The organism is Haloarcula sp. CBA1115, from assembly GCF_000827835.1.
Classification (GTDB): domain Archaea; phylum Halobacteriota; class Halobacteria; order Halobacteriales; family Haloarculaceae; genus Haloarcula; species Haloarcula hispanica.
Map to the genome: position 1 here is coordinate 2233337 of NZ_CP010529.1, position 54780 is coordinate 2288116.

The window sequence follows — 54780 nt, forward strand, 5'->3', positions numbered from 1 at the left end:
GCCGGCATCGGCCCGACGCTGCCGCCCTCGACGAACGCCGTCGCCATCCAGGCCGATCCGGCCCACGCCGCGAGCGCCGGCGATCTGGTTCAGGTCTGGGAGCAAGCGCCGGCGAAGCGCGTGCTCACCGGCGAACTCCGGGGCGTTGCCGACGACGTGGTGACAGTCGCTATCGACGCCGCCGACACGCCGAAACTCGACCCGCAAACGCAGTACAAGCTCGTCACGCTCCCGGTGCAGGACCGCTCCGACCGGGAGTTCGCCTCGCTGCTTCGTGCGGCCGACGAGACGATGGGCACCGCCACCGTCGAACCGGGGAGCACGCTCGACGGTGCGGCGGTCGGCAGTCTGGCAGTCACTGTGGTCGCGATTACCCGCGACGACCAGCAACCGGAGACGATTCCGTCTCGCGGGCGTGTGCTGGCGGCCGGCGACACTATCTACGCAATCGCCACGCCGGACGCGTTGCGGCGGCTGGAGCAAGCCACGGAAGGGACCACGACAGCGACTGTGACGGACGAGTCGGAAGACGATACTGCTGACGAGGACGGCCAGTCAGGCGCGTCTGACCCGGCTGCTGGAACTGAGCAGACTGACGGGGCGGCTGAACCAGCGGCCGACACGACTGATGCCGATGCCCACGACAGCGCGGGGGATGTCGACGCGGCCGAGACCGATGCCGAGGATACGACCGACACCGACGCTGAGATAAACAGAGCTGACACCGACACTGCCGGTGAACCGGCTGACACCGCCGCTGAGGATGGGGCGGCTGATACTGCTGCTGACGCTGGCCTGGCTGATATCGGCGCTGACGACGGGACAACCGAGACCGGAGACGAACCCACGGACGACGACCCGCTGGCGGCGCTTCGGAACGCCGATGTGGAGGACGCAGACGACGAGCTGACTGCGGACGAGGCGTTCGAGGACTTGCCGGCAGACGACGGCGACGACACCGTCGAAGTGTGGGACCCGGAAGAGCGAATCGACGGGGCGGACGACGAGCTGACTGCGGACGAGGTCGACGACAGCGACTCGGCGGACTCCGAAGCGCCCGCCGAGGACGGAGACGGCGTCGACGACGAATCGGGCGCTGGTGACGACTCGGAGAAGTCAAACTGAGAGGCGGGCCTCCCTATTGCTGGATGCACGCCGTCGCCGGCTGCCCTTCCCCGGTCCACCTGAACGGGCCGGACACACCTCGGTCCGGAACCCTCTTTTGCCGGACGCCCGGAGTACGGCTATGGAGTGGAAACTGTTCGCACACCTCCGGGACGCGGCCGACGGCCAGTCGGTCAGCGTCGATATCGAGGGCGAGGCCACGGTCGAAACGGCGCTCGATGCGCTGCTCGCGTCGCGACCGGCGCTCGCCGAGGAGGTGCTCGACGAGAACGAGGAGTTGGCCGACCACGTCCGGGTGCTCGTCGACGGCGAGGACCCGTTCGCCGCCGGTGAGGGGCTGGCGACGGCAGTCGACGAGGAGACGGAACTGGCGTTGTTCCCGCCGGTCAGCGGCGGTTGATACGGCTCGTCGGAGCGGTTTTCGGGTATGTGTCGACTTTGGAGCCGGCACTCTCCCGAAACAATCTTCGACAATCCGTATAGCACGACCTGTCGTCTGTGTCAGCTTTCCAGCGCGCCCGCCACCGTCACGTTCGAGATGACGATTCGCACGCCGTCCTGATACTCAGTATCGAGCGTCACGTCCCAGCCGTGGGTCCGGGCGAGCATCCGCAGGTTCGGGAGCGTCATCCCGGCTTCGGCGTCCGGCATCGCACCGCCGTACTCGAAAAAGGCCTCCGCCGCTGTTTCGCCCGCCGGGGTTCCGTCGTCGGTGATGACGATCTCGTCGGCCTCTCGCTCGACGGTGACCGTCGACGCGTCGTTGTGGGCCGCGAACGTGAACCCACTCTCGAAGAGGTCCCGCAATCGAGTCGGATCGGCGATTATCTGTCCCTCCACGTCGGCCGCCATCGTGAGGCCGTTCGTGTCGGCACGGTCCCAGGCTCCGTCGATGACCGGCTGGAGGTCGACAGCTGTCGTTTCGTCGATTGTCTGCCCGTGTCGGGCCAGCGTCGCGAGTCCGTCCACGATTTCGGACATCCGCTCGGCTGTCTCGGACGTCGACTGGAGGGATTCTTTCGCCAGACCGACCTTGCCGCGGTCTAGAGCGTCTCCGGCGACGGAGACGCGGCCGGTGATTATCTGGAGCGTGTTCAGAAGCTCGTGTCTGATCGCGGTTGCGAACCCCTCCAACTGCTCGTTCTGTCGGTCGAGTTCGCGGCGACGTCGCTCGCTTTCGGTCACGTCGGTGAACACGAGCATCCGACCGATGTCGACCTGCCCCAGCGAAAACGAGGTGTCGCTGACGAGGTAGTACTCCGTCCCGCCGTTCCGGTTCCGTTCGAGAATCTGCTCGTCCGTTTGCAGTATCTCAGTGACGGCCGGCAACACTGTGTCGAGCTGCTGCCCGCGGCTCCCGGCCAGCGCCGGGAAGAGCCGCTGTGCCTCGCCGTTAGACTCCTTGATGTAGCGGTCATCGTCGAGATATACGACAGCATCGTCGACGCCATCGGTCAGTTGCACGGCGAGAAACGCCTCGTCGTACACGTAGAGGACACCGAACGCGAACAGTGCGACGCCGAGCGGCTCGTGATTGATGTCGAGCAGGATGTCGGTGACGAACCCGACGATGTCGAACACTACCGGAATCGCCGTGACACCGACGAGAACGCCCAGCGGACGGGTGTCGTAGTCCGCTTCGAGGAACAGTTCGAACAGCATGAAGAAGCCGACGGTGACGAGCGCGTAGGAGAGTCCCGTCACCACCCAGTGAAACACGCCGTGTGTGATTGCCAGATGCGGGAACGGCTCAGAGACGAACTGCGTGGCGAAATAGAGCCCGTGAAGCGGATTGGTCAGCTTCACCGTGACGATACCGAGGTACACGCTCACGGCGACCACACGGTATAGTCGGTTCCGGTGGAACGCCCGCCCGGTGTACGCCGAACAGAAGTACAGCCACGCACCGACCGTCGCGAGACCGACGATGAGGCTGCCGAGGTAGAACGCGTATCCAAGCGTCCCGGGCGTGATCAGGAACCCGAGTTGCAGCGCCGCCCAGCCGCCGCTACAGAGAAGGAGTCCGACCATCCCGCGGCGGGTATCGGGATCTTCCATGCGAGTCGCTCTGTAGAGCCCGACGCCGCAGCCGACCGCCGCGAGGCCGTACGCCGCGACGTATACGAGAAATGCCGGCGAACTCCCAACAAGATCCATCTATCGGTGACTGGGCGTGTATCTGAATGAGTGTTGCGTCCGCGTTATCGGTTATGATAACTCTCCGAGGCCGTCTATCTCGAACACGAAGTCCGGGCGGCCGTCGATGTTCCCGCTGGCGTACGCGGCCTGGGCCACATGGCGCGGTGTCTCGGGGATGAGGACCCGCGTCCCGTCAACGCCGAGCGTAGCTGCGTCGGCGGCTATCGCAGTGAACAACGCCCGCGCAGCGTCGACGTCGCTCCACACCCCGACAGCGTACTCCGCGAGCCGTTCGCCGTCAGCTTCGGTCGTCCGGACGCGACACGCCAGGCCTCGTGGCTTATCCCCGACGGTCAGGACCGCCTGGTCAGTCGCCAGCCGGTCGAGCGTGTCCCGCGTCAGCGTCGAGAGCGCCCAGCTCTCCCCGCTGTCGAGCGCGAGCCCGGACAGGACGTCTCGTCCGTCGCTCTCCTGCCAGTAGCGCCACGCTGTCGCGGGGTCGTTTCCGACAGTCATCCCGGGCGTCTCGTCCCGTGGCTCGGGGTGTACCCAGCGGAACGACGTGACCGCCTCGAAGCCAGCAGCCAGCGACTGCCCGAGTCCGGCCTCGTTCCAGGAAAACACCATGCTTCGGCCGACTGACGCGCCGGCATCGGCCGCCCATTCTATGAGGTGGTCGGTCAGCAGCGACCCCAATCCCTGCCCTCTGTAGTCCGAGTCTATACGCATGCCCTGAAACCACGCCTCGGTCTCAGTGAGCATGACGGCCTGCGCGAGGCCGACGGCGTGACCGTCAACATCGACGACGAGGGTTTTCCGGTCCGCGCCGTCGTCGTCGACCCAGTCACGGAACACGTCGGGGATGTAATCGGCCATCGCGCGGTCGGCCCAGACATCGCTTGTCAGTTCGACGATATCGTCGTAGTCGTCGTGACGAGCCGTCCGAACAGTCGGCGACATACGGGCAGACTCTCCCGCGACGGTGAAAAAAGGGTCGCGTCGATTCGCCAGCCGGGAACGGCCCGTCCCGCCGAGGCTACCACACCGTGTTCGGTGCTACAGCCACGGCGTCGAACGCTGCTGAATCTCGCCGGCAAGGGGTTCCTGCATGGCGTCGGCAACGTCGTCGCTGTTTGCCAGCGCCCACATGAGCTTGACCTTCGCTGTGCCGGGGAGCATGTCCTCGCCCTCGATGACGCCGGCGTCGAGCAAGTCCCGGCCGGTGTCGTAGACGCGGTCACAGACCCGCCCTTCGAGGCACTGGCTGGTCATGACAAGCGGGATGTCGAGTTCCTCGATGGTCCCGATCCAGTCGGTGTTGACGTGGCCGAGCCCGGTTCCCTCGATGACGACGCCCTCGCTGTCCTCGGCGGCGGCTTCTAGCAGCGACGGGTCCATTCCGGGGGAGAACTTCAGGAGTTCCACGTCTGTCTCGATGTCGTCGTGCAGCGCCAGGTCGACGGCGTCCCGTTCGGCGTATTCGCGGTGGAACGTAACTGTGCTCTCGCCGTCTATATCGTAGTCGACCTCGCCGAGCGGCTTCGCGCCGACCGTCTCGAAGGCGTCCCGGCGCGAGGTGTGGTTCTTCCGGACGCGAGTGCCGCGATGGAGCGCACAGCGGTCGTCGGACTCGTCGGCGTGCATACAGACCAGCACCTCCGCGCAGTCGCTCGTGGCGGCCTCGACGGCGGAGACGGCGTTCATCACGTTGTCCGAGGACGGTCGGTCCGCCGAGCGCTGGCTGCCCGTAAAGACGATGGGGACCGGCGTGTCGAGCATGAACGACAGCGCCGACGCGGAGTACTGCATCGTGTCGGTGCCGTGCATGACGACGATGCCGTCCGCGCCGACCTCGATTTCCTCGTGGACCGCCTGCGCGAGGTCCTGCCAGACTGCCGGGGTCATGTTCTCAGAGAGGATGTTGGCGACGACGCGGCCGCGGTAGTTCGCCATCCCCGCTAGGTCCGGCACCGCCCGAAGCACGTCCTCGGCGTCGAACTGGGCCGTCACCGCGCCGGTGCGGTAGTCGACCGTCGAGGCAATCGTGCCGCCGGTGGAGATCAGCGAGACCGTCGGGAGGTCGTCGTCGAACTCGATGGCGGACTGGCTCTGTTCGTCTTGTGCGCTCTCGACGTCGTACACGTCCGATTCCAGCACGTCGACGGACGCGTCCTCTCGGTCGATGCCGACGTTGTACCCGCCGTCGAGTTTGACGACGAGGTGGTCGGGCGTACTCGACGGGAGCACCACGCCCTCGTAGGTCTGGGCCGCGCGCTCGACGCGGACCCGGTCGCCTGCGTTCATGCGCGGCACTTTCCGCCGGTGGGACTTGAACCCACTCGTTTCGGCGAGCGCTCTCAGCCACGCGCCGGATCTGGCGACCGGCCGGCGGTTGGGGCGCTCGCCGCGGCTCTGGTCCGGGATATCTACGTCCGTTACTGCGAGTTACAAACGCTATCAGACCACAATGTTATCCCACTAGACATTCTCCTAACAAGTATGGCAGACAACAAGAACGGCCGTGAAGCCCAGGCCCAAAACGAGGAGCGCCGCCAGCGGGAGCGCGCTATCACTGAGGAACTTGAGCGGGCGGACGAACCCGAGCCGCCGGTCGATCCGACGGAACTCGCGTACTTCGAGACAGAACTCGAATCGCTCGAATTCCCGGCGACAGCGGCTGACGTGGTCGCTACGGTCGGCGATCACGAAATCGAGTCGGCCGACGGGACGTACACTGTCGCGGACCTCTTGCCCGATGCGGAGGTCGAGTCCTTCGAATCGCCGGCCGAGGTCCGGACGCGGGTCCAGCGGCCGACGGTAGCCGGGGCGATGAAACGCGTCGTCGAGGCCGCCGACGAACACCAGAGCGCGTCCTTTGGCGCCTCACAGCGCGACGGCTACGAGCGGACGTTTCGGGAGCTGCGGGCTATCGACGCGGATGACGACGACGAGGGTATCCGGGCCATCGCCGACTGGATCATCGAGCGCATCCACGAGAAAGAGACGCTTCCCGGGTCCCGCGACGTCCGCCGACAGGCGGCGAAGTTCTGCCGGTCGAACGGCTACTCGGTTCGCAACGACGAGTGGCTCGGTATCTGAGCGACACACCACTGTATCCCTGACTGCCGGCGGCCCCCACAAGGACCATACTGCTCGCGGTCACACACTCTATATGGCCGAACGAACCGAGGAGCGGACCCGCGACGCGGACGCAAAATCGGGCAGTGACCTCGGCGTCGATGTCGGCGTGACGGAGTCAGCGGAGACGGACGTCGCTGTCGGGGAATCGCGCGATGCGGAGTCTTCTGTCAGCGACTCCACCACCAAAGACAGTGGGAGCTACTTTTCGCTCCGAGCGCTGTTGTTCGCCTTCGGTGCGGTCGGCGGTGGGATGGTGCTCGGCGGGCTGATACCGCTCGTCCCGTTCACCGAACTGGTCGGCATCCTGCTTGGCGGATTCGTCTACGGACTGCTCGCCAGCGAGCGCCGATACGCCGAACTGGGTCTGGCGGGCGCTGTCAGCGGCGGCGCAACGGCTGTTCTGTCCCTCCTCCCACAGCTCGCCGCGGGACTGAACGGCACCAGACTGTTCGCTATCGCTGGCGGGGTCGGCCTCGTGCTCGCGCTTGTCGGGCACTACTTCGGCCGCGACCTGCGGAGCGGGCTGACGAAGGACTTGTGATTCCGCTGACTGCATATTCCGGTTAGTACCGGGGCCGTGGCTGCTGCACTCGCTAAACTGTATTTCACGATCCCGTCGTTCCGTATGCAGTATATCCTACTCTCCCGCCAAGTTATAGCGATGTCTGATGTCGGTACCCCCTGTTTACGAGAGCGACAGACCGTAGCAGTTTCGACGCGAATGAACTCTTTGTCACGTAATCTTGGTTGTCACGGTCTTGTCAGTCAACCCCAATATAACGGCATATGTCCAGAATAAAGTGCTAGTTCTGGGTAGATATTCCGTCTTCTGGGTTTTCACACCTAGTATCTCAGGTTGATAACGCTTATAAATCTCGTATGTAATCCCAGAAATAGAACGCATGGCACCAGAGACATACGGGCTCATCAGCCTGTTTCCGGCGATGCTCGCCATTGTACTGACGCTGTTCACTCGCCAAGTACTCCTCTCGCTGTTTGCAGGTATCTGGATCGGTGCGACGGTACTGGTTGGCTGGAATCCGGCCGCCGGAGCCGCCCGGAGCCTCCAGTTCGTCGTGGATAACGTGACCGAACCGTTCAACGTCAAACTGCTACTGTTTACGTTCCTCATCGGGGCAATGCTGGGGATGATCTTCCTCTCCGGCGGGATGAACGCGCTGGCGTCACAGATGGTCAAGCGCATTCGGACCCGCCGGCAGGCGGCGCTTGGCACGTCGCTACTGGGAATGACCATCTTCGTCGACTCGTACGCCTCGACGATGATTACCGGGTCGGTCATGCGCCCGATCACCGACAAGTTCGACATCAGTCGCGAGAAGTTGGCGTATATCCTCGACTCCACCACTGCACCGACCGCGTCGATATCAGTCGTCTCGACGTGGCTCGGGTTCGAAGTCGGACTCATCGCCGAGCAACTGACCACAATCGGGGTGGACCGAAGCGCGTTCCTGCTGTTCCTCGAATCGATTCCCTATCGGTTCTACAGTCTCCTTGCGCTCGCAATGGTCTTTATTATCGTCATCGCGGACCTGGACTTCGGCCCGATGGCGAAGGCCGAACGCAGAGCCAGAGAGGAGGGGAAAGTCCTCGGCGACAACGCGGACCCGCTGATGGAAACACAGGAGGACGATATCGTGACGCCCGACCACGTCGACCCGCGGTGGTGGTACTTCGCCGCGCCGATCGCCGCACTCGTGGGGGTGACCGGGTTCTCGCTGTATTACTCCGGCGGCGGGTTCGCCGGGCGCAGTCTCACCGACGCACTGTCGAACGCGGCCACCGCGGACGCCATCGTCTGGGCCTCGTTTTCGGCCTGTCTGGTCATTCTAACAATTCTGGTCGGGCACGCACGCATCGCGGTCGACGAAGTGAGCGACGCCATCTTCGAGGGGTTCAAAATGGTGATGTTCCCCGTCGCGGTGCTCTCGCTCGCGTGGTCTATCGGCGCTGTGAGCCAGGCACTGGGTGTCGGCCCCTACGTCGTCGCCATCAGTGAGGGGATTATTACGGCCGGGATGCTGCCCGCTATCATTTTTCTCAGCGCCGTCATAATCAGCTTCAGCATCGGCACGTCATGGGGGACGATGGGTATTCTGTTCCCGGTCGCGATCCCGCTCGGACACGCGCTCGGCGCGCCGCTGGCACCGGCCATCGCGGCGATCCTGACCGGTGCGCTGTTCGGCGACCACTGCTCGCCCATCTCCGACACGACGGTGATGTCGAGTATGTTCGCCGCGAGCGACCACGTCGACCATGTGAACACCCAGATTCCCTACGCAGTGCTGGCCGGCATCGTCGCAACCGGGCTGTTCCTGATGGCCGGCTACGGTGTCCCGGCGTACATCGCACTCCCGATCGGACTGGCCGCTGTCGGGTCTGTGACGTACCTGCTCTCGGAACAGCTGTCGGTCGAGGTTCCGAGTTCGTACGGGTCGAAAGCGGACTGAGACGGTCCGCTGTTTGAACTACTGTTCTGTTCAGACGATTTCCCAGCCGTCGTCGGTCCGTTCGACCACGTCGTCCTCTGCAAGCCGAGTGAGCGCTTCCTCGACGATTTCCGGCGGGGCCTCGATCTCTCGGGCCAGCGCCGGAACGGTATCGATACCGTTTGCGAGCCCGCTGACCAGTTCTGCGTACAGTCGTCCGTCGCCGTTCGCGAAGCCGGAGTCGATGCGGTCCCGTACGTCGGTCATGCGGGCCTGCACCCATCGCTGGGCCAGCGACAGTTCGTTCTCTAGCTGCTGGAGATGCTCCAGTTCCCGCGCCAAGTCGTGAAAATCCCCGTCGGACGTGGACCCCACGTCTATCGAGAGATGGCGACAGGAGGGCATCTCGAACTCGGGGTTTGCCGGGTAGGCGCTCTTGGTACCGAACTCGTAGGGAGAGACTCGGACTTCCAGGCGGAGATTCCGGGCGATAGAGAAGTACTTCCGGCGCTGGTCGTCCGTCCGGGAATCGACGAGCCCGGCGTCTTCGAGCTTCTGGAGGTGGTCGATGACCGCTTTCGGGCTGACGCCGATGTATTCGCTGATTTCGGTGACGTAGCAGGGCTTGTGTGCGAGGAGTTTGAGAATCCGCCGGCGGTTGGCGTTTCCAAGGAGATTGAGTAACTCGGCGGAGTCCATCGATACGTAGGTAGCGGGTCACGGTTCAAAAGCATGACTCTCGTCGGGCGGTTTACTGGTGTCTCCCGGCTACGTTAGCAGGTCAATCCACGACATGCTCTGTGAGCCGCTGTTCCCGTTCCCCTGGCCGCTTCCGCCATTACCGCCCTGTCCGCCACTGTTCCCTTGCCCGTTATCGTTTCCGCCGTTATTCGCGTCGCCGTTGTTACCGCCGGACGCGCCGCCAGAATCATCAGCACCGTTACTATCAGAGGTGTCCTCAGCACCGTCACTGCCAGAACTCCCGTCAGAGTCATCGGAACTGTCGTCAGCACCGTCACTGCCAGAACTCCCGTCAGAGTCATCGGAACTGTCGTCAGCACCGTCACTGCCAGAACTTCCGTCAGAGCCATCGGAACTGTCGTCAGCACTGTCGTCCGAGTCCGATGTACCGGCTGAATCATCCTCCCCACCACTGTCGGCTTCATCTGAACCGCTGTCGTCTCCTGCGGTATTGTCGCCGCTGTCATTGCCGTCCCCATTCCCGTTGCCTCTGTCGTTGCCCTGTTCAGCCCCGTTTCCCTGTGTGGACTCCCCGGTTTCGTTTCCGCTGTCGTCAGGCCCGTCGTCCGGTGGCCCCTGGTCGCTCTCGTTTCGTTGTTGTCCGGGGGCGTCAGCAGGCGGTCCCTGTTCACTCTGGTTTGCACCCCGTTCGGACGTGTTGGCTGGTGGTCCCTGTTCGCTCTGGTTGGTCCCAACATCGTCCGGCGGTCCCTGCTCACTTCGATTGACTCCGGCGTCGTCCGGTGGTCCCTGCTCACCTGGGCCGGCGGTCTCTGGTGGTCCGGCGATGCCGCGAGCAATCGACGAGACCTGCTGGCCGGAGAGCTTGCTTGCGTTCTGTTTCAGCCGCTCCAGTGCGGTGTCGTTCACACCGGTCTGTTCGGCGGCCGTGTCGGTGTCGTTAATCGCGGTCTGTAGGCCCGCGATCTCCGCCGTGAGGCGGCTCTGCTGAGCTATGTACGCCTGCTCACTGATGTTTCCGTTCTCGTATCGCTGTTCAAGCGTGTCGTTGCGCTCCTGAAGCCGTTCTAGCCGGCGTTCGAGCGAGCCAGCTCGCTCCGTGACCAGTTCGGCTCGTTCAGTTCCGTTCGATTGGTTGTATGCCGACCGCCACATCCCGTTCTCGACCGTGTCGTTCGCGGCGGCAGAGTTCGACTGGAGGAACGCCGTGAGTTGCGTCCCCATCCCGCTAGTAGAGTCGTTCTGCGTGGCCACTGTCTCCGTCGCGGTCTCCTGCGCTGTCACGGCCGGGAGGCCGACAGCGACAGTCCCGACGATGACCAGCACTGTGAGGAGCGTGGCCTGGCGTGGGCTCATTCCTATCCCTACTTCTGCCCTCCCACATCAAAAAGAAACGCCTTCGTTCGTGTCGTTCACAGACACTTGAAACAATCGTAGATAGTCCAAGAGCGTTTAAGCTGTCTTCTGCACCGGTTCGACCATCGGCAGTAGCCGCCAGGCGATCGCTACCGACAGCACCGAGAGCGCGACGGTGGCGAGCGGTAACACGAGGCCTGGGTCGTACCGCAACGGCGGATGATAGCCGAAGCCGTAATCGAGTATGTCGTTACCGAGTGCCAGCACCAGCGCAGTCACGAGCGCACCTTTCGTCGTGCGGGCGTAGTGCGGGACCAGCAGTCCCTCGGCAACGAAGCCGAGGTGGGTAACGATGATGCCGAAATACGCCCACGGAGCCGGGAAGTAGGCGTCGAAGCCGATGTTTAACGCCACGACGGTCCACAGCCCCATCTTGATCAGCCAGACCAGCGCAACGGTGTGGAGGTACGCGAGCGGCACCGTCAGCGGAACCTCGTCGAGTGACTTACCGAGGAACGGCAGAAGGGTAGCTACCGATAACGTCATCAAGAATAGCGCAGCCGGTGAATCGGCATAAAGTGGCCAGAGAAACGTCGACACGTCGGGCATCGTTTCGACGTAGAACCGGACGCCGACGAGCATCGCGACGGCGTTGACGACCAGCAGCCACACGAGACTCGGCGTCTGTTCCAGATAGTACCGCGCATATCGACGTGGCAACGGCCCCCGCTGCTCGCTCATAGGTCGACTCGGGGCCGGCCGTGGCATAGCCCTGTCGGACAGGAGCCGACACCGCGTCGTCCACCCACTGAGTCCGCGCTGTTTGCACGACGGCAAAAGGTTGCCGGCGAACACTTATGTATGTCAATGACACACATCCAGATGCACCGATGTTCGAACAGTTTTCGCGCGGATACTACCTCGGCCGTCTCTACGTCGAACCGAGAGACGACGCGGCGGCCGCGATGTGTCGCGAGCAGCACGAACGAGTGAACGAACAGTTGTACGCCTCCGGCGAGGGGGTCGAGCGCACAGACTATCCGCTGGTAATGAAACTCGGCTCCCAGCACTTCGCCGTCCACGGGGACGAACAGGTCCCGGCGGACACACTCGTCGTTCCCGAAATGATGTTAGAAGACGCCAACGTTCGGAACCCACCCAGCCTCGAAGAAGTGTTCCTGGCGAAAGCGGACCACGCCGCACAACTGCTCTCTATCTCGGAGGGGACGCCGACACTTCCCGATACCGCAGTCTGATGGCGTAGCATCTCCGCTCTGGTGGCAGTCTCCGCTTTCACTGAGCGGGCAGAAATTGGGGGACTTCTCGCGGGCCGGTATAAGTAGGTTATACGCTTAAGCTACAGAGCAATGCGGTCAGGTGGCTACTATCTACCTGTATGTCACAGCGGAACTATGCAGACGATCAGGACAGAGCTACGGAATCCAAATTCTACCTCCCCGCAGGGACCACCCCGTCGTCCGAAGCCGGCTGGTTCGAGCGTCTCTGGGCCGTGCTGTTCAATCATCGCGTCTGAACCATCGATGTGCGGGACTGTGCTGAACAGTGGGGTGATTTCTGATCGGGTCTCCCAGGCTGACCGGCTCGTATCGACGTGCAAACCCTGACCGCAGTCCCGTGCGCAGAAACCACGACCAACCGACCCAGTTAAGCTACCGCACGGCTACCGTTATAACGCCTACTTGTCCGCGTTAGCGCACCAAACCACGATACAGAACAATGACCGATATCACGGCGGTCGTCCGAGCCGAGCACCCGGACATCGTGCTCACGGAGACCGTTACTCACGACCGCAGTTCGAAAGTCAGGTCGGTGTCAGAGGCGGGAACAGACCCGACCTCGGGGAAATTCTTCTATCACATCGAATCGTCCGATTTCCAGCAGTTCGAAGACGGATTACGGAACGACAGTACCATCGGCGAATTCGAGCGAGTCATCGAAACCCGAGACGACGAGGCCATCTACAGCTTCGAGTACACGGACGAAGCGAAAATCCTCTCACCTGTAATTTCCTCCGCGAACGGTGTCATACTCGACATGGAGAACGACGGGAGTGCCTGGATTCTCACAGTGTGGATGCCCGACCGAACGGATCTAGTTCACCTCTGGGACTACGCACAACAGAACGGGATTGATATCGATTTACTGCGCGTGAACGAATACGCCAGTTTAGGGAACACCGACGCCGGGTTGACCGATAGCCAGCGAGAGGCGCTCCTCGTCGCATTCGAAACAGGGTATTTCGAAGAACCGCGGAACGCGACCCTCAGCGATGTCGCCGCGGATCTCGATATCTCTCAGCCGGCTGCCAGTGGGCTCCTCCGACGCGGCATCAAGCGACTCATCATATCGTCACTGCGTGATGACAGCGAAACGCCAGATTGACTGACGGCTCCTCGGTGCAGTGGCGGTCCGGGAAGTCACTTTTAAGCCCGTCCCCGTCCGCCATCCAGTCGATGCTTGACCGGTTGCTGGGCAGAGCGTCGCTGAAAGAGCGGGTGGCCGAACTCGAAGAGGAGAACCATCACCTCGAACGACAGCTCGACGCCGAGAAGGAGCGCCGCGCCGACGCAGCGACCGAGCGCCAGCGGGCCGAGGCCGAGGTCAATCGGCTGGAGGACCGCGTCGCCGAACTTCAGGACCGAGTCGAACGCCTGCAAGACGAGGAGGGAGAATCGACGTTCCGAGCCGAGGAAACGCTCAGTCGGGCGCGACTGAGTGAGGTCCTCGACCGGCTGGAATCCGTCGAGACAGAACCAGAGGGGGTCTTTACCGCCTACGTTGATGCGGAGCGCTCCCTGCCGGGTCCAGTCCGGGACGCCTTCGGTGACCGCGCGTCGCTGGTCGCCAGCGCCGCACCGTGTCTCGCAGTCACCGACGACGCCGGCCTCCTGTCGGCGTGTCTGTCCGTCCCCGCGCCGCCGTCGCCGTTCACCGGGTGGGCCGACACGGTCCAGCTGGAGCGGTCGTGGTTCGAACCGACCGGCGAGCACGTCGTCGCGCTGGTTCGCTCGGACCTGTTCGCCATGGGCGAGTACGACGGCCGGGAGCAAACTGCGTTCCACGGGTTCGACTCGGAGCTAAAGAGCCAGCACTCCAAGGGCGGCTTCTCACAGAGCCGGTTCGAGCGGCTCCGGGACCAGCAGATCGACTCCCATCTTGACCGCTGCCGGGCCGCTATCGAGGAGGTGTCCCCCGACCGGCTGTACGTCGTCGGCGAGGGGTCGGTTATCCACGAGTTCGAGGACCTTTCGACGGCGATGAAACCGGTCGACGCGACTGGGGAGCCCGACACAGCACTTGACGATGCCGTCCGGTCACTGTGGACCGTTCGGTTGCGCGTGCCGTAGTTTGGGCCCTGTTCATTCCGGCACCCTCGGTGCCGGTTCCGTAGCTTTTTCGCGGGGCGGTGATTCTGTCCGGCCATGGCCGTAGCCATCTTAACACACGACGCCTTCCCCGACCGAGCCAAAACGGCCGTCGGGCTGTTGCGGTACGGTGACCGGGAAGTACGAGCACTCGTCGACCGCGAGCGGGCCGGCCAGCGCGTCCACGACTCGCTGCCGGACGTACAGGACGCCCCAATCGTCGCGTCGATGGCCGACGCACCCGACGTCGACGCGCTCGTCATCGGCATCTCGCCCATCGGCGGCGAGTTCGACGAGTCCTGGCGCGCTGACGTGCGAACGGCGCTCGAACGCGGCTGTGACGTGTACTCGGGACTGCACTACTTCCTGGCCGACGACGAGGAGTTCGCCCGCCTCGCCGCGGAACACGACGCCGAACTGCACGACCTCCGAAAGCCACCTGAGGACCTGACTGTGGCGGCGGGGACCGCCGGCGACGTGGACGCGACGGTCGTGACGACCGTCGGCACCGACTGCTCGACGGGGAAGATGACCGCATCGTTCGAAATTCGCGACGCGGCGCGGGAGCGCGGCCTCGACGCCGCCGTCGTCCCGACCGGTCAGACCGGCATCGCCATCTCCGGCCGGGGCATCGTCGTCGACCGCGTCATCGCCGACTACGCCGCCGGCGCTGTCGAGCGACTGGTCGAAGCGGCACAGGCGGCGGACCTCCTCGTGGTCGAGGGTCAGGGCGCGCTTGCCCACCCGGCCTATTCGGGCGTGACGACGAGCATCCTCCACGGGTCGGCTCCCGACGCGCTCGTCATGTGCCACGAGGCCGGCCGCGAGGCGATTCACGGCTACGAGTCCTTCGACATTCCACCGCTCCCCGAGTACGTCGACATCTACGAGCGGCTGGCCGCGCCTATCTCGGACGCGTCAGTCGTCGCGGGGATGCTGAACACGCGCCATCTCGACGACAGCGAGGCCGCGGATGCTGTCGCGGGGTACAGCGAATCCCTCGGCGCACCGGCGACGGACCCCGTCCGCCACGGCGTCCCCGACGAGGTGCTGGACGCCATCCTATGAATTGGACTGTCGACCGCCACGACCTGCCGCTGTCGAACCCGTTCGGCATCTCGCGGGAGACCAGCGAGACCAGCGAGACCGTCGTGGTCGAACTCACCCACGAGGGAACCACCGGCATCGGGGCTGTCACGCCGTCGGCGTACTACGACGAGAGCGCGCAGTCAGTGGCCGAAACGCTGCCCTCGCTCTGTGAGACCGTCGCCCGCATCGGCGACCCGCACGCCCAGCAGCGTATTGAACGAGAACTCGGCGAGCAAGCGCCGAATCAGCCTGCTGCCCGGATGGCACTCTCCATCGCCGTCCACGACCTCGCCGCTCGAAGCCTGGACCTGCCGCTGTACCGCCAGTGGGGACTCGACCCTGACGCTGTCCCGCCGACGACCTATACGGTCGGCATCGACTCGCCCGAGCGGATGGCCGAGAAGGCCAGGAAAGCGGCGGGCAACGGCTTCGGCCACCTGAAGGTCAAACTCGGAACCGACGACGACCGGGCGCGACTGGACGCGGTCCGGGACGCGGCCCCCGACGCCGAGGTACGCGTCGACGCCAACGCCGCCTGGACCGCCGGGGAGGCTATCGATAAGACTGCGTGGCTCGCCGACGCCGGCGTCACGATGCTCGAACAGCCGGTCGAAGCCGACGACATCGACGGCCTCCGCCGCGTGACCGACGCGACCGATATCCCCGTCGCTGCCGATGAGTCCTGCGTCACCGCGTCGGACGTGCCACGGGTCGCCGACGCCTGCGACATCGTCAACGCCAAACTGGTCAAATGCGGCGGGCTCCGGCCCGCAACCCGACTGCTCAACGCCGCCGACGCGCACGGTCTCGACTCGATGCTCGGCTGCATGGTCGAGTCAAACGCCAGCATTGCCGCGGCGGTCCACCTCGCGCCGCTTGTCGACTACGTCGACCTCGACGGGGCGCTCCTGCTGGCATCGGACCCCTACGCCGGCGTGCCGCTTGACGGTGCCGTGTTCGACCTCGCTGCGGTGTCGGCCGGCACCGGTGCTCGGCGGGCGCGAGACGCGTAGCTGTGAGACAGTACCGATAAAAATTCGGTTCGGAGTATTATGTGGCCCGTTTACGCCGACTCGACGGCGTCCAGCAGTTCGTCGTAGTCCGGCTCGTTGGTCGGGTCGTCGGCGACCCAGCTATAGGAGACTTCGCCGTCGTCGTCGACGACGAACACGGCGCGGTTCGCGACGCCGAGCAGCCCGAGGTCTTCGATGTCGATTTCGAGGTCGTAGTCCTGAATCGCCGACCGGCCCATGTCGCTGACCAGGTCGAACTCCAGACCGTGCTCGTCGCGGAAGGAGTTCAGCGAGAACGCCGAGTCGGCGCTGAGGCCGAGCACCGTCGCGCTGGCGTCGTGGAAGTCCCCGAGATGCTCCTGCAGGGCCACCATCTCGTTGGAGCACGGCGGCGTGAACGCACCCGGGAAGAAGGCGAGCACGACCGGCCCGTCGCCCAGGTGGTCGCTCAGTTCGAAGTCCGCTACCTCACCGTTCGCGATTGTCGCCGAGATGTCCGGCGCTGTGTCGCCTGTGGATACCATCACCCGAATATAACGGCGTCACCCGAATAAATACCCGCCATCCGGCAGGGTTGCCGACTCCTTGCCGCCGTGGGACTGGTCGCTTACAGCCACTCCGCAAAGGAGTGGTGCTCGCGGCTCGCCTCGATGTAGTCCCGCTGCATCGACTGGATGGCCGTCGAGAGGTCGTCGCCGGAATCGAGGGACTGTCGAACCCGGTCGATCTTCCAGTCGCTCGGGGTCATGCCGGCCTCGTAGCGGGCTTCAATCGGGTCGAGATACTCGTCGATGCGAGCCTCGGGCACGCCCTGCTCGGCCAGCCCCAGACGGGCGTACTCGAAGATTTCGTCGTAGATCTCGTCGTGGTCGGCTGTTCGCTCGCCCTCGGCTGTCACCCACGAGAGGTCGGCCTCAGAGCCGTCCTGCGCGGCGCTGTAGAAGCTCCGCCTGGCCTCCTGCCAGGGCAGTTCCGCGGCGGGATGGTCGGCGACGACCAGCCCGCTGATGAGACCAACCGTCAGCGCCTGCAGTCCGATCATGTCTTTGGCATGGGGCTGGGTCGGCAGCGGGCGGTACTCGATGCGGAGCGACTTTTCGGTGCTTGCCCCGTCGACGGCCGCGCCGCCGACGACACAGCGGAGCCAGCGCCAGTAGGTCCCGCGCTTGTGGTCGAACTCCCAGAACTCGTCTTTGAACGCCGTTCGCTCGTCGTCGTGCAGGAACTCCCGCAGGAACGGCGCGAACAGGTCGTCGTCAACGACGCGACCGACGACATCCGTCGTGTCGTCGAGGTCCCGCGGGACCCGCACTTTCGGGTTCTCGCTGGTGTTGACCGACTGCTCGAAGGCCGCGATGCGGAGTTCGTGATGGGTGTTGTCACAGAGCCACTCGCCGTCGGTGTCGTCGTACATGTCCGCGGGGAGGAACGGCGAGTTCACCGAGAGCGCGAGCAGCGGCCCGAGCGTCCGTATCGCGGCGTTGTAGTACTCGGGGAACGCCTCGGCATCCGGAACCTGAAGGTGTGGCTGGATCGAGGTGGCCAGCGACTCGAACAGAATCGTCGGGAACGACCCGCTGTACCCCGGCACGTCGAAGTCGATACTGCCGCCGGCGTGGTCCAGCGCCTCGTTGTCCAGCGCCACGTATCTGGGAGCCTGCCGCATGTTGTCCGCGAGGACGACGCCGTCGTTCGTCTCGTGCGCCGAGAGGTACTGCTCGCTGCCCTCCTCGGGCGGGATGGTCCACATCGCGTCGAGGACGAGTTCGCAGTTGTGCTTGCTCGCCTGCTGGCGGGCCTGTTTCGTCTGCATCTCCACCGCCGTCGTCTGGACCTCCATCCCGGTCTGGTCGAAGCTGTTCGGTTCGGTGTTGACCTCGGCGTTGTGCAGGCCCAGTTCCTTGTTGGCCTCGCCCTCGAACACCACGTCGGGCAGGCGGGTCAGCCGCCCCTTCCAGTCTTCGGGGTCCATGTACGGCTCGTCACTTTCTTCCTCGACTGACGACTCGACGGCCGGTTCGGCCTCCTCCTCCTCTGGCGTCTCCGGTTCGTCCTCGGCCAGCGGGCTGTCCGGGTCGATGTCGAGTGACGGTCCTTCCCCGGGACCGAACGAATCCTCGGACTCGGCAGCGGTTTCGCCGGCGTTCTGGTCCAATGACTCACCGCCGGCGGATTCTAGCGGGTCGCTCTCGTCTGGCTCCAGCGACGGGCCGTCACCGTTTGGTTCCAGCGATGCGCCACCGCCGCCTTCTGGCTCCGCCGTCGCGTCGAGTGAGCCGCTCCAGGCCGCCCCGCCCGATCCGCTCAGGTCGTCGTCGAGGTCTTCTTCGGCGACCCCCTCGTCGTCTGCTTCCTCGTCTGGCTCGGGTGGGTCCGGCTCCGCGTTGATGGCGTACAGTTCGATCTCCAGGCCGACGGAGAACGCTTCGTTGTCGAACTCCCCGGCCTCGATGGCTCTCCGGAGCTGCATCGCCTGTTCGTCGACCCGCTCAGTGAACTCGGCGGCAGTGTCGTCGGCGAGCGACCGGGTCACCAGGTCGACGATATCGTCCATGCTCGGTACTGTGTGGGCTCTTCCACTATAAGTGACCCGTCGTGTGTCTCCAGCGTTGATACCCGGTGTTACTCGAAGAGATCCTCGTGGCGGGCCGCGAGGTTGGCGTAATCGCCGGAGCTGAACGCCTCGAACACCTCGTTCGGGTCGATTGTTGTCTCTGACAGCGGTGTCACCGTGGCCGGGCTCCCACGGACGAACGACTCCGCAGGAACCTCGTAGCCCGGCGGGACGACCGTCCCCATCGCGACGATGGAGCCCTCGCCGATGGTGGCGTCGCTGACTGTCGAGTTGAAGCCAACGAGCGCCCCGTCCTTGACCGCTGCGTCGTTGAGGACGGCTCCGTGGCCGACCATCACCTTCTCGCCGACGGTCGATGCGTGGACGATAGCCCCGTCACCGATCGCCGATTCGCGGCCCACCTCGACGGGCGCCACGTCGCCGCGCAACACGACGCCGGGCCAGACGTTCGCGTTCGGGCCGACAGTGACGTCGCCCACCAGCGTCGCCTCGCGGCTGACGTGGGCGTATCCGTGGATGTCTGGCGTGGCTCCCTCGAAGGTGTACTCTCGGCTGTCCATACTGCTCCCATCGTGTCGGCGGCTCGAAAAGATACCGGTCAGAACGGGGTGTTCCTGGTGGTCTGTCCGCCGCCGACCACGTCCGCGATACGAACGGTACCCCACCTGAGCTATTCGATGTGGACCACGAGGACGGGGACGGGCGCGCTCTGCACAACGCGCTCGGTGACGCTCCCGAGATTGGCGACCCGGTCCCGTCCGGTTCGACCGTGGGTCCCCATCACGATGAGATCTATATCCTCCTGCTCGGCGTAGTCGGTGATCGTCTTGTGGGGAATGCCCTCTTCCATGGTCGTGACGACCTCGACGCCGGACTCCTCGCCGCTGACCACGATGTCGTCGAGCGCGACGTCCCCCTCTTCCTCCAGCGACTGCCGCACTTCGTCCTGATTGGACTTGTCGGCCGCGAGGTACAGCCGCTTGTCCACGACGTACAGGCCGTGGAGGGTCGCGTCGTTGTCGCGCGCGATAGAGGTGGCGTGTGCGAGCGTCTCCGTCGTACCCGAACTGCCGTCTGTGGCTACGAGCACCGAATCGTACATATCCGGCTTCTCATGCGAACTGTGCCCACATAGTACTCCCTATCACGTTGACGCGGTCCGTGGCTGTCCAACCGACGGTGAAACCGTTGATTCACCTTCCGTCGTTCAGTGTATAATCGTTCTAACCATTATTTGTCAACAGGAATACTTTTGCCGGTCGCTGTCCATTAATTTCTATACGATGCAGGGGAGCACGCAGCCAGACGAGACACGGGCAGAACTGTACGTTCGTTCACTCCTGCCCGACGGGCACACGCAGCAACAGGCTGCGGTCATCGACCGGCTTCAGGGACTGTCGGACGCTGACGTTCTGTCAGATATTGCCGTTCAGGTAATTGGCCGGCAGATCCCGTCCACACCAGCGGAGGCACGGACTGAGCTCGGGCTATTCGCACTCAACCGAGTTAGCGTCTTTCAGGAGTGGGCAAAACGAAACGACTGTTCACTCGACCCAGCGTTCCAGGTGCGGTCGGTGGATTCGGAAATAACGGGAGAGCAGTACCGCGCGCTCGTGTTCCCGATCCAACTATTAGCCGAGTACGACGGAGCGAAGCTCAGGTGCGTGACGCCGCACACAGCCGACGGGGAGACGGTCACTGTCAGGGACCGGCTCACCATGCTCGAAGGGGAAGACGAATCGACGTTTTCATCGCTGGAACGGGCGAGTGCGGCGCGGCCGCCAGCCCAGTCTGACCTGCCGGCGGCCGACGCTATCGACGAGGACTCGGACCCGCTGTTGCCAGAGTAACGCCAGCGTCGCCCGCGTCTCAATACACTTATCCCCGGCCGCCGTCGTATCCTCGGATATGAGTACGGTCACGGTCACGCTGCCCGACGGGACCCCACTAGAGGTCGAACGCGGCAGCACGGTCGAGGATGTCGCCTACGAAATCGGGCCAGGGCTGGGTGACGACACGGTCGCCGGCGTTGTCGACGGCGAACTTGTCGACAAACACGCGCCGTTGACAGCGGACGTCGAACTCGAAATCGTCACCGAGAGCAGTGACGAGTATCTCGATGTGCTTCGTCACTCCGCTGCCCACGTCTTCGCACAGGCCCTGCAGCGCCTCTACTCCGACGCGAAGCTCACAATCGGGCCGTGGACCGACAACGGGTTCTACTACGACATCACCGGCGTCGACATCGACGAGGACGACCTCGAAGCCATCGAGGCCGAAGCCGAGGAGATCATCGAGGAGGACCTCGACATCGAACGCGAACTTGTCGACCGCGACGACGCCTTCGAGCGCTACGAGGACAATCAGTTCAAACAGGACATCCTCGAAACTGAGGCCGCGGACGACGAGGAGGTCTCTTTCTACACCCAGGGCGAGTTCGAGGACCTCTGTCAGGGCCCCCACGTCGAATCGACCGGCGAAATCGGCGGCTTCGCGCTGCTTGAAATCTCGGCGGCCTTCTGGCGCGGCGAGGAAGAGAACGAGACGCTGACTCGTGTGTACGGAACCGCCTTCCCGACGGAGGACGCGCTCGATGAGTTCCTCGAACAGCGCCGCAAGGCCGAGGAGCGCGACCACCGCAAGATCGGCCAGGAGATGGACCTGTTCTCCATCGACGAGACGACCGGGCCGGGCCTGCCGCTGTACGAACCCAACGGCAAGAAGATCCTCAACGAACTCTCGGACTATGTTGCCGGCCTCAACCGTGACGCCGGCTACGACGAGGTCGAGACGCCCCACGTCTTCCGCACCGAACTGTGGAAGAAGTCGGGCCACTACGAGAACTACGTCGACGACATGTTCCTGCTCGACGTCAACGACGAGGAGTACGGCCTGAAGCCGATGAACTGCCCGGGCCACGCCACTATCTTCGAGCAGAACTCCTGGAGCTACCGTGACCTGCCGGTGCGGTACTTCGAAGACGGGAAGGTCTACCGCAAGGAGCAGCGCGGCGAACTTTCCGGGCTCTCCCGGACGTGGGCCTTCACCATCGACGACGGGCACCTGTTCGTCCGCCCGGACCAGATCGAGGAGGAGGTGCTGGCGACGGTCGACATCATCCTCGACACGCTGGACACGTTCAACCTCGACTACACCGTCCAGTTCGCCACCCGACCGGAGAAGTCAGTCGGCGGCGACGAAATCTGGGAGAAAGCCGAGTCCCAGCTCGAAGCCGTCCTCGACGAGCAGGACATCGACTACGTCGTCGAGGAAGGCGACGGGGCGTTCTACGGCCCGAAGATCGACTTCGCCTTCGAGGACGCGCTCGGTCGTCACTGGGACGGCCCGACCGTCCAGTTGGACTTCAACATGCCCGAGCGGTTCGACCTCTCCTACACCGGTGAGGACAACGAGGAGCACCGCCCGGTGATGATCCATCGCGCGCTGTATGGCTCCTACGAGCGCTTCTTCATGGTGCTGACTGAGCACTACAACGGGAAGTTCCCGCCGTGGCTCGCACCCGAGCAGATCCGCCTGCTGCCGGTCAGCGACGACAATATCGCCTACTGCGAGGAGATTCAGGACGAACTCGATGACTTCCGGGTCACCATCGAGGACCGCTCCTGGACGGTCGGCAAGAAGATCCAGCAGGCCCACGACGACCGCGTGCCCTACATGTGTGTCATCGGCGACAACGAGGAAGAGGCCGGGACCATCTCGGTCCGGGACCGCAAGGAACGCGAGGAGAAGGACATCGATATCGCCGAGTTCCGCGACCACCTCGAAACCGAGGTCGAGCAGCAGCGGACCGCTGTGACGTTCCTCGCCGGCCGATAGCTGCAGTTCGTTCGGCCGATTCTCACCGACGGTGTACTGGCTTTCTGGCATCTGCCAGGCACGCCCTTTTATCCCCGGCGGGCGAGCCGACCTGTATGACCACTGACAGTGGAGCGTCGAGCGATACCATGCGGGAGCGCGCCACCGGTGACACCCGACTTCTCTGGCTCCTGCTCGACGCGGACCGCTGGCTCGTCACTGCCCTCCTCTCCGGTGTCCTGTTCTGTGGGATTCTCGCCGTCGGACTTTTGCATCCCACACCGGCATTGACGCTGTTGACTCGTGGTGACCCGGTCGAAACGCTGTTTCAGGCGCTGATTACGGGGACTGTAACCGCCGTTACGCTGGTTCTGACACTGAACCAGCTCGTCCTGTCACAGGAACTCGGTGCAGTGGGCGATCAGCGCGAGCGGATGGACGGGTCGATGCAGTTCCGCGCCGACGTGGCCGACGCCGTCGATACGCCAGTCAGTCCGGCAGAGCCCTCGGCGTTCCTCCGGTCGCTGGTCCGCGGGACCGCCGAACGGGCCGAGAATGCTCGGAACGCCGCCGAGGAGGCGACGCTCGATGACGACCTGGCGGCGTTGCTGTCGAACTATCTGGCGGACGTGCTGACCAACGCCGACAGCGTCACCGCTCAGCTCGAAGACGGGACCTTCGGCGAGTTCGACGTCGTCAAGGCCGCGCTGGACTACAACTATTCCTGGAAGCTGTACGCCGGTCGACGCATCCGCGAGGCCTACGCCGACGAACTCACCGACGAAATCGACGACTCGCTTGCGGAACTCGTCGAGACGCTCGAACTGTTCGGCCTGGCCCGGGAACACTTCAAGACGCTGTACTTTCAGTGGGAACTGTCCGACCTCTCCCGGACATTGCTGTACGTCGCTATCCCGGCGCTTACCGTCGCAATCACCTCGTTATTGTTCCTCGATGTGCAAGATTTCGTCGGCGTCACGGCCGGCGTCCCCGACGTGTTGTGGCTCCTCGCGGTGACGACGACAGCATCGCTGCTTCCGTTCACGGTCCTGATATCGTACATCCTCCGTATCGTCACGATAACCAAACGAACGCTCGCTATCGGTCCCTTCATTCTCCGCGAGACGGACCGGCGCGTCGACGTCGACTGGGACTGACGCCGCCGCACATCACCACGGTATAAGTGCCGGACCGGACTCGCTAGTACCATGCAGATTGGCTCGCGTCGGTGTATCCTCAACCCCGTCAGTGGCGACGGCGAGCACGCCGACTACGTCCCGCGGCTGATGGCGGCGCGCGGGTTCGAGGTGTACGAAACCGAGGCGGCGGGCGACGCGGTCGAACTCGGCCGCGAGGCGGGTCGAGCCGAAGCTTCGGAGGTCGCCGTCTGTGGCGGCGACGGGACGGTGAACGAGGTCATCCGTGGGCTCGACGACGCCGGCCACCTCGACTCGGTGACGCTGAGCGTCATCCCGGCCGGAACGGCGAACCTCCTGGCCGGGAACATCGGCGTCACGGACATCGAACACGGTGTCGAAATCGCCGACACCGGCGACACGCGCCCGGTCGATGTCGGTGTCGCCGACGACGAGCCGTTTCTCGTCTCCTGTATCGCCGGTCTCCCCGCCGACGCCAGCGTCTCGACACCGGGCGACCTCAAGGAGCGGTTCGGCACGCTGGCCTTTCTGCTCACCGGGGCACAGGAGGCGCTCCGCTTCGACGGGTTCGACATCACTGTCGCGGCTGTCGGCGAGGACGGCCCGTTCACATGGTCGGGCGAGTCCGCCTGTCTCCTGGTGGGCAACGCCCGTAAGTTCGTCGCGGAAGGCGGGCAAGCAAACATGGAAGACGGCCTGCTGGACGTGGCTATCGTCGAACAGATGCCAACGGGGAACCTCGTCGCGGAGGCCATCGGTCAGCGACTCCTGTCGCTCGATACCGACGGGGTGACCCACGTTCGTGCGAAGGAGATCTCGGTTAGCGGCGACGGCGACGAACTCACGTTCAGCCGCGACGGCGAACTCAGCACGCACGAGGCGCTGTCGCTGTCGGTGCGCGAGCGCGCCCTCACGCTTCGCGTCGGGGCGGGCTACGCGCCGAACCCGGAGTGAGACCGGTCGCCTGTCCCAGCCGTCCACCGGCGGGGTGATCGGTCGGAATCGCCCCCGACGCTTTTGCCCCCATCCATCGAGGGCAATGGTATGCCCCCGCTCTCGATGGGTGCGCTCGTGGTCTTCGCGCTCGTCGCCGCCGCCCTGACGCTGTTCGTCACCGAGTGGCTGCCGCCTGACATGACGGCCATCGCCGTCCTCGTCGCGCTGGTCGTGCTGGAACCGTACACCGGTGTCCCGGCACGGACGTCCATCGAGGGATTCGCCAGCCCGGCGGTGGTCACCATCGTCGCGATGTACATCCTCAGCGCCGGCGTCGAATCGGCCGGCGTCGTCGACTGGCTGGCCGGGAGGCTGGCGGCGCTGACCGGCGGCGACGAGCAGCGCCTGCTGGCCGCCATCGTGGGCACGACGGGCGTCAGCGCGGGGTTCGTCAACAACACGCCGGTGGTCGCGGTCTTCATCCCGCTGGTCACCGGGCTCTCGGAGCGATACGGTATCTCGCCGTCGAACCTGCTGTTGCCGCTCTCTTTCGCCGCGATGCTCGGCGGGACGCTCACGCTGGTCGGTACCTCGACGAACCTCCTCGCCAGCGACCTCTCGGCGCAGTTGCTTGGCCGACCGTTCTCGATGTTCTCGCTGACGCCCGTCGGCGTCGTCATCCTCGCCGTCGGCGTGGCCTACCTGCTGACAGTCGGTCGGGCGCTCGTTCCCGAACGGGTCCACCCCGCGGCCGACTTCACGGAGGAGTTCGACATGGACCGCCACCTGTCGCAGTTACAGGTGCGGGACTCGTCGCCGCTGGTCGGACTGACGGTGCAGGAGGCGCTGGAAGGCGGTGTCCCCGACGACGTGGTCGAAGCAGTCGCGGACGTAGTCGATGCGGGAGAGTCGCTGCCGACCGAGGCCACCGTCGAACAGGTCCTCGCCGCGAGCGACCCGCTTGACATCGATGTGCTCCAGATCGACCGCAACGGCGAGTCGTTCTTCGCGACGGCCACCGACCGACCGCTCGAACCCGGCGACGTGCTGACCGTCCGCGGGAACCGACAGGCCGTCAATCAGTTCGCCCAGACGCTCGACCTTCGGGACCTCGCCCGCGAGTCCGTCACGGCGGACCTCCTGGCAGAGAGCGGCCATCCGGCCGTTCTCGCGGAGGCCGTCATTCACAGGGAGTCCCGGCTCCGCGGGCGGCGGCTCGCCGACGTGCAACTGCGCAGTCGGTTCGACGTGACGGTCCTCGCCGTCCGCCGCGGCGACGAGATCATCCACGAGAACCTCGCGGCGGTCGAGCTGTCCGCTGGCGACCTGCTCTTGCTCCAGACGCCTCTCGACGAGGTGGGCCACCTGCAGGACGAGGGGTACCTGGTCTTGACCGAGGGTCCCCCGGAGTTGTTCGACGCGCTCGACGGCGGCCCGCCGTCGCTCGACGCCGCGGCGGCGGTCCCGCTCGCGACCCTGCTCGCAGTCATCGCGCTCGCGGCGCTGGATCTGCTTCCAATCTACATCGCCGCACTCGGCGGCGTCGTCGCCACGGTCGCGACCGGCACGCTGAGCGCATCGAAGGCCTACGACGCGGTGAGCTGGAACATCGTGTTCCTGCTTGCCGGACTGCTCCCGCTGGGGCAGGCGATGCAAGCGACCGGTGGGGCCGCGTTCGTCGGTGGCCTCCTCGTCGACGCGGCCGGCGTCCTCCCGCCGCTGGCGCTGCTGGCGCTGGTGTACCTCCTGACGGCCGTCCTCGCCAGCGTCATCACTCCGGCTGCGACCGTCGTGCTGATGATCCCGATCGCCGTCGCCACCGCCGCCGAGATCGGCGTCGCCGGGTTCCCGTTCCTCGTCGTCGTGACGTTCGCAGTCGCAACGGCGTTCCTGACACCCATCGGCTATCAGACGAACCTGATGGTGTACGGCCCCGGCGGGTACCGCTTTACCGACTTCCTGCGCGTCGGCGGCCCGCTACAGCTCCTTCTGTGCGTCGTCACGACGCTCTCGGTGTCTGTCGTCTGGCCGCTGTAAAAATCCCGCGGCGGCGGCGCTACTTTTCGTCTTCTTTCAGTTCGTCGAGTTCTGACTCGACCTCGCTCTCGTCGACGTCGACCTGCGTACTCTCGTCCGTGAGTTCCTTCTCCAGTTCGGCCTCGGAGACGTCCGCGTCGCTTGACCCGCTGTCGCCGTCCTCGGCTTTCCCCATCTCGGCTTTCAGCGTGTCGAGTTCGGCGTCGACTGAGCCTTTCTGTCGGACTTCCTCAAGCTCCCGCTCCAGCGAACTCTCATCCGATATCTGACTTTCGAGGACGCCATCCTCGCGGAGTTCGTCCATCGCCTGCGAGCGGGCCTCCATGTCCTCGGTGCGTTCCTCCGCGCGCTCAATAGCCTGATTGATGTCTTGCATCTCGTCGCCAGCGCCGGTCATTGCCTCGTTGACGCGCGCCGACGCCTTCGCGGCCTCGTGGCGGGCCTTCATCGTCTCCTTCTTGGTCCGGAACTGCTCGATCTGTTTCTGGAGTTCGTCTTTCTGCTCGACTAGCTGGTCCTGCTGGCTCTGCAGGTCCTGTATCTGGCCCTCCAGATCCTCGATCTGGCTCATCTTCTGCTTTTTCTTCTCCAGCGCCTGACGGGCGAGGTCCTCTCGGTCCTGCTCGACGGCCTGGCGCGCCTGCTCGTTGTGCTTCTCGACGTTCTCTTCGAGGCGGCGCTTCTGTATCTCCAGTCGTTTCTTCTGGGTCGTCAGGTCCGCGATGCCCTGCTTGACGTCCTGCAGTTCGTCACGCAACTGCTCGTAGCTGTAATCGAGGGTCTCTGTCGGGTCCTCCGCTCGGTTCAGGACGGCGTTGAGTTTCGAGCGGATGACGTACGACGCGCGCGAGAGGATTCCCATATATGCGCATTGGTCTCTCCAACCTTAAATTTCTTACAGAGGGCTGGCGAGTGAACACGTATGACTACCGTCGGGATTCCGGGCGGGCGAGACGTCACCGCGACGCTCGACCGACCCGGGTCGGATGCTATCGTCGTTGCGTGCCCGCCCCATCCACAGTACGGCGGTAAGCGGTCGGACACGCGCCTGAACGCGGTCAGCGACGCACTGGCCCCTGATGTCGGCTGTCTCCGCTTCGACTACGGCGCGTGGGACGAGGGCCGCGGCGAGCGGGTCGACGCCGAGAACGCCCTGGCGTGGGCGAGCGAGCGGGCCGACGCTGTCGGCTTGTTCGGCTACAGTTTCGGCGCAGCTGTGGCGCTCTGTGCGGCCGCCGAACTCGATAGCGAGTCCGAGCCGTCGGTCCTCTCCGTCCTCGCTCCGCCGGCCGGACTGACCGCCCATCTCGATGCTGTCGCCGCGCTCGACGCTATCGACTGCCCGGTACAGGTCGTGGTCGGCGAGCGCGACGACACTGTGGACTGGGAGCCGGTCGTCGACCGGGCCACCGAACTGGGACAGGCCGTCGAGCGACTGCCGGCCGACCACCACTTCGTCGGCCAGAGCGGCCGTGTCGGTGAGACTGTTGGGCCGTTTCTCCGTGACCACCTGTAGCCGGTGTTGCATCCGACTGCCGGGACCCGAGACTACCGGACAGTATCGAAAGACAGAGGCGCTGTCGGCCCAATCTCCGATCATGAACCGCCCGCTTGCGTTCGCTGCCGTTTCGTTTATCGCCACACTGGTGGCGCTGCTAGTCCTGATGCAGACGGCGCTCGTCGCGGGCGGACCAGCCCGGGCGCTCGTCCTCGCCTCGCTGGGGGGCCTCGGGACCTACGTCGCTATCAAATCCGGCGTGCTCAAGTCCTGACGACCAGCCGAAGGTACATTTATACTATATACTGATAAATAATGAACTATGTCAACACGAACCAGGGCGGCGGTGTCGCACTCGACACGGCACGGCGTCGTCTCGCTTCTGGGTGGATTCGTCGCCGGCTACCTGTTGTTCATCGCCATCGGCTCTAGTCCCGGTGATGCGCTGTTCTCGGCGCTGACGCTGGCTGTTCTCGTGGCGGCATGGCGCGTCCTCACACAGCCGTCACTGTAGCCCCGTTGACACTGCGACGGGGTGGCGAACAGTGCGCGCTCCGAAACCGTTTAGACTACGCGGGGTTCACCGTCGGTATGCCGACCGAACCCGAAACGGACTACGACCCGGAACTGGGTCGGAAGTTCATCTTCGTCACCGGTGGCGTGATGTCTGGCCTGGGGAAAGGCATCACCGCCGCCAGCACAGGTAGATTACTCAAAAACGCCGGGTTCGACGTTACAGCGGTCAAAATTGACCCGTATCTGAACGTCGACGCCGGTACGATGAATCCCTTCCAGCACGGCGAGGTGTACGTGCTCAAAGACGGCGGGGAGGTCGACCTCGACCTGGGGAACTACGAGCGCTTCCTCGACATCGACATGACCTTCGACCACAACGTCACCACGGGGAAGACCTACCAGCACGTCATCGAGAAGGAGCGGTCCGGCGACTACCTCGGTCGCACGGTCCAGATTATCCCGCATATCACCGACGACATCAAGCGCCGCATCCGCGAGGCCGCCGAAGGAAACGACGTCTGTATCATCGAGGTTGGCGGCACCGTCGGCGACATCGAGGGGATGCCGTATCTCGAAGCGCTCCGTCAGTTCGCCCACGAGGAAGACGAGGACGATATTCTCTTTACCCACGTCACGCTCGTTCCCTACTCGAAAAACGGCGAGCAGAAGACCAAGCCGACCCAGCACTCCGTGAAGGAACTGCGCTCTATCGGGCTCCAGCCCGACATTCTCGTCGGCCGCTGTTCGGACAAACTCGATATCGACACGAAAGAGAAGATCGCGCTGTTCTGTGACGTGCCGACGGAAGCCGTCTTCTCGAATCCCGACGTCGACGACATCTACCACGTCCCGCTGATGGTCGAGGAGGAAGGCCTCGACCAGTACGTGATGGAGGAACTCGACATCGCGACCGAAGCCCTGCCCGAGGATGAGCGGGAGAACCGCTGGCGCGACCTTGTCACCCAGAACACCGAGGGCGAAGTCGATATTGCCCTCGTCGGCAAGTACGACCTCGAAGACGCCTACATGTCCGTCCACGAGGCGCTGAAACACGCCGGCCTGGAGAAGAACGTCGACGTGAACGTCCAATGGGTCAACTCCGAGAAGATGAACGACCACCACGCTGACCGGATGCGCGAGGCCGACGCCATCGTCGTGCCGGGTGGCTTCGGTGCCCGTGGTACGGAGGGTAAAATCGAGGCGATTCGGTACGCCCGCGAGAACGATATCCCATTCCTCGGGCTGTGTCTCGGATTCCAGATGGCCGTCGTCGAGTACGCCCGCAACGTACTGGACCTCGACGACGCCCATTCCGCCGAACTGGACGAAGACACCCCACACCCCGTCATCGACATCCTGCCCGAGCAGTACGAGATCGAGGACATGGGCGGGACGATGCGGCTGGGTGCTCACGAAACCGAAATCGACGCGAACACGCTTGCCGCGACGCTGTACGGCGGGGAGTCCTGTACGGAGCGGCACCGCCACCGCTACGAGGTCAATCCCGAGTACATCGACGACCTCGAAGCCGCCGGGCTGAAGTTCTCTGGCTACGCCGAAAACCGTATGGAGATACTCGAACTCGCGCCCGAGGACCACCCGTACTTCATCGGGACGCAGTTCCATCCGGAGTTCCGCTCCCGACCGACACGCGCCAGCCCGCCCTTCGTCGGCCTGCTCGAAGCGGTGCTCGGCGACGATCCACACACTGTGACGACTGAGGAGGTGAGCCACTGATGGTGAACGTCGACGAGTTCATCGCCGACGCGAAAGCCGAGATCGCCGACGAGATCGGCGACAAGAACGCCGTCATCGCACTGTCGGGCGGCGTCGACTCCTCGACGGCCGCCGCGCTGGCCTACGAGGCCATCGGCGACCAGCTCACCCCGGTCTACGTCGACACCGGGCTGATGCGGAAAGGCGAGACCGACCAGATACGCGAGACGTTCAGCTACATGGACTCGCTGCGGATCGTCGACGCCCAGGACCGCTTCCTCGATGCGCTCGGCGACGAGACCGACCCCGAGGAGAAGCGTCACATCATCGGCGAGCAGTTCATCCGGGAGTTCGAGACTGTCGCGAAGGACGTCGACGCCGACTACCTCGTTCAGGGGACCATCTACCCCGACCGCATCGAGAGCGAGGGGACGATAAAGAGCCACCACAACGTCGGCGGCCTGCCCGAAGTGGTGGACTTCGAGGGCATCGTCGAGCCGATGCGGGACCTCTACAAGGACGAGGTCCGCGAGGTCGCCCGGGCGCTCGACCTCGAGGAGATAATCTCAGAGCGGATGCCGTTCCCCGGCCCCGGCCTCGCCGTCCGCATCATCGGCGAAGTCACCGAGGAGAAACTGGAAGTGGCCCGCGAGGCCAACCACGTCGTCGAGGAGGAACTGGAGGAGTACGAGCCGTGGCAGGCGCTGGCCGCCGTCATCGGCAAGGCCACGGGCGTCAAGGGCGACAACCGCGTCCACGGCTGGGTCGTCGCCGTCCGCTCCGTCGAGAGCCGGGACGGGATGACCGCCCGCGCACAGGAACTCGACTGGGACACGCTCCAGCGCATCCAGTCGCGCATCACCGGGGCGCACGAGAACGTCGCCCGCGTCGTCTACGACGTGACCCACAAACCGCCAGCGACTATCGAGTACGAATGAAGGTGGTTCTCGTCGGCTCGGACCCGAACGCGCTCACCGACGCGCTCGAAGCCGAAGGCCACACGGTCACAGTCGCCGACGTCGGTAACCGACCCGGGCTCGAAGAAGCCGGCATCCACGAGGCCGAGGTCTACCTGCTGACCGAGATGTCGCAGGCGACCTCCATCGCCGTCGCCAAGGACCTTGCCCCCGACCTCCGGGTCGTCGTCTACGCGGCGGGCTCCCTGCCGGACTTCGCCAGCCGACAGACCGACCTCGTCGTCGACCCGGACCTGCTTGACGCCGAGGCGGTCGCCGAGGAACTGTAGGCTCGCCCGGTCTTTTCGTGTCTATGGTGTCCGCCCAGCAGTACCAACAGCCGGTCCGGCCGCACCCTCTTGCTGTTGAAGGGTATAATTTAACATATTCTTCGACGGATTTAATAGATAGATTAAGAGAGTAACTACTGGATACACCTATGCTAGCGATTCAGGCCGTCACGGAACGACCGCTGTTGCTGCAAGCGAACGTCGCTGACCGAATCGTCGAATTCCTGACAACCCTCGTCGCCGACGGCGTATCGGCCGTCGGGACGATACTGATTGCGGCAGTCATCCTCGCCATCGGCTACGGGGTCGGCGAGTACCTCGACAGCGCGGTGTACGACTGGACGCTCGAACGCGGGCTCGACGACCGCGCCGAGGAAACGCCGGTGTCTGCCGTCACAGCGGAGTCGGACCCGGTCGCGTCCGCAGCAGGTCTGCTCGCCCGATATCTCGTCTATCTGGTCGCTGTTCTTGCGGCGGTCAGAACGCTGAACATCAGCGAGCTCCGGACGCTCGCCGCGACGCTGTTCGGGTACGTTCCGAACATCGTCGCCGCCGCAGTGTTCCTGGTCGTCGGGTTCGGTCTCGGCCGACTGCTGGGCACGCTCGTCCCCGGCCTCGTCTCCAGTCCCGGTATCACGGAGAACTTCCCGGAAACGCACCTCGGACAGCTGCTCGACGCTGACAGCGGCACCGTTGGCAGAGTGGCTGGTCTAGTCGTCGAGTACTACGTCTACGCGGCGGCCGTCTACGTCGCTGCGGCGACGCTCACTATCGCTCCCGTCGCGGCCCTGCTCCGTGATGGATTGACCTACGCGCCGACCCTGGTCGGTGCCCTCGTCGTCCTCGTTCTGGGGGCACTAGTTGCTGATCACGTCGCCGACGTGATCACGTCGGTCGATGCCGCCGAAGAGTGGGTCTCGAAGCCGCTCCTCTCGGGAACGCTGCAGGCGCTCGTCTACCTGTTTACCGCCGTTATCGCGCTCAACCTCGCGGGCGTCGACTCGCTGCTGCTCGCCGTGTTGTTGCTCGCGGTCGTGTTCCCCGTCGGTATCGGGTTCGCGCTAGCGGTCGGGCTGGGCGGTCAGGACTTCGTTGCTGGCCGGCTCAGTAGCGACTAGGCCAGCCGTTTCACAGCGTCGCTGCCAGCTTACTGAGTTTCGCGGAACCCCCTTCCTCGAAGGGGACGCCGTGGCCCGGCACAGCGAGTTCAAACCGCGGTGCGCGCTCGGCGAAGTCTCTGATACTCCGAGCAACGGCGTCGGTATCGTAGCTCACCAGCCACGGCGAGGGCTCGAAGCGGCCGCTGTCCTCCCGGACGAGGTCACCCAGCAGTCCAAGCGAATGGTCTTCGCTGACGTAGCAGACGTGCCCCGGCGTGTGGCCAGGGGTATCGTAGACAGTGAAACTGCCGACGGTGTCGCCGTCGGCGAGGGGGACGACGTCGTTGTCCGGCGCGTCGAGGAACGGCGAGACGAGTCGCTGGAACGCTCCCTTGTGGTTGCCCAGCGGCGGAGCCTGCTCGCCGGTGACCAGCGGGGCGTCCCGCTCCCTGACGTAGATAGTCACGTCGATGCCGTCGAAGGCCGACAGCCCGCCGACGTGGTCGAGATCGAAGTGCGTGAGGAGGATGCGGTCCAGGTCCCGGAGTTCGTAGCCGGCGTCGCTCAGGCCGGCGATGAGCGCGTTGCCGTGCCAGGGAAGCCCGGTGTCCACGAGCGTTAGCGCTCCGTCGTCGTCGACGAGCGTTGCGTTGACGCCCGTGAGGTCGTACCACCAGATATCATCGGCGAGCGCCGTTACCATAGCGCGGGGTTGGAACGGCGGCGTCAAAACGCTTGACGAATCGGTGTGACCGCAGAACCAGTCAACTGTGGTGCTCAGAACGGCAACTGCGACCGGACGAACTGCACGCCAGTCTTGACCTTCGACGGGTCCCGGATCCGCTCCATCTCCGCGTCGGTGAGTTCGAAATCGAAGACAGCCATGTTCGCTTCGAGGTGGTCGCGGCTGGACGCTTTCGGAATCGCGGCCACGCCGTCCTGCTGGACCAGCCACCGAAGCGCGACCTGCGCCGGGGATTTCCCGTACCTGTTACCCACTTGGACGAGCGCGGGGTCGTCGAGGACGCCGCCGCGGGCGAGCGGGCTGTAGGCAGTCAGGAGCACGTCGTGGATGCGACAGTAGTCGAGTAGCTTCCGCTGGTCCCAGTAGGGGTGGTACTGCACCTGGTCGGTGAAGATAGGGGCCGCGGAGATGTCCCGCGCCTTGTCCAGCAGCGACGGCGAGAAGTTGCTGACGCCGATGTGCCGGACCAGCCCCTCCTCGACGAGGTCGTTCATCGCCCCGAGCGTCTCCGACAGGGATGCCATCCACGGGGTGTTCGGCCAGTGGATGAGCAGGAGGTCGATGTAGTCCGTTCCCAGTTTGTTCAGGCTCTCCCGCGTCGACCGGCGGACGCTCCGCTCGTCGCGATTGGAGCCGTCGAGCTTCGTCGTCAAGAACACGTCCTCGCGGTCGACCGCGGCGGCGTCCATCCCCAGTCCGACCTGCCGCTCGTTGCCGTACGCCTGTGCAGTGTCGATGTGGCGATAGCCCATATCCAGCGCCGTTTCGACGGTTTCACGGCAGGACTGGCCGGTGAGCTGCCACGTCCCGAGGCCGAGTGCGGGGACCGACGTACCCTGGACCTGAATGTCGTCCATGCAGGGTGTTGGAGGGGGTCGGTGAAAAGTCAGTGGCTCCGGCGCACCGCGGTCTCGAACCGGCCTGCCCTACTGTACCGTCGCTACTGCTCCAGGATAGTCCCGCCCGAACCGACCGCGATGTCGGTGCCGCCGCGGACGATGGCTTTCAGGTTCTCGCCAGCGGGCGTCTGTTCCTGGGTCCAGCCGCCATCGCCGAGGGCGTACACCTTACCGCCGCCGACCGTGTAGCCGGTGCTGTCGTCGCCGGTGACCTCGATGTCACGCAGGCCGACGTCGCCCGTGTCGGTCGGCGTCCACTCGGACCCGTTCCAGTGGAAAATCATCCCGCCACCGCCGGAAACCCACACGTCATCTGGGCCGTCGGAGTCGACGCCGTAGAAGTTGACGTTGGCGTCGGCGAGGCCGATCTTGTTCCACGTCGAGCCGTCGTCGGTGGCGAAGACGCTCTTGTTGCCGTCGACGATGTGGCCCGAGCGCACGCCGTGGAAGTCGACGGCGTTGATGGCCGACCCGGAGCCGGGCGTGGTGTAGTCCCACGTCTCGCTCGCGCCGTTCTCGAAGCTGTAGTACATCTTGCCGGAGTCGCCGGCGACGTAGACGTTCGCCTCGCCGGCGCTCCCGGTCACGGACACGTCGTTGAAGTTGTTGGTCACGTCCATCGGGGCGCTGTGGTCGGTGAGGACGCCCGATTCCACGTCGTACTCGCCGATAGCGCCCGAGGCACCGACGAACCAGAGGGCCTTGCCGTCGTCGGTTACATCGGCCCCGTAGAGGCTGTTCCCGTTGCCGGTCGGGCCACCGCCGATGACCTTCTGCCAGCCCCTGCTAGTCCGTTCGAGGACGATACCGCCACCCGCCACCGCGTACGCGCCGGTGGCCGTGTATTCGACGTCGTGGAGGGTGTTCCCGGTCGGGGACTCGACGGACTCCCAGGGACCGGCCGCCGCAACCGTCCCGGAGATGGCCGCCCCACCCAGTGCAGCTGCAGCTGTCGCGCCGATACCCGTGAGCACGCCGCGTCGTGTCGCGTTGCGATCGGACATGACACACGAGCCTGTGGGCTGTCTCTACTTCAATGGGTGACGGAGTTAACGACTTTTCACGCCGCTTTAAACGTTTAAACGGCCGATATTCGGGAGAAAAGCCGTCGGAAGTGGGAAAATTAGCGACCTGGGACGAACCGGAAAATATCACGTTAAGCCGGCTAAACGGTCACAAGACTGATACCGCGAGTTCGTCGTGTCGGCTCAGGACAGGTCAGCGACGAGAGACGGAGCTTCGGCCGCGATGATCTCGTCGATAGCGATACGAACCGCTGCCGGGTCCGCGGGCAGGCAGAACACCGGCGTCTCTCCAGCGATCCCGGCAGTCGCACGGATGGCGATGACACCGGTTCCCTGCTGTTCGAAGAGGAGGCTCCGGTACACTTCCTCGAACCCCGGCAGGGCCTTTTCGAACAGTGGGTGGACTGCTTCGAGCGTCTGCGCCGACGGGGCGACGCCGAGGCCCCCGCGGTGACGACGACCTCCACGTCGTCGCGCCCGACTAGTCTGTCGACGGCACCCTGAATGCCGTCGTAGTCCCCTCGCAGGCGCTCGCGGGCGGTGACCGTCTGTCCGGTCGCTTCGAGTGCTGTCTCTACCGCCTCGCCCGTCGGGTCGCCCGTTTCCGTCGCTGTCCCGACCGTGACGACGGCGGCGGCAACCGACTGTTCTTGCGACGCGTCGTCCCGTGGGACTGTCTGCGCTGGTGGTTCATCCGCTGTCGGCGGCGTCTCAGCCTGCGATGTGTTTTCCGGTGGATCGCCTGCCTGTGTCTCAGAAAGGGGGTCTTCGTGGGGGCCCTCGTCGGGTCGCTCCGCCCCGCCGGCCCCTTCAGCGTCCTGTGTTTCGGCCGCTGGATGGCTGCTTTGCTCTACCGCCTCGTCGATTCGTTCTGCGACGGCGCTGTCGGCTTCAGGCTCCGACGTGGAGCCGTCACCGTCCCCCGTCACGTCGTCCGCCGCAGAAGTCTCCGTTCCGTCACCCCCACTTGCTTCTCTGTCGTTGTTTTCCGCTGCTGTATCCGTTGCTTCGGTTGGCTCTGAACTGGCGGCCTCGGAGTCGGTATCGACTGCCGCGGATTCCTCGTCGTCTCCCGTTTCGCCCTCGTCCTCGTCTGTCTCGTCGTCTTCCCCGTCGGTCGGACCCCGGCGTGTGTCACGGGACTGGAAATCCACCATACTACTCCATCGGTCGCGGTCGATAAATACCCTGACGACCGTTTGCGGGACTGCAATGTATATAATATCTGAAAACGGTAGGCTTAAAATATAGCGATATGAAACAAAATGTATGGCTGGGAGCTACCACGTCGTCTGCCATGAGTGTGCGTTCGAGGGACTGTACGAAGACTCGTCGGTCGCGGAGGGCCAGCGGGACGCACACGCTTCATCCAGCGGGCATCGGATGAGCCTGCGTGACATCTCGAGCCAGGAAGCACCTGGTCTGTCGCAGTAGCGGGACCGTTAGCGTTTTGCGCTCGCTTGCCTGATGCCGAGACATGCAGCCACGTTGTTTCGTCGGTACTCCCGGGGGAGGTCCCATCGTGACGCACCGTTCGAGCGGGCGCGACGGGGTGCGTGCCGATGGCTGACGACGAGTCCGGCTACGTCCACCGTCCCGACACGGAGCCACAGTCCGCAAACGCCCCATCTGCGGACAGTGAGACGGGTACGGAAGCCGCCGACGGTCCCGAGTTCGGGACGAGCGGCTGGATTCTTGTCGGGATGATCGGCGTGGCGTTCCTGTTCGTCCCCGGCGCAATTTTGCTTTTGCCGTCCGCACAGGGCGTCATCAGCAGTTTCGGGCTCACGCTCCGGGACGCATATCTCACACTCCCGCTCGTTCCGGCGTTCGTACTTGGTGCCCTCGCCGTGTGGTCCGCGGTTCGCTCGCAGTCGAAGTGACCGAGAATAGTTATATCAGGGACGCCATTACTACGCTACTGAATGGTCCTGTCGCCGCTTACTGTCGTTTTATTGTCGGGTGTCGTCGGTATGGGCGTCGCCTTTCTGGTGTGGCTCCACCGGGACCGGCCGGGCGCAGGACCGCTGGCAGTGTTCGTCGTTGCGGCGAGCCTCTGGGCCGTGACGTACGGTATCGAGCTCGCTGTGCCGGGACTGGCCACCATGGAGCGACTCGTCCAGGTGCAGCTGACGCTCTCGGTAATCATCCCTGTCGCGTGGCTCGTGACGGTTATCGAGTACACGGGGCATCCACACTGGCTCACCCAACGCCGAACAGCGCTGTTGCTCGTCGAACCGGCGGTGTTTGTCACGCTCGTGTGGTCGAATCACGCCCACGAACTCATCTGGTCCGGTCATGGGACACAATCCGTCTCCGCATCGTCGGTGGCGCTCGCTCCCGCGTACGAAGTCATGTACTGGGGGCACATGTCCTACATACTGCTGTTGATTCTCGCCGGCGGTGTCCTCCTGTTGCGGATGCTGTTCCGGTCGAATCAGGTGTTTCAGGGCCAGGGGATCGCACTGTTGCTCGCCATCGCCGTCCCGACGGTCGTCCAGTCGCTGTTCGTGCTCGGTGCGCTACCGACTCCGTTCAACCCAACAAGTCTCGGGTACGTCGCCTCGGGGGCGGTCCTCTCAGTCGCCATCCTCCGCGGGCAACTGCTCGACGTGGCACCGGTGACCCGGGAACTGGGCCGGGAAGCGATCTTCACCGAAATGGACGACCTGGTCATCATCGTCGACGACGAGCGCCGCATTGTCGATGTCAACGCGGCTGCTACGGCGCTGTTCGACGGCGACCAGGACGCGCTGTTGGGCCGTTCGCTACCACAGGTGTTACCAGCACTCGCCGAGGCGGTTCCCGGTCCCGGCGAGCGAACGCAGACCGAGACGACCCTCGAACACGAGGGCAGCGTCCGGTACTACGACGTACGCGTGATACCGCTGTACCGCGCGTACGGCGTTGTCTCGGGCCACCTCATCAGCCTCCGAGACATCACGGAGCGGCGACAACGGGAACAGCGACTGGACGTACTCAACCGCTTGCTCCGGCACGATATCCGAAACGAGATGAACGTCGTCAAGGGGAACGCGGACCTGCTCCGGGACACGGCCGACGCCGACGAACGCGAGCGACTCGACCGTATTATCAGCACAGTCGACGACATCGTCGACCGCAGTAACAAGATCGGCCGAGTTACCGAGGCCCTGGAGACCGAACAGCACAGCCCGACAGCGCTCCAGAGGCTGCTGGAATCGGTCGTGAGCGATGCTCGGGACCGCCGCCCCGACGTGGCGATCACGCTCACCTGCGAGGATGATCTCTGGATACAGGGCGGTCCGTCGATCCTCATCGCACTAGAGGAACTGGTCGAGAACGCCGTCGAACATCAGGCGACCGATGGGGGTCCTGTCGAAGTCGAGATTACGGCGACGCGGACCGACGGAACGCCGGGCGTCCGTGTGGCCGTTCACGACAACGGTCCCGGTATCACCGACCACGAGCGCGAGGTCATCCGCTCGGGAACCGAAACGCCGCTCAAACATGGCTCCGGCGTCGGGCTCTGGCTCGTCAACTGGATCGTCCGAAACCTCGGCGGCCGGATGTCGTTCCCCGATACGGCCGAGCCGGGAACGACTGTGGAACTGCAACTGCCGGCGGCTGAGCCCGCCCACGCGACAGACGAGCCAGCGACGGCCGGAAGCGAGAACGCTGACTGATCGCGGCTGCCTACCACTCGATTTCGGCCCTATCGCGCCAGAACCGCCCGCTCGGTGCATCGGGTCGGAAGCGAGCGAGCCAGACTGGCGTCTCAGCCCCCTTTTCGGGCGTCCGTGGAGCGCTCCCCTCGGTCATGTCCGTCTGGACGTAGCCCGGGCACACCGAGTTGGCGATGAGGCCGTCGGCCGCGTACTCGCCGTCGAGGTACTTCGTCAGTCCGTTGACGCCCGTCTTCGAGATGCGGTAGGCCGGCGTGCCGCCCGACTGGCTCTCGGTGATGGCTCCCAGCCCGGAGGCCATGGTGACGACACGGCCGCCCTCCTCGGCCAGCAACAGCGGGAGGGCGTACTTCGTCATGAGGACCGCCCCCCGGAGGTTCGTGTCGAGGGTGTGGTCGATAACATCTGTCGGCATCTCGTCGAGCGGCTCCCGTGAGTCCATCACGCCGGCGTTGTTGACCAGCACGTCGAGCCGTCCCTGCTCACGCTCGATGCGGTCGACCGCGGCGACCATCCCGTCGTCGTCGGTCACGTCGAGTTCGATGGCCTGGCGGTCCGTGGCCGCGATGTCGCCGGTATCGCGAGCGCCGGCATACACCGTTGCGTCGAGGTCGACCAGCCCGTCGGCGATTGCCTTCCCGATGCCCCGCGTGGCTCCGGTGACGAGTACGACCTGACCGTCGAGAGAGTCGTACAGCGGAACGTCCATACCCGGGGTTGGGTGGCCGGGCCGAAAAGGAAACGGGTCGGGGCGGCGTCACTGCGATGCCTGCCGCCCGCGCTGATGCTGACCGTCGGCGTTACCGTTCCTCGTCCCGGCGCATCGCGATCTCGAACCAGGGACAGAGGCGGAGCTGGCGGTAGTACTCGGGATGTTCACGCAGTCGCTCGTAGGGGACCCACATGAGGCCGTCGACCTCTTCGGGGTTCGGTTCCAGCGAGGTGTCGTGGAGCGTGGCCTGCAGCACCGCACACACTTCCCATTCGAGGCCGGCGTTCTCGTAGTAGCGCTTGTACTCGAACCGGTCGGTCACGCGGAGGTTCTGGTACTGCGAGGGGTCAATGCCCAGTTCCTCCTCGAGTCGTTCCTCGGTAGCTTCGACCTGTGTCTGGCCCTCAACTGGGTGGGAGGCGACGGTGCCGTCCCAGTGGGTGTCCCAGAGGCGTTTGTTCGCCGCGCGCTGGGCGAGCAGAATCCGATCGTTCTCGTCGAACAGCAGGGCAGTGAACGCGCGGTGGCGAACCCCCTCGCCGGTGTGGGCGTCGAGCCGATTGACCAGCCCCTCCTCGTTGTCGTCGGCGTCCACCGCGATGACCTCCTGTCGGGCGTTTTCGTGCGTCTCGTCGACCGCGTCGGAACTCATATGTCGTACCTCTCACAGAGGCGCGTATTACGCGCTTCGACTTCCCCTCACCGCGCGGGGAGGTCCGAGACGAACTGTTTCAGGATCTGCTCCTCCGCGCGGTGGAGGGTTTCACTGCAGGTCGACTTCGCGATACCGACGCGGTCCGCCAGTTCCGTTAGCGAGCACTCCCGCGGCGTGTCGTAATAGCCCGCGTCGATGGCCTCCTGTACCAGTTCCAGTTGGCTCTCGGTGAGCACCTGCTCGGTTTCGAGGTGTTGCTGGATGCGGTCGACGCTGAAGGAGATGCCGAACTCCTCCAGTTGCTCGCCGAGTTCGGAGAGCCGCTCCTGTGGCGCTGATATCTCCCAGACGGCCTCGCCGTTGGACAGGGTAAACGGCATCTCAAGCGGGACGCCCGAGCCCTGGACTGGGAAGAGCAGGAGCGGCATCGACGTCTCGAACTGAATCAGCGCGCTGTCGTCCCGGTGTGAAAGTATCTCAAGGGTCGTGACCGATTCCCGGTTCTCGATATCACGGAGAACCGCTGGGAGGTCGTCCGATGTGATCTCCGCGAGCCCGACACCGGAGTCCTCGCCGGGGAGCGCAGACAGGATGCGAAACGTCGCGTCGTCGTACGCTCGCGAGATGTCGCCGATCCAGATCTCATCCGGAATCGTGAGCGTGAGTTCAGCGTGTGGCATTGGTGTATCCGAATATATTCGCCCGACCCCCGCGTCCGTAATCCCGAACATGTTCGCATAGTCGTGATGGGGATAAGAAACTTGGGGAGTGGTGTCACACACTATCACCACGAGATCAGGTCGCGCAAAACCATTGAGCCGAACATCTCCGGGTATGGCGAACGCTTATTCCGCCGGCCGCTGGCCGTCCGGTATGGAACGCGTCTCGCTGACTCGGACGGTCCCAGCCGACCCAGAGACAGTCACCGACCTGATAACTGACGTGGAGCCGTTTATGCTTGCGGCAGGGTTCGACGAGGTGACACTCGACGGGGACGACCTCGGCATCACGAACCGTGTCGGACTCTTCGAAATCGAACTGGACCTCGAAATCGTCGAAACTGACGCAGTGCTGCGGTACGAGCAACGGCAGGGCATCTTCGAGTCAATGATGACGGAGTACACGGTCGAGGCCGTCGACGGCGGGACTGAAGTCACGGCGACGACGGAGTACAGCGCGCTCGACCTCCCGGTGCTCGGCGAGATGATCGATTCGACCGTTATCTCACGACAGCGCAAGAAGGAACTGAACAAGCAGTTCGACTGGCTGGTCGAACGGGTGTCGTAGCAATACGTGTGATAAAGTCGCTCAGACGAATTCCTCTCTGCAATCCGTTGTGTATAATAACCCGAACATCTTCGGGATAGGACCGAGGGACGCCCGCCGTCAACCGGTACATATGAGCCATTCCCACGAGGACGTGCCTCCGGTTACAACCGAGGTTCACGACAACTCTTGGTCGGCGAACCTGGAGACGCCCGCACACGCCGAAGACCCCGATGTTGTCGTCGAACAGGCCATCGACGCCGTCGAGATGACGACGGCTGGGAACCACGTCAATCTGGTGAGCCACGCCGACCACGGCCACCCGGAAACCTACCTGTTCGATGCGCTGGCGGAGGCGTTCGGCGAGACCATTTCAGTGGAGTACGTCCAGCAGTGTGGCTGTGGGGGCCACGTCACCCGCGTCCATCGGGAGGCATAGATGCGGGGGAAACTCGACCTCGACGAGCAGCCGCTCGTGCTGATCTGGGAGGTGACGCAGGCCTGTGAACTGGCGTGTAAACACTGCCGGGCCGACGCCCAGCCGCGCCGCCACCCCGACGAGCTATCGACGGCGGAGGGGAAGGCACTGCTGGACCAGGCCCGCGACTTCGGCGACGGCCAGCTGGTCGTCCTCTCGGGCGGGGACCCGCTCGCCCGCGAGGACCTCCCGGAACTCATCGACTACGGGACCGAGCAGGGCCTCCGGATGACGCTGACCCCAAGCGGGACGAACTCGATCACGCGGGACCGACTGGCCGAACTCGACGACGCCGGACTCCGGCGGCTGGCCCTGTCCATCGACGGCGGCGACAGCGAATATCACGACACGTTCCGGGGTGAGTCCGGGAGCTTTGAGGCGACGATGGCGGCCGCCAAGGCGGCCCGTGACCTCGACATCCCGCTGCAGATAAACACCACCGTCTGTGCTGAGACGGTCGAGCAACTGCCGGCGATCCGGGACCTCGTCGCGGACCTCGATGCGGTGCTGTGGTCGGTGTTCTTCCTCGTCCCGGTCGGTCGCGGGCGGGTCCTGACGCCGATTGCCCCCGAGCGGGCCGAACGCGTACTGTCGTGGCTCCACGAGGTCAGCGACGAGGCACCGTTCGGCCTCAAGACGACCGAAGCGCCCCACTACCGGCGCGTCGCGATGCAGAAGCAGGACGAGGGAGCCAGCGGGCTCAAACGCCGGATGGGTATTCGTGCTGGCAAGGGGTTCGCCTTCGTGAGCCACACCGGCGAGGTGTTCCCCTCCGGGTTCCTTCCGAAATCGGCGGGCAGCATTCGAGAGGAAAGCGTCGTGGACATTTACCGGGACTCACCGCTGTTCCAGCAGCTCAGGGACGACGACGCGCTGACAGGCAAGTGCGGGGCCTGCCGGTACCGAACAGTCTGTGGCGGCAGTCGGTCGCGAGCGTACGCGACGACGGGGGACCCGCTGGCGGCGGACCCCCTCTGTGATTATCAGCCGGATGGGTTCGAGGGGTCGGTTCCCGATCAGCACCCAGCAGATTGAGGGGGTTTTTCACTCCGTGGGAACGCGCCTCGCCCGTTTTGTAATGTGGTGTCACAGTAACTCATATGAGCGACTCCGGCATTAGAGTGGAGCTGTCGGTCGACACCCCTGGGGCCTGTCCGGTGGCGAGCGTCTCGGACGAGGCGGGCGCGGCCGTGACCGACGTCGCCCGAAGCAGCCCAGATGAAGACGGGCAAGTCATCGAAGAGTTCACCGCGACGGGCACTGACGAAGGGGCAATCGAGGCCCGGGAGGACATGGACAAGGTGTTCGCGACGGGCAACGGTTCCCGCTACCAGTTCTCACGGTCGCGAACTGAGTGCGTCTGCGAGGCGGTCGAAACATACGACTGTCCGGTCGCTGATATCCGCGCCGAGGGCGGACAGCTCCACCTGACCTTCCACGCTCCCGATGTCGACCGGGTGCGCGCTATCGTGACACGGCTGAAAGAACTGTACGACGGCGTCTCGCTCCGGTCGATGCGGCGGAACGGCGACGTTGACCCGGTGGACTCGATCCTCGTCGACCGAAGTAAACTCACCGACCGGCAACAGGAGGTACTCGAAACCGCCGTCGAGATGGGGTACTTCGAGTATCCGAAAGGGGCCAACGCCGGTGACGTGGCGTCGGAACTGGATATCTCCGTCTCGACGTTCGCTGAACACCTCGCAGCCGCCCAGACGAAACTGCTCGACAGTATCATCGCGGAGTAGGCCCACAGCGCGTCGCTACTACTGCCATCGACGGGCGAACGCCGCTAACAGGAGATACGTATAGAGAAGTGCACCGAGAGCTCCAGCCGCTGTGCCGACCGATATTATCCAGCCGAACCGACCGATAAGACCGAGTAGCTGAACGCCGAGCCCACCACCGAGCAGTCCAATCGTCACCAGCGCTGTCCGGTCGTTCGCGTAGGGCCAGACGCCGACCGCCGGTGGGTAGAACTGGAATGCCGCCCCGACCACGGTGAGTCCGAGAAAGCCCGCCAGCATCGCCCGATAGTGTGCGCTGACCAGCGCCGGGCTCCGACCGGTTGCGGCGATAGTCAGTCCGAGTCCGATACCGACGACTCCGGCCACGACCGCCACCAGCACCACGTAGAACCCGACGCGACGGCGCTCCGACCGCAGGAAGAGCCCGATATACGACAGCGCAAAGCCCACGACTGCGGTTGCTTCCATGATGCCACCGATGAGGAGGAGTCGACGGTCGAACAGTCCGAAGCCCAGCAGCGCGGGACCGACAGCGCCGGCAACGATGACAACCGTAACGACCGGTCGCGGCGCTTCAGCGACCAGAAACCGGGGAAACAGGCGGAAGCCGACACCGAAGACGAACAGCGCGGCCGTCCCCGCAGCGAGCAAGTGCGACAGTTGCTGGGGGAGCATCGACTCGAAGCCGGCAGTGGTAGCGAGCGCGCCACCGGCTGCGAGTGCGAGGTAGCCGAGCGCTATCGGGACCGCGACGTTGGCGGTTCGGTCGACCGGCTCCCGATGGGCGTTTGGACCGCCGGTCCCAGTCGCCGCGCCGGTGACGTTGCCGCGAATCGTCCACCCCACCGTCCCGAGAAACACCGCGACGCCGCCTGCCCAGAGCGTGGTTCCGACGGGCTGGAGCCACGGTGGACCGAACGGCGCGAGCGCTAGCCCTGCTGTACCGAGGACGGACAGCGGGAACTGCACGGCCGGCCCCCGATCCCACGCGAGGTCTCGGTTGAAGTACGACGGTACGAGCGCGTAGGCCTTTCCGAACAGGACGTGCAGGACGAACCCGTACAGGCCGAGCGTGACGACGACGCGGCGGGGCGCGGCGACCGCCATCGCGGCGTGGAGGCCGACGAAAAACAGCGCGCTGGCGGTGACGAACCACCGCGAGACGCGCTCGGGACGCATCTCACTCCGGCCGGATCGTGACGTGCCACTCCTCGTCGGCGACCTGTTCCGTGTCGTACTGGTATCCCTTTCTCGTGAGAACGTCGTACAGCGGCACCGGTTCGAAACTGTTCACCAGCCGGAGCGCCTCGCTCTCGCCGACGGAATCGAGGGCGTTCATGATCTGTTCGAACGGTTCTCCGTCGACGTCCCGAACGTCGAGTTCCTGTACCGACTCCTGGTGATCTGTGCTCATACGTTCGACGACGGTCCCTGCCAGTCAGGCGCTTGTCCCGAACGTGTTCGTCTTCGTGGCGGTACAGTACTCGTGGTCCGAGCCCGAACGAATCGCCAACACCACTGCGGGACTCCCGGTATCGCGCTACCGCAGCGTGGTGTAGCTCAGTCCAGCAATCGCGACGAACTGCAGCGAGCGCAGGACCAGCACGGCCTGCTGGACGTGTGGATCGCCGGCGTAGAAGCTCTGCATCGAGAAGAAGAAGTAGACCGCGATGGCGTTCTCGGCGAGCATCGCGACGGCGAAAGCGATGAGACCGGCGACGAGTCCCGTCCGGAACGTCGCGTAGTTGCGGACCCAGACGCCAAGCAGCGGGAGCAGCAATAGGACGTTGAGTCCCGCGAGCGCTGCCGCGGCAGTGATGAGCGGTCCCATCGCCATCAGCGACACCTCTCTATATCTGTCCCCGTCATTCGTCCATCTTCTCCACGATTTCCTCGAAGGTATCGCGGTAGTTGTCGAACCGGTCGGTCAGGAAGTAGAGTTTGGCGTACTCCTCGTCGCCGGACTCGACTACGTCGTGGTCCTCAAGCTGTTCCATGTGATGCCTGATCGTCTTGTAGCCCACGTCGAGTTCGTCGGCGAGTTCGTTGGCGTTCATCGGTCGGTCCGAGAGGGCGTCGATGATACGCGCCCGGTTGGCGCCGCCGCGCGTCGCCGTCAGCAGATACCAGAGCGCTTTCTCCATCCCACTGTCCTCCCGGGACCTGCGTCTGCCCGTCGTATAGTCCTGTCTCTCCCCGTCGAACAGCGCGCTGGACTCGGATGCATATGCCACGATGGGATACGAGAGCCAAGACAGGCGGCAAATAAAGCGTTTCTTCGCACTCTCTTCCGAGACTGTTCCAATTTCGGGGCGACTGTCCGCGTCGGCTGCTGACTGCTGGCCACTCAGCGAACCGCCGCCGTCGCGTCGGCCATGATGTCGATGGCCTCCTTCAGCGTCTCCATGTCCGTCGCGTAGGAGATTCGGGCGTAGCCCGCGCCGTGCTCGCCGAAGGCGTCGCCGGGAACGACTACGACGCCGCGGTCGATGACCTCGTCCACCCAGCCGTCGGGGACCTTCGGCATCGCGTAGAACGCGCCCTTGGGCGTCGGACAGTCGAGTCCCATCTCGTCGAGGCCGTCCAGCAGCACGTCCCGGCGCTCCTGGAAGGCGTCGCGCATCTCCGAAACCTGGTCTTGCGGCCCGCTCAGTGCTGCCTCGGCGGCGTACTGGGCCGGAGCCGACGCACAGGCCTGCGCGTACTGGTGGACGCGCAGCATCCGCTCGATGCGGTCGGTCGCGCCGGTGACCCAGCCGAGCCGCCAGCCCGTCATCGAGTAGGCCTTCGAGCAGGCGTTGACGACGACGACGTTGCCCGTGTCGCTGAACTCCGCCGGCGAGCGGTGCTCGCCCTCGAACACCTGGTGTTCGTACACTTCGTCGGAAATACACAGCACGTCGTGCTCGTCGGCAATGCGGGCGAACGCCCGCATGTCTTCGGGTGACTGCACCGCTCCAGTCGGGTTCGCCGGGGAATTGACGACGAACGCTGCCGTGTCGTCGGTGATGGCCTCCTCGACGGTTTCGGGGGCCATCGTGAGGTCCTCACGCAGCGGGACCGGTCGCGGCGTCCCCCCGGCCAGATGGGTCAGCGCGTCGTAGGAGACGAACCCCGGGTCCGGGAAGATGACCTCCTGCCCCTCGTCGACGTGGGCCTCCAGCGCAATGTGCAGCGCCTCGCTCCCGCCCGAGGTGGCGATGATGTCCCCGGGGTCGACGTCGAGGTCGTTGTCCCGCTTGTGCTTGGCGGCGATTGCTTCCCGGAGTTCCTCGGTTCCCTTGTTCGACGTGTAGGCGTCGACTTCCCCTGCCTGAATTGCCTCGACGGCCGCCTGTCGGGCGTGCTCCGGCGTCGGGAAGTCCGGCTGGCCGAGGCCGAGGTTGATGGCGTCCTCGCCCGCCGCCTCGAACACTTCGCGGATGCCAGAGATCGATACCTGCTCTACCCGCCGGGAGAATCCAGTCATATTCTGTTTGGGGGCGGCCGGCCCGATAATTCTTCCTTGTGCTGCGGTAGCATTAGCGGCGTCCGTCTGTTCTGTCGCTATTGCCGACCGGTATAAACTATTGCAACGTTCATAACTATACCTTTATATATAAGAAAACAAGATAAACGCGTATTTATAAAGTAGCATATATAATTTTGTTTATTAGACACCGGGCTGCATGAGGAATTATATATTAATTTTATAACCCACCCATATTTATTGGGAGTCGGATGTCCCGACATACCCTACCGAAACCGTCCAGAAGATCAGTTATCAAGGCACTCGGCTCCGCTGTAACCGTCGCAGCTTTTGGTGGAGAAGCCACCGCATCACAGGAATCTGATACAGAAGAGTATCTGATCGGTGTGACAAATGACAGGAACGCTTCAGATGTTCATAACAAAATAAAAGAACGGTCTGACCTCGAACAGCTCGATATTATCGACGTGAACGAGTCACTTTCGTATCTTCGCTCAGCAGTCCCGCAGAAATTCAAAGGCGAAATCCTTCCGACAGTCGAAGGAATTGACGGGGTCAAATATACGGAATTCAACCACGTTCGCGAGCCGATCGCCACGGTTCCGAACGATCCGAAGTTCGACAGCCAGTACGCGCCACAACTGGTCAATGCCCCGAAAGCATGGGACATTACGTTCGGAAGCGAAGACGTCACCATCGCCGTCATAGACACCGGTACAGATTACACCCATCCCGACCTCGACGGGCAGTTCGGGAGCCAGAAAGGACGGGACTTCGTCGACAACGACGACGATCCCGCCCCGCAATCCGCTCAGCATGGGACACACGTCTCCGGTATCGCTGCCGGCGAAACGAACGACGAAACCGGTATCGCAGGTGTCAGTAACTCTCGGCTCCTGAGTTGCCGTGCACTCGGACCGAACGGGGGCCGAACCGCCGATATCGCTAACGCCGTCCAGTGGGCGACTGAGCAGGGGGCGGACATTATCAATATGTCTCTCGGTGGCGGCGGCTACAACCAGACAATGAAAAACGCGGTCTCAAACGCGTGGGATCAGGGTGTTCTCCTCATCTGTGCAGCCGGGAATCATAAGGACAGTGATCCACCAAGCCAGCAGGACGTGTCGTACCCAGCGGCCTACGAAGAATGTGTCGCCGTTGGTGCCGTCGATAGCAACAAGAGTCCGACCGAGTTCTCGAACTACGGCGAGAAGGTCGACATTGCGGCACCGGGCAATGACATACTCTCATCCGTTCCGGGGGGAGACTACGCGCAGTTCCCCGGGACGTCGATGGCGAGTCCTGCTGTCGCCGGCGTCGCTGCGCTCGGTCTCGACAAACATGATTGGTCCGTCAGCCAGACCCGACAGAACCTTCTCGACACCGCCCAGCCTCTGGACGCAGACGGCCAGTTCGTCGGTTTCGGCCTCGCGGATGCATACAACTTCGTAACCGCCGGTGGCGGAACCGAAAACGAACCGCCGATCGTGACGCTCAACGACGATTCACGAACTGTCACTGTGAATAAAGAGATCATATTCGATGCCAGCGGCTCCCGTGATCCCGACGGCTCGATAACGAACTACCGCTGGGAGTTCGGCGACGGCTCTGAACCAATCGAGGGTGCGGACGCGACGGAGGTCAGCCACACGTACACCAGTACCGGCGACTACACCGTCACCGTCACTGTGACTGACAACGACGGTGCCGAGGCGACCACGTCAGTCAGCGTCTCCGTCACCGATGAATCGAAGGACCGTCTCACCGAAGAGTTGTCCGGGTCACTCGATGGGATGCTCGATTATGACAAGCAGACGTACTCCCTCAAGACGGAGTCGCCCATGCAGCTGATCCTCAGCCTCGATGGCCCATCTGACGCCGACTTCGACCTCTATGTCTCCTTCGACGGTCGCACGCCCACTCCGAACGACTACGACCGCGCGTCCTATACGCAGGACAGTAGCGAACAGATAATCATCGACGACTTCTCACAGGTCAGCGAGATCGGCATACTCGTGTATGTCTACAGCGGAAGCGGAGACTACACACTCACACTGGAGGAAATCGGAAAAACGGGCTCGTAATCTAATTGCTGTTCTCTCGTTTCGACTGGTCCCGTACGTAGCGCTCCTCTCGCTCTTCCACTTTCAGTTCAGCGGGATTTCACGCTGGCTTTGACATCGCAATTGCGCCGCCACCGCCGACGCTCACTCGCCTCGCCGCTGGCGGGGCCTACCGGACCACGGACATCGCAATTGCGCCACCGCCACCAACGCTCACTCGCTTCGATGGCGGCGGTTCATTAGCGGACCACGGACATCGCAATTGCGCCACCGCCACCAACGCTCACTCGCTTCGATGGCGGCGGTTCATTAGCGAACCACAGACATCGCAATTGCGCCACCGCCACCGACGCTCATCCCCACGATACCGCGGTGATGATCCGCTCGCTCCATCGCGTACAGCATCGTGGTCGTGAGGATACCGCCGCTGGCTCCGATAGGATGCCCGAGCGCCACCGCGCCGCCGAGGGGGTTGTGCTTCTCGGCGGGGATGTCGAGTTCGTCGGCGACGTACACCATCTGCGCGGCGAAGGCCTCGTTGAGTTCGAAGTGGTCCACGTCGGCGACGGAGAGGTCGTTGCGCTCAAGCAGTTTAGCGACGACGTCCCGAACCGCGATGGAGAACTCCGACGGGTCGCGGTAGGCGACGGCGTAGTCCTCGACGTGAGCCATCGGTCCCAGCCCCTCGCGCTCTACCGTCTCGGCGTCGGCCAGCACCACCGCTCCCGCCCCATCGGAGAGTTTCGAAGCGTTGCCGGCGGTGATCGTACCGCCGTCTGCAAACGCCGGTGGGAGCGCCGCCAGCTGGTCTACCGTCGTGTCCGGCCGCGGTCCCTCGTCCTCCGTCACGAGGCCGTCAGCCGTTTCCACCGGAACGAGTTCCTCGGTGAACTTCCCGGACTGGATGGCCTCGCCGGCCCGGTGGTTGCTCCGCCGAGCGTACTCGTCCTGGGCCTCGCGGCTGATGTCGTGCTCGGCGGCGAGTTCCTCCGTCAACGTGCCCATGTGGGCGTCGTAGTGCTTGTCCCACAGCGAGTCCCAGATCATCGCGTCGACAAGTTCGCTGTTCCCGTGTCGGCGGCCGCCGCGCATGTCCGGTACGAGATACGGCGCGTTCGACATCGACTCCATGCCGCCGGCGAGACACACCGATGCCCGACCGGCCTCGATGCGGTCGGCGGCGGTCATAATCGCCCGCAGTCCCGACCCCGAGGCCTCGTTCAGCGTCGTCGCGGCGACGCTGTCTGGAAGCGGTGACTCGACGACGACCTGTCGGGCCGGCACCTGGCCGACGCCCGCCTGTACCGCGTTTCCGAGGCCGACCCAGTCGACACTGTCTTCGTCGACGCCGGTTCGGTCGAGCAGTCCCTCGACGGCTGTAGTACCGAGCTCTATCGCGCTTCGCTCTGCGAGCCCTCCCAGCAGTTCACCGTGTGCGGTGCGTGCGCCGTCTACCAGAACCACATCCGTCATACGGCCTACATGAACCTGAGCCTACAATACTGTTCGCCCGACGATGGACGGCGTCTTACAGCGGGAGCAAGGCGAAAGCCCACCCCTTCAGGGGTGTGGATGAAGCCGACAACCCGGCAGCTTCGCCTGTAGCCTCACTCAGCCGGAGTTTTATAACCGGTGACACCGTATGCATGACCACACCGAGGCGGATCAGCCGCCCAGATAAACGGATAATATCGGGATTCGGGCCACGCTACGTCCAAAAGAATCCCTTTCGGGCCGCTGGCTGTGGATTCCGACACACGGTAACTCTGAATCCCCATACCGGGGATAGGAGTAACGGCGGCTTGGCCCCGCCAGGAGTCCGGTCATGCCGACCTGGCTACAAACCTGAAACTCCCAACCTAGCGGTGCGGTGCCGCGGGAATCCCGCGCCTTCAGGCGTGGGAGGAGGTCAATCCTCGGTTGCCGTCCGCAGTTCCTCGATAGCCGTCTCCAGTCGCCGGAGCGTCGCATCAGCGTCGGTGTAGCCTTGCTCGTACTCGCCGTAGGCGTCGTCGGCCTCGTTCAGGAACGCTTCGACGGCGTCGTGCATCTCGTGGTCGCTCATGGCTGTCCCGACGGTAGCCGACCGGAAAAGTCCCGCTACTTGCTGGTTACTGCGTCACATCGTAGTCGACGCTCGCGTCGCGGAGGGCGTCGGTCACACGACCGACGGTGTCCTGTGTCGCGACGACGACGGCATCGAGTCCCCGAGATGCGGCGTCGGCGGCCACCTCGCCCGCCGCGAAGTGCGTCGTCGGTTCGATGTCGGCATCGCGGAGCGCGACGACGGCCTCGACACCCGCGGCGGTGACGATGGGGGCGTCCGCACAGGCCGCGGCGATGTCGTCGACGTTCTCGACCGGCCCCGACCGGACCGGCGGGACCTGTATCACGCTGACGTGGCCGGGGTTGAGGTCGATGACGCCCTCGAAGCCCGTGACGCCGACGACCTCGCCTTCCGCGGCGCTGGTCGTGGTCACGCCCGTCGCGTCGCCACCGCCGGGATGGGCGTGTAACAGGCCGTCCGACAGCGAGAGCGTCACCGTCTCGCCTTCCGCCAGGTCCGCCGTGGCGATGGCGGCGTCCTCCTGCACGCTACCGAGCACGTCGTCGGTGACGTGGTCGGCGAACCGGCGCACGTCGGTCGCGGACTGGAACACCCAGTCGACGCCCTCCTTCGTGACGCGGTAGCGCGACCGCCCTTCCTTCTCGACTAAGCCGTCGTCGACGAGTTCACGGATGTACTCGCTGACGGCCTGGCTCGTCACGCCGACGGCCTCGGCGATTTCGCCCTGACTCACTGCGGGCTGGCGCTCGGCGATCTCCACGAGGACCCGAAACCGCGTCGCGGCCCGCTTGTTCTCCAGGACGTCGACCATACAGGAGTCACGGGAGTCGCAGGTAAAAATACCACCGACACTGTCAGGCCGAGACATTCGGCCACGGTCTGGCCGCCTGCGATGGGGCCCGTCGCCATGACCGACAATATAACCGTCACCAGCGCCGACTGGACGGCGATGACAGCCAGCTACGACGACCGGGCGCTCCTGCTCGGGGAGACGCTCGTCGTCGCGGATCTCCACGTCGGCCGGGGTACTGGCGGGAATCTCGAACTGCCGGTCGGGTCCGGTTCGGACATGGTCCAGCGGTTCCAGTCGCTCGTCGAGCGCCACGACCCCGACGAGGTCGTCGTCGCCGGCGATCTGCTCCACTCGTTCCAGACCGTCCCCCGGTCGGTCGAGAGCACCGTGGCGGGGCTCAAAAGCGCCTGTCAGGGAGTCGGCGCGCGGTTGGTCGTGACGCCGGGCAACCACGACACGATGCTCGACAGCGTGTGGGACGGCCTGACCGAGACGGAGTACTTGGTCGGCGATACCGTGGTCTGTCACGGTCACGAGGCACCCGAAGTCGACGCAGAGCGCTACGTCGTCGGGCACGACCACCCGACCATCTCCATCGAGGGCCAGCGCCGGCCCTGCTATCTCGTCGGGAGCGGCCAGTTCCGCGGTAGCGACGTGGTGATGCTCCCGTCGTTCAACAGGCTGAACGCCGGTGTCGAGGTCAACGAAATGCGCGCCGGCGATTTCCAGTCTCCACTCGTCACCGATGCCGACCGACTGGAACCGGTGGTCTGGGACGAGAGCGGGCGCGAGACCCTGTCGTTCCCGCCGCTGGGTGAGTTCCGCCGCATGCTATAACGGTAAGTATTTGGCCCACGACGGTGGACGCTGGAACATGGTTCAGACAGAAATCGCGCTCGGTCTCATCGCGATTACGCTGCTCTCGCTACTGCTGCTGTACTTCGCGACGATAAAGTACGTCTCGGAAGTCCTCGAGGGGGAGGGGCACGACCACGAGGGAAACACGAATAGCGGCGGTCCAGCCGCATAGACCGCCGTCTCTCTTCGAAAGCCGTATCGGTAGTCCTGTTATCGCAGCAAATCAGCGGCGACCTTGCCGCTTTCCAGCGCGGCCTGTATCGACGACCAGCGTGTGTAATCGCCGGCCAGCACGGCGTTCCCCTTCGGTGCTGTCGGGTCCGGCAGGGAGTCGCGATACCCCGGCGGCTGGGCGAACTGCGCGAACGGGACGCGGTCGGTCCGGAGCAGTTCCAGCGCCTCGAAGCTCGCGTTCGGATACCACGACCGAAGCGCGTCCCCCACTTCGGCGGCCAGCTCTTCGTCGCCCGCTTCGGGCGTCCCGAGGAACGTGGCACTGTATAATTCCATGCCGGCGGGGGCGTACTCGCTGGCGACCGCCGACAGCGGCGCGACGGTGTTCGGCCGGTCGTCCGCCGCGTTGAGGATGATACGCTTCCCGGTCGTCGGCGCGCGATTCGTCGGGAGCGCGAAGTACTGCGTGACACAGCCGACGGGCTCGGTCGGAATCGTGTCGATGTCCGTCAACTCCGCCGCGGTCTGCGGGTCCGTCGCGACGACGGCGCTCTCGGCTGACACCGTCTCGTTGCCCACTTCGGCAGTGACCTCGTCTTCGTGGGTTTCCAGGTCCGTCACGGCCGCGTCGGTTTCGATGGTCGCGCCCGCCGAGCGAGCGCGGTTGGCGAGCTGTCGCGGCATCGCCTGCATCCCGTCGGCGGGGACGAATATCTCGCCCTCGCTCAGCATCTTGTAGGTGTACTCGAAGATGCTGCTGTCGGTTCCGAGCGAGCGGTCGAGCGTGATGCCACCGTAGAACGGCGCGGCGAACCGCTCGACGAACCGCTGTGAGAAGCCGTAGTCGGCGAGGTACTCCCGGATGGTCCGCCCGTCACGGGAGAGCAGTTCGACGGGCTTGACGTTGGCCAGTTCGCGCTGCAGCCGGAACAGCCGGAGTTTGTCGGCCGTGCGAACGTCCGTGTTGAGTAGTGTCTGTGGTGCTGCCGAGGGATTGCGGAGCGGGTCCGACAGCACCGAACGGTGGTTCGGGCTGGCGATTGTCGCCCCCGGCGTGAACGTCCGCGGCGACAGCGCCTCGATGTCGAGTTCGCGCTTCGCCGCGGGGTAGGCGGTGAACATGACCTGAAACCCGCGGTCGAACGTGTAGCCGTCTTCGTGGGCCGT

Annotated in this window: 59 protein-coding genes and 1 pseudogene (2 of these 60 only partly in view); 33 read left to right on the top strand and 27 right to left on the bottom strand. The window is 64.4% G+C overall.

All coding sequences use genetic code 11. The features are described 5' to 3' along the window. Window positions 1–1125, top strand: the 3' portion of a protein-coding gene (locus SG26_RS11165) for a TrkA C-terminal domain-containing protein (protein ID WP_050037599.1). It extends 678 nt beyond the left edge of the window; the window shows 1125 of its 1803 coding nt (coding positions 679–1803); the start codon falls outside the window, past its left edge; the stop codon is at window positions 1123–1125. A gap of 121 nt (window positions 1126–1246) precedes the next feature. Continuing rightward, window positions 1247–1525 carry a ubiquitin-like small modifier protein 1 gene (locus SG26_RS11170; protein WP_014039622.1) on the top strand — a complete coding sequence of 93 codons (279 nt, stop codon included), beginning with the start codon at window positions 1247–1249 and terminating at the stop codon, window positions 1523–1525. A gap of 101 nt (window positions 1526–1626) precedes the next feature. Here the strand turns inward: SG26_RS11170 and SG26_RS11175 are convergent, their stop codons facing one another. From SG26_RS11175 to gatD, 3 genes are all read right to left on the bottom strand, one after another. Further along, complete coding sequence (locus SG26_RS11175) at window positions 1627–3282, bottom strand: histidine kinase N-terminal 7TM domain-containing protein (RefSeq protein WP_079980822.1); 1656 nt, start codon at window positions 3280–3282, stop codon at window positions 1627–1629. A 51-nt stretch (window positions 3283–3333) separates the two neighbouring features. Then, window positions 3334–4224 (bottom strand): GNAT family N-acetyltransferase, encoded by an 891-nt coding sequence (locus tag SG26_RS11180; RefSeq protein ID WP_014039624.1) that lies wholly within the window; start codon window positions 4222–4224, stop codon window positions 3334–3336. A gap of 96 nt (window positions 4225–4320) precedes the next feature. Next, window positions 4321–5568 carry a Glu-tRNA(Gln) amidotransferase subunit GatD gene (gatD, locus tag SG26_RS11185; RefSeq protein ID WP_050037600.1) on the bottom strand — a complete coding sequence of 416 codons (1248 nt, stop codon included), beginning with the start codon at window positions 5566–5568 and terminating at the stop codon, window positions 4321–4323. A gap of 195 nt (window positions 5569–5763) precedes the next feature. Here gatD and SG26_RS11190 point away from each other — a divergent pair, with 195 nt between their 5' ends. The 3 genes from SG26_RS11190 to SG26_RS11200 all read left to right on the top strand — a co-directional run bounded on the left by SG26_RS11190 (window position 5764) and on the right by SG26_RS11200 (window position 8873). Beyond that, window positions 5764–6363, top strand: coding sequence for a hypothetical protein (locus SG26_RS11190; RefSeq protein ID WP_050037601.1), 600 nt, complete (start codon window positions 5764–5766; stop codon window positions 6361–6363). A gap of 73 nt (window positions 6364–6436) precedes the next feature. Continuing rightward, a complete protein-coding gene (locus SG26_RS11195; RefSeq protein WP_050037602.1) occupies window positions 6437–6946 on the top strand; it encodes a hypothetical protein in 510 nt (169 codons plus the stop codon). 361 nt (window positions 6947–7307) lie between these two features. Further along, window positions 7308–8873 (top strand): Na+/H+ antiporter NhaC family protein, encoded by a 1566-nt coding sequence (locus SG26_RS11200; protein ID WP_014039628.1) that lies wholly within the window; start codon window positions 7308–7310, stop codon window positions 8871–8873. 30 nt (window positions 8874–8903) lie between these two features. On the opposite strand, the gene SG26_RS11205 is transcribed toward SG26_RS11200, so the two are convergent. The 3 genes from SG26_RS11205 to SG26_RS11215 form a co-directional block, all read right to left on the bottom strand. Continuing rightward, a complete protein-coding gene (locus SG26_RS11205) occupies window positions 8904–9551 on the bottom strand; it encodes a metalloregulator ArsR/SmtB family transcription factor (protein ID WP_014039629.1) in 648 nt (215 codons plus the stop codon). A gap of 69 nt (window positions 9552–9620) precedes the next feature. Continuing rightward, window positions 9621–10910, bottom strand: coding sequence for a hypothetical protein (locus tag SG26_RS11210; protein WP_050037603.1), 1290 nt, complete (start codon window positions 10908–10910; stop codon window positions 9621–9623). Between the two features lie 96 nt (window positions 10911–11006). Beyond that, window positions 11007–11651: a DUF1405 domain-containing protein gene (locus SG26_RS11215; protein ID WP_050037604.1), complete on the bottom strand. Its 645-nt coding sequence runs from the start codon at window positions 11649–11651 to the stop codon at window positions 11007–11009. A gap of 149 nt (window positions 11652–11800) precedes the next feature. Between SG26_RS11215 and SG26_RS11220 the strand changes: the two genes are divergently transcribed. The 6 genes from SG26_RS11220 to SG26_RS11240 all read left to right on the top strand — a co-directional run bounded on the left by SG26_RS11220 (window position 11801) and on the right by SG26_RS11240 (window position 16398). Continuing rightward, window positions 11801–12166: a DUF5802 family protein gene (locus SG26_RS11220; protein ID WP_050037605.1), complete on the top strand. Its 366-nt coding sequence runs from the start codon at window positions 11801–11803 to the stop codon at window positions 12164–12166. Between the two features lie 140 nt (window positions 12167–12306). Continuing rightward, the gene (locus tag SG26_RS21145; RefSeq protein ID WP_154020794.1) at window positions 12307–12444 is read left to right on the top strand and encodes a hypothetical protein; all 138 of its coding nucleotides are present in this window, start codon (window positions 12307–12309) and stop codon (window positions 12442–12444) included. 203 nt (window positions 12445–12647) lie between these two features. After that, a complete protein-coding gene (locus tag SG26_RS11225) occupies window positions 12648–13313 on the top strand; it encodes a helix-turn-helix domain-containing protein (protein ID WP_008310652.1) in 666 nt (221 codons plus the stop codon). 71 nt (window positions 13314–13384) lie between these two features. Beyond that, on the top strand, window positions 13385–14278 hold the full coding sequence (locus SG26_RS11230; protein WP_050037606.1) for a Vms1/Ankzf1 family peptidyl-tRNA hydrolase: 894 nt from the start codon (window positions 13385–13387) through the stop codon (window positions 14276–14278). Window positions 14279–14353: 75 nt separating this feature from the next. Beyond that, window positions 14354–15364 carry a DUF1611 domain-containing protein gene (locus SG26_RS11235; RefSeq protein ID WP_014039633.1) on the top strand — a complete coding sequence of 337 codons (1011 nt, stop codon included), beginning with the start codon at window positions 14354–14356 and terminating at the stop codon, window positions 15362–15364. After that, the gene (locus SG26_RS11240) at window positions 15361–16398 is read left to right on the top strand and encodes a dipeptide epimerase (RefSeq protein WP_050037607.1); all 1038 of its coding nucleotides are present in this window, start codon (window positions 15361–15363) and stop codon (window positions 16396–16398) included. Before SG26_RS11235 ends, SG26_RS11240 begins: the two co-directional genes overlap by 4 nt. Window positions 16399–16448: 50 nt before the next feature. Here SG26_RS11240 and SG26_RS11245 read toward each other — a convergent pair whose 3' ends face one another. From SG26_RS11245 to SG26_RS11260, 4 genes are all read right to left on the bottom strand, one after another. Further along, window positions 16449–16922: a redoxin domain-containing protein gene (locus SG26_RS11245; protein ID WP_050037608.1), complete on the bottom strand. Its 474-nt coding sequence runs from the start codon at window positions 16920–16922 to the stop codon at window positions 16449–16451. 83 nt (window positions 16923–17005) lie between these two features. Beyond that, window positions 17006–18952, bottom strand: coding sequence for a hypothetical protein (locus SG26_RS11250; RefSeq protein ID WP_050037609.1), 1947 nt, complete (start codon window positions 18950–18952; stop codon window positions 17006–17008). Window positions 18953–19020: 68 nt separating this feature from the next. Beyond that, the gene (locus SG26_RS11255) at window positions 19021–19533 is read right to left on the bottom strand and encodes a gamma carbonic anhydrase family protein (RefSeq protein ID WP_014039637.1); all 513 of its coding nucleotides are present in this window, start codon (window positions 19531–19533) and stop codon (window positions 19021–19023) included. 110 nt (window positions 19534–19643) lie between these two features. Beyond that, window positions 19644–20075 carry a universal stress protein gene (locus SG26_RS11260; protein WP_014039638.1) on the bottom strand — a complete coding sequence of 144 codons (432 nt, stop codon included), beginning with the start codon at window positions 20073–20075 and terminating at the stop codon, window positions 19644–19646. Between the two features lie 181 nt (window positions 20076–20256). Here SG26_RS11260 and SG26_RS11265 point away from each other — a divergent pair, with 181 nt between their 5' ends. The 5 genes from SG26_RS11265 (at window position 20257) to SG26_RS11285 (ending at window position 26919) form a co-directional block, all read left to right on the top strand. Next, on the top strand, window positions 20257–20823 hold the full coding sequence (locus SG26_RS11265) for an HTH domain-containing protein (protein ID WP_050037610.1): 567 nt from the start codon (window positions 20257–20259) through the stop codon (window positions 20821–20823). Window positions 20824–20881: 58 nt separating this feature from the next. Then, entirely contained in the window at window positions 20882–22810 is a 1929-nt protein-coding gene (gene thrS / locus SG26_RS11270) for a threonine--tRNA ligase (RefSeq protein ID WP_050037611.1), read from the top strand. A 95-nt stretch (window positions 22811–22905) separates the two neighbouring features. Beyond that, window positions 22906–23946: a hypothetical protein gene (locus tag SG26_RS11275; RefSeq protein WP_050037612.1), complete on the top strand. Its 1041-nt coding sequence runs from the start codon at window positions 22906–22908 to the stop codon at window positions 23944–23946. A 51-nt stretch (window positions 23947–23997) separates the two neighbouring features. Then, on the top strand, window positions 23998–24900 hold the full coding sequence (locus SG26_RS11280; RefSeq protein ID WP_050037613.1) for a diacylglycerol kinase family protein: 903 nt from the start codon (window positions 23998–24000) through the stop codon (window positions 24898–24900). A 90-nt stretch (window positions 24901–24990) separates the two neighbouring features. After that, window positions 24991–26919, top strand: a complete 1929-nt coding sequence (locus SG26_RS11285; protein WP_023843140.1) for an SLC13 family permease — start codon at window positions 24991–24993, stop codon at window positions 26917–26919. A 19-nt stretch (window positions 26920–26938) separates the two neighbouring features. Here SG26_RS11285 and SG26_RS11290 read toward each other — a convergent pair whose 3' ends face one another. Next, on the bottom strand, window positions 26939–27781 hold the full coding sequence (locus SG26_RS11290) for a PspA/IM30 family protein (protein WP_014039644.1): 843 nt from the start codon (window positions 27779–27781) through the stop codon (window positions 26939–26941). A gap of 60 nt (window positions 27782–27841) precedes the next feature. On the opposite strand from SG26_RS11290, the gene SG26_RS11295 reads away from it, so the two are divergent. The 7 genes from SG26_RS11295 (at window position 27842) to SG26_RS11320 (ending at window position 33013) form a co-directional block, all read left to right on the top strand. Beyond that, entirely contained in the window at window positions 27842–28435 is a 594-nt protein-coding gene (locus SG26_RS11295) for an alpha/beta hydrolase (protein ID WP_014039645.1), read from the top strand. 82 nt (window positions 28436–28517) lie between these two features. Further along, complete coding sequence (locus tag SG26_RS21615) at window positions 28518–28691, top strand: hypothetical protein (protein ID WP_014039646.1); 174 nt, start codon at window positions 28518–28520, stop codon at window positions 28689–28691. Between the two features lie 48 nt (window positions 28692–28739). After that, window positions 28740–28931 (top strand): hypothetical protein, encoded by a 192-nt coding sequence (locus tag SG26_RS11300; protein ID WP_008310615.1) that lies wholly within the window; start codon window positions 28740–28742, stop codon window positions 28929–28931. A 77-nt stretch (window positions 28932–29008) separates the two neighbouring features. Beyond that, window positions 29009–30670: a CTP synthase gene (locus tag SG26_RS11305; protein ID WP_044951697.1), complete on the top strand. Its 1662-nt coding sequence runs from the start codon at window positions 29009–29011 to the stop codon at window positions 30668–30670. Then, a complete protein-coding gene (guaA, locus tag SG26_RS11310) occupies window positions 30670–31587 on the top strand; it encodes a glutamine-hydrolyzing GMP synthase (protein WP_008310611.1) in 918 nt (305 codons plus the stop codon). The genes SG26_RS11305 and guaA overlap by 1 nt, the downstream gene beginning before the upstream one ends. Then, window positions 31584–31895: a CTP/GMP synthase operon protein gene (locus SG26_RS11315; RefSeq protein ID WP_023843141.1), complete on the top strand. Its 312-nt coding sequence runs from the start codon at window positions 31584–31586 to the stop codon at window positions 31893–31895. Before guaA ends, SG26_RS11315 begins: the two co-directional genes overlap by 4 nt. A gap of 149 nt (window positions 31896–32044) precedes the next feature. Then, entirely contained in the window at window positions 32045–33013 is a 969-nt protein-coding gene (locus SG26_RS11320) for a hypothetical protein (protein WP_050037614.1), read from the top strand. Between the two features lie 10 nt (window positions 33014–33023). Here the strand turns inward: SG26_RS11320 and SG26_RS11325 are convergent, their stop codons facing one another. From SG26_RS11325 to SG26_RS11340, 4 genes and pseudogenes are all read right to left on the bottom strand, one after another. Then, on the bottom strand, window positions 33024–33698 hold the full coding sequence (locus SG26_RS11325; RefSeq protein ID WP_050037615.1) for an MBL fold metallo-hydrolase: 675 nt from the start codon (window positions 33696–33698) through the stop codon (window positions 33024–33026). 74 nt (window positions 33699–33772) lie between these two features. Beyond that, window positions 33773–34597 (bottom strand): aldo/keto reductase, encoded by an 825-nt coding sequence (locus tag SG26_RS11330; protein WP_050037616.1) that lies wholly within the window; start codon window positions 34595–34597, stop codon window positions 33773–33775. Window positions 34598–34680: 83 nt separating this feature from the next. Beyond that, window positions 34681–35643: a hypothetical protein gene (locus SG26_RS11335; RefSeq protein ID WP_050037617.1), complete on the bottom strand. Its 963-nt coding sequence runs from the start codon at window positions 35641–35643 to the stop codon at window positions 34681–34683. 204 nt (window positions 35644–35847) lie between these two features. Next, window positions 35848–36821 (bottom strand): annotated as a pseudogene (locus SG26_RS11340) (molybdopterin-binding protein). A 112-nt stretch (window positions 36822–36933) separates the two neighbouring features. On the opposite strand from SG26_RS11340, the gene SG26_RS21620 reads away from it, so the two are divergent. The 3 genes from SG26_RS21620 to SG26_RS11350 all read left to right on the top strand — a co-directional run bounded on the left by SG26_RS21620 (window position 36934) and on the right by SG26_RS11350 (window position 39329). Next, window positions 36934–37098 carry a hypothetical protein gene (locus SG26_RS21620; RefSeq protein ID WP_023843142.1) on the top strand — a complete coding sequence of 55 codons (165 nt, stop codon included), beginning with the start codon at window positions 36934–36936 and terminating at the stop codon, window positions 37096–37098. Window positions 37099–37226: 128 nt separating this feature from the next. Beyond that, window positions 37227–37547 carry a hypothetical protein gene (locus tag SG26_RS11345; protein ID WP_014039655.1) on the top strand — a complete coding sequence of 107 codons (321 nt, stop codon included), beginning with the start codon at window positions 37227–37229 and terminating at the stop codon, window positions 37545–37547. A gap of 42 nt (window positions 37548–37589) precedes the next feature. Beyond that, on the top strand, window positions 37590–39329 hold the full coding sequence (locus SG26_RS11350) for a histidine kinase N-terminal 7TM domain-containing protein (protein WP_014039656.1): 1740 nt from the start codon (window positions 37590–37592) through the stop codon (window positions 39327–39329). A gap of 10 nt (window positions 39330–39339) precedes the next feature. Here SG26_RS11350 and SG26_RS11355 read toward each other — a convergent pair whose 3' ends face one another. The 3 genes from SG26_RS11355 to SG26_RS11365 all read right to left on the bottom strand — a co-directional run bounded on the left by SG26_RS11355 (window position 39340) and on the right by SG26_RS11365 (window position 41376). After that, window positions 39340–40038 (bottom strand): SDR family NAD(P)-dependent oxidoreductase, encoded by a 699-nt coding sequence (locus SG26_RS11355; RefSeq protein WP_050037618.1) that lies wholly within the window; start codon window positions 40036–40038, stop codon window positions 39340–39342. Window positions 40039–40129: 91 nt separating this feature from the next. Next, a complete protein-coding gene (locus SG26_RS11360) occupies window positions 40130–40693 on the bottom strand; it encodes an NUDIX domain-containing protein (RefSeq protein WP_008310591.1) in 564 nt (187 codons plus the stop codon). Between the two features lie 47 nt (window positions 40694–40740). Then, the gene (locus tag SG26_RS11365) at window positions 40741–41376 is read right to left on the bottom strand and encodes a helix-turn-helix domain-containing protein (RefSeq protein ID WP_008310589.1); all 636 of its coding nucleotides are present in this window, start codon (window positions 41374–41376) and stop codon (window positions 40741–40743) included. 193 nt (window positions 41377–41569) lie between these two features. Here SG26_RS11365 and SG26_RS11370 point away from each other — a divergent pair, with 193 nt between their 5' ends. From SG26_RS11370 to SG26_RS11385, 4 genes are all read left to right on the top strand, one after another. Further along, on the top strand, window positions 41570–41983 hold the full coding sequence (locus SG26_RS11370; protein WP_174878656.1) for an SRPBCC family protein: 414 nt from the start codon (window positions 41570–41572) through the stop codon (window positions 41981–41983). Between the two features lie 112 nt (window positions 41984–42095). Then, window positions 42096–42401, top strand: a complete 306-nt coding sequence (locus tag SG26_RS11375; RefSeq protein WP_008310586.1) for a CGCGG family rSAM-modified RiPP protein — start codon at window positions 42096–42098, stop codon at window positions 42399–42401. Further along, window positions 42402–43475: a radical SAM/SPASM domain-containing protein gene (locus SG26_RS11380; protein WP_050037619.1), complete on the top strand. Its 1074-nt coding sequence runs from the start codon at window positions 42402–42404 to the stop codon at window positions 43473–43475. It begins immediately after the preceding gene. Between the two features lie 65 nt (window positions 43476–43540). Then, on the top strand, window positions 43541–44188 hold the full coding sequence (locus SG26_RS11385; RefSeq protein WP_023843143.1) for a helix-turn-helix domain-containing protein: 648 nt from the start codon (window positions 43541–43543) through the stop codon (window positions 44186–44188). Window positions 44189–44206: 18 nt separating this feature from the next. Here SG26_RS11385 and SG26_RS11390 read toward each other — a convergent pair whose 3' ends face one another. The 5 genes from SG26_RS11390 to SG26_RS11410 all read right to left on the bottom strand — a co-directional run bounded on the left by SG26_RS11390 (window position 44207) and on the right by SG26_RS11410 (window position 47657). Continuing rightward, a complete protein-coding gene (locus tag SG26_RS11390) occupies window positions 44207–45367 on the bottom strand; it encodes a hypothetical protein (protein ID WP_050037620.1) in 1161 nt (386 codons plus the stop codon). Between the two features lies 1 nt (window position 45368). Continuing rightward, complete coding sequence (locus SG26_RS11395) at window positions 45369–45602, bottom strand: DUF2249 domain-containing protein (RefSeq protein WP_008310578.1); 234 nt, start codon at window positions 45600–45602, stop codon at window positions 45369–45371. A gap of 126 nt (window positions 45603–45728) precedes the next feature. Further along, entirely contained in the window at window positions 45729–46025 is a 297-nt protein-coding gene (locus SG26_RS11400; protein WP_008310576.1) for a hypothetical protein, read from the bottom strand. 28 nt (window positions 46026–46053) lie between these two features. After that, window positions 46054–46332, bottom strand: a complete 279-nt coding sequence (locus SG26_RS11405; protein ID WP_004593670.1) for a winged helix-turn-helix domain-containing protein — start codon at window positions 46330–46332, stop codon at window positions 46054–46056. Window positions 46333–46535: 203 nt separating this feature from the next. After that, a complete protein-coding gene (locus tag SG26_RS11410) occupies window positions 46536–47657 on the bottom strand; it encodes a pyridoxal phosphate-dependent aminotransferase (RefSeq protein ID WP_014039664.1) in 1122 nt (373 codons plus the stop codon). Window positions 47658–48124: 467 nt separating this feature from the next. Between SG26_RS11410 and SG26_RS11415 the strand changes: the two genes are divergently transcribed. Beyond that, complete coding sequence (locus tag SG26_RS11415) at window positions 48125–49741, top strand: S8 family serine peptidase (protein ID WP_228841588.1); 1617 nt, start codon at window positions 48125–48127, stop codon at window positions 49739–49741. 288 nt (window positions 49742–50029) lie between these two features. On the opposite strand, the gene SG26_RS11420 is transcribed toward SG26_RS11415, so the two are convergent. The 3 genes from SG26_RS11420 to SG26_RS11425 form a co-directional block, all read right to left on the bottom strand. After that, a complete protein-coding gene (locus SG26_RS11420; protein WP_050037621.1) occupies window positions 50030–51193 on the bottom strand; it encodes a thiolase family protein in 1164 nt (387 codons plus the stop codon). A gap of 436 nt (window positions 51194–51629) precedes the next feature. After that, window positions 51630–51785, bottom strand: a complete 156-nt coding sequence (locus SG26_RS21625) for a hypothetical protein (protein ID WP_014039667.1) — start codon at window positions 51783–51785, stop codon at window positions 51630–51632. Window positions 51786–51831: 46 nt separating this feature from the next. Beyond that, on the bottom strand, window positions 51832–52599 hold the full coding sequence (locus SG26_RS11425) for a MarR family transcriptional regulator (protein ID WP_050037622.1): 768 nt from the start codon (window positions 52597–52599) through the stop codon (window positions 51832–51834). Window positions 52600–52737: 138 nt separating this feature from the next. Between SG26_RS11425 and SG26_RS11430 the strand changes: the two genes are divergently transcribed. After that, window positions 52738–53418: a metallophosphoesterase gene (locus SG26_RS11430; protein ID WP_050038277.1), complete on the top strand. Its 681-nt coding sequence runs from the start codon at window positions 52738–52740 to the stop codon at window positions 53416–53418. Between the two features lie 37 nt (window positions 53419–53455). Next, window positions 53456–53611 (top strand): hypothetical protein, encoded by a 156-nt coding sequence (locus SG26_RS21630; protein ID WP_008310556.1) that lies wholly within the window; start codon window positions 53456–53458, stop codon window positions 53609–53611. A gap of 38 nt (window positions 53612–53649) precedes the next feature. Here SG26_RS21630 and SG26_RS11435 read toward each other — a convergent pair whose 3' ends face one another. Then, window positions 53650–54780: the 3' portion of an NAD(P)/FAD-dependent oxidoreductase gene (locus tag SG26_RS11435; protein WP_050037623.1), read on the bottom strand. 123 nt of this gene lie beyond the right edge of the window; 1131 of the gene's 1254 nt are visible here — the last part of the coding sequence; its start codon lies beyond the right edge, outside the window; the stop codon is at window positions 53650–53652.

Coding starts and splice junctions, on each gene's coding strand:
- SG26_RS11370 (WP_174878656.1), top strand. CDS start 41,570: ATGGAACGCGTCTCGCTGACTCGGACGGTCCCAGCCGACCCAGAGACA.
- SG26_RS11360 (WP_008310591.1), bottom strand. CDS start 40,693: ATGAGTTCCGACGCGGTCGACGAGACGCACGAAAACGCCCGACAGGAG.
- SG26_RS11410 (WP_014039664.1), bottom strand. CDS start 47,657: ATGACTGGATTCTCCCGGCGGGTAGAGCAGGTATCGATCTCTGGCATC.
- SG26_RS11230 (WP_050037606.1), top strand. CDS start 13,385: ATGCTTGACCGGTTGCTGGGCAGAGCGTCGCTGAAAGAGCGGGTGGCC.
- SG26_RS11300 (WP_008310615.1), top strand. CDS start 28,740: ATGTCAACACGAACCAGGGCGGCGGTGTCGCACTCGACACGGCACGGC.
- SG26_RS21615 (WP_014039646.1), top strand. CDS start 28,518: ATGAACCGCCCGCTTGCGTTCGCTGCCGTTTCGTTTATCGCCACACTG.
- SG26_RS11320 (WP_050037614.1), top strand. CDS start 32,045: ATGCTAGCGATTCAGGCCGTCACGGAACGACCGCTGTTGCTGCAAGCG.
- SG26_RS11200 (WP_014039628.1), top strand. CDS start 7,308: ATGGCACCAGAGACATACGGGCTCATCAGCCTGTTTCCGGCGATGCTC.
- SG26_RS21630 (WP_008310556.1), top strand. CDS start 53,456: ATGGTTCAGACAGAAATCGCGCTCGGTCTCATCGCGATTACGCTGCTC.
- SG26_RS11220 (WP_050037605.1), top strand. CDS start 11,801: ATGTTCGAACAGTTTTCGCGCGGATACTACCTCGGCCGTCTCTACGTC.
- SG26_RS11405 (WP_004593670.1), bottom strand. CDS start 46,332: ATGGAGAAAGCGCTCTGGTATCTGCTGACGGCGACGCGCGGCGGCGCC.
- SG26_RS11425 (WP_050037622.1), bottom strand. CDS start 52,599: ATGGTCGACGTCCTGGAGAACAAGCGGGCCGCGACGCGGTTTCGGGTC.
- SG26_RS11245 (WP_050037608.1), bottom strand. CDS start 16,922: ATGGTATCCACAGGCGACACAGCGCCGGACATCTCGGCGACAATCGCG.
- SG26_RS11290 (WP_014039644.1), bottom strand. CDS start 27,781: ATGGGAATCCTCTCGCGCGCGTCGTACGTCATCCGCTCGAAACTCAAC.
- SG26_RS11190 (WP_050037601.1), top strand. CDS start 5,764: ATGGCAGACAACAAGAACGGCCGTGAAGCCCAGGCCCAAAACGAGGAG.
- SG26_RS11195 (WP_050037602.1), top strand. CDS start 6,437: ATGGCCGAACGAACCGAGGAGCGGACCCGCGACGCGGACGCAAAATCG.
- SG26_RS11305 (WP_044951697.1), top strand. CDS start 29,009: ATGCCGACCGAACCCGAAACGGACTACGACCCGGAACTGGGTCGGAAG.
- SG26_RS11345 (WP_014039655.1), top strand. CDS start 37,227: ATGGCTGACGACGAGTCCGGCTACGTCCACCGTCCCGACACGGAGCCA.
- SG26_RS11330 (WP_050037616.1), bottom strand. CDS start 34,597: ATGGACGACATTCAGGTCCAGGGTACGTCGGTCCCCGCACTCGGCCTC.
- SG26_RS11215 (WP_050037604.1), bottom strand. CDS start 11,651: ATGAGCGAGCAGCGGGGGCCGTTGCCACGTCGATATGCGCGGTACTAT.
- SG26_RS11250 (WP_050037609.1), bottom strand. CDS start 18,952: ATGGACGATATCGTCGACCTGGTGACCCGGTCGCTCGCCGACGACACT.
- SG26_RS11170 (WP_014039622.1), top strand. CDS start 1,247: ATGGAGTGGAAACTGTTCGCACACCTCCGGGACGCGGCCGACGGCCAG.
- SG26_RS11225 (WP_008310652.1), top strand. CDS start 12,648: ATGACCGATATCACGGCGGTCGTCCGAGCCGAGCACCCGGACATCGTG.
- SG26_RS11400 (WP_008310576.1), bottom strand. CDS start 46,025: ATGGCGATGGGACCGCTCATCACTGCCGCGGCAGCGCTCGCGGGACTC.
- SG26_RS11420 (WP_050037621.1), bottom strand. CDS start 51,193: ATGACGGATGTGGTTCTGGTAGACGGCGCACGCACCGCACACGGTGAA.
- SG26_RS11375 (WP_008310586.1), top strand. CDS start 42,096: ATGAGCCATTCCCACGAGGACGTGCCTCCGGTTACAACCGAGGTTCAC.
- SG26_RS11260 (WP_014039638.1), bottom strand. CDS start 20,075: ATGTACGATTCGGTGCTCGTAGCCACAGACGGCAGTTCGGGTACGACG.
- SG26_RS11275 (WP_050037612.1), top strand. CDS start 22,906: ATGACCACTGACAGTGGAGCGTCGAGCGATACCATGCGGGAGCGCGCC.
- SG26_RS11315 (WP_023843141.1), top strand. CDS start 31,584: ATGAAGGTGGTTCTCGTCGGCTCGGACCCGAACGCGCTCACCGACGCG.
- SG26_RS11255 (WP_014039637.1), bottom strand. CDS start 19,533: ATGGACAGCCGAGAGTACACCTTCGAGGGAGCCACGCCAGACATCCAC.
- SG26_RS11350 (WP_014039656.1), top strand. CDS start 37,590: ATGGTCCTGTCGCCGCTTACTGTCGTTTTATTGTCGGGTGTCGTCGGT.
- gatD (WP_050037600.1), bottom strand. CDS start 5,568: ATGAACGCAGGCGACCGGGTCCGCGTCGAGCGCGCGGCCCAGACCTAC.
- SG26_RS11395 (WP_008310578.1), bottom strand. CDS start 45,602: ATGAGCACAGATCACCAGGAGTCGGTACAGGAACTCGACGTTCGGGAC.
- SG26_RS11205 (WP_014039629.1), bottom strand. CDS start 9,551: ATGGACTCCGCCGAGTTACTCAATCTCCTTGGAAACGCCAACCGCCGG.
- SG26_RS21625 (WP_014039667.1), bottom strand. CDS start 51,785: ATGAGCGACCACGAGATGCACGACGCCGTCGAAGCGTTCCTGAACGAG.
- SG26_RS11355 (WP_050037618.1), bottom strand. CDS start 40,038: ATGGACGTTCCGCTGTACGACTCTCTCGACGGTCAGGTCGTACTCGTC.
- SG26_RS11380 (WP_050037619.1), top strand. CDS start 42,402: ATGCGGGGGAAACTCGACCTCGACGAGCAGCCGCTCGTGCTGATCTGG.
- SG26_RS11325 (WP_050037615.1), bottom strand. CDS start 33,698: ATGGTAACGGCGCTCGCCGATGATATCTGGTGGTACGACCTCACGGGC.
- SG26_RS11295 (WP_014039645.1), top strand. CDS start 27,842: ATGACTACCGTCGGGATTCCGGGCGGGCGAGACGTCACCGCGACGCTC.
- SG26_RS11265 (WP_050037610.1), top strand. CDS start 20,257: ATGCAGGGGAGCACGCAGCCAGACGAGACACGGGCAGAACTGTACGTT.
- SG26_RS11175 (WP_079980822.1), bottom strand. CDS start 3,282: ATGGATCTTGTTGGGAGTTCGCCGGCATTTCTCGTATACGTCGCGGCG.
- thrS (WP_050037611.1), top strand. CDS start 20,882: ATGAGTACGGTCACGGTCACGCTGCCCGACGGGACCCCACTAGAGGTC.
- SG26_RS11180 (WP_014039624.1), bottom strand. CDS start 4,224: ATGTCGCCGACTGTTCGGACGGCTCGTCACGACGACTACGACGATATC.
- SG26_RS21620 (WP_023843142.1), top strand. CDS start 36,934: ATGGCTGGGAGCTACCACGTCGTCTGCCATGAGTGTGCGTTCGAGGGA.
- SG26_RS11385 (WP_023843143.1), top strand. CDS start 43,541: ATGAGCGACTCCGGCATTAGAGTGGAGCTGTCGGTCGACACCCCTGGG.
- SG26_RS21145 (WP_154020794.1), top strand. CDS start 12,307: ATGTCACAGCGGAACTATGCAGACGATCAGGACAGAGCTACGGAATCC.
- SG26_RS11285 (WP_023843140.1), top strand. CDS start 24,991: ATGCCCCCGCTCTCGATGGGTGCGCTCGTGGTCTTCGCGCTCGTCGCC.
- guaA (WP_008310611.1), top strand. CDS start 30,670: ATGGTGAACGTCGACGAGTTCATCGCCGACGCGAAAGCCGAGATCGCC.
- SG26_RS11335 (WP_050037617.1), bottom strand. CDS start 35,643: ATGTCCGATCGCAACGCGACACGACGCGGCGTGCTCACGGGTATCGGC.
- SG26_RS11210 (WP_050037603.1), bottom strand. CDS start 10,910: ATGAGCCCACGCCAGGCCACGCTCCTCACAGTGCTGGTCATCGTCGGG.
- SG26_RS11280 (WP_050037613.1), top strand. CDS start 23,998: ATGCAGATTGGCTCGCGTCGGTGTATCCTCAACCCCGTCAGTGGCGAC.
- SG26_RS11365 (WP_008310589.1), bottom strand. CDS start 41,376: ATGCCACACGCTGAACTCACGCTCACGATTCCGGATGAGATCTGGATC.
- SG26_RS11240 (WP_050037607.1), top strand. CDS start 15,361: ATGAATTGGACTGTCGACCGCCACGACCTGCCGCTGTCGAACCCGTTC.
- SG26_RS11390 (WP_050037620.1), bottom strand. CDS start 45,367: ATGCGTCCCGAGCGCGTCTCGCGGTGGTTCGTCACCGCCAGCGCGCTG.
- SG26_RS11235 (WP_014039633.1), top strand. CDS start 14,354: ATGGCCGTAGCCATCTTAACACACGACGCCTTCCCCGACCGAGCCAAA.
- SG26_RS11430 (WP_050038277.1), top strand. CDS start 52,738: ATGACAGCCAGCTACGACGACCGGGCGCTCCTGCTCGGGGAGACGCTC.